Source organism: Phyllobacterium sp. CL33Tsu, from assembly GCF_900113985.1.
Lineage (GTDB): Bacteria > Pseudomonadota > Alphaproteobacteria > Rhizobiales > Rhizobiaceae > Phyllobacterium > Phyllobacterium pellucidum.
Genome location: NZ_FORJ01000008.1, coordinates 114,178 through 171,848 on the forward strand (window position 1 = coordinate 114,178; position 57,671 = coordinate 171,848).

The 57,671-nt window shown below is 58.1% G+C and carries 40 protein-coding genes, 1 tRNA gene and 1 pseudogene (2 of these 42 only partly in view); 19 read left to right on the plus strand and 23 right to left on the minus strand.

Annotation, left to right across the window (positions count from 1 at the left end; genetic code table 11):
* The 3 genes in view from BM074_RS21235 to BM074_RS21245 are tightly spaced (each overlapping or abutting the next) and all read right to left on the minus strand, a layout consistent with a single transcriptional unit that may run on beyond the window.
* Positions 1 to 552 carry the 5' portion of a chemotaxis protein CheB gene (locus BM074_RS21235; protein ID WP_091925138.1) on the minus strand. The gene continues 12 nt to the left of window position 1, outside the view, so 552 of the gene's 564 nt are visible here — the first part of the coding sequence; it begins with the start codon at positions 550 to 552; its stop codon lies beyond the left edge, outside the window.
* Positions 552 to 1,391 carry a CheR family methyltransferase gene (locus BM074_RS21240; protein WP_091925141.1) on the minus strand — a complete coding sequence of 280 codons (840 nt, stop codon included), beginning with the start codon at positions 1,389 to 1,391 and terminating at the stop codon, positions 552 to 554. Before BM074_RS21240 ends, BM074_RS21235 begins: the two co-directional genes overlap by 1 nt.
* Complete coding sequence (locus BM074_RS21245) at positions 1,388 to 4,816, minus strand: response regulator (RefSeq protein ID WP_210186492.1); 3,429 nt, start codon at positions 4,814 to 4,816, stop codon at positions 1,388 to 1,390. The genes BM074_RS21240 and BM074_RS21245 overlap by 4 nt, the downstream gene beginning before the upstream one ends.
* A gap of 779 nt (positions 4,817 to 5,595) precedes the next feature.
* Here BM074_RS21245 and BM074_RS21250 point away from each other — a divergent pair.
* Complete coding sequence (locus BM074_RS21250) at positions 5,596 to 6,900, plus strand: PQQ-dependent sugar dehydrogenase (protein ID WP_091925143.1); 1,305 nt, start codon at positions 5,596 to 5,598, stop codon at positions 6,898 to 6,900.
* Between the two features lie 86 nt (positions 6,901 to 6,986).
* Here the strand turns inward: BM074_RS21250 and BM074_RS21255 are convergent, their stop codons facing one another.
* Together BM074_RS21255 and BM074_RS21260 are read right to left on the minus strand one after the other, a co-directional pair.
* Positions 6,987 to 7,649 (minus strand): hypothetical protein, encoded by a 663-nt coding sequence (locus BM074_RS21255; protein ID WP_091925145.1) that lies wholly within the window; start codon positions 7,647 to 7,649, stop codon positions 6,987 to 6,989.
* Positions 7,650 to 7,717: 68 nt separating this feature from the next.
* On the minus strand, positions 7,718 to 8,068 hold the full coding sequence (locus BM074_RS21260) for a hypothetical protein (protein WP_175499090.1): 351 nt from the start codon (positions 8,066 to 8,068) through the stop codon (positions 7,718 to 7,720).
* A 207-nt stretch (positions 8,069 to 8,275) separates the two neighbouring features.
* Between BM074_RS21260 and BM074_RS21265 the strand changes: the two genes are divergently transcribed.
* On the plus strand, positions 8,276 to 9,199 hold the full coding sequence (locus BM074_RS21265; protein ID WP_091925148.1) for a LysR family transcriptional regulator: 924 nt from the start codon (positions 8,276 to 8,278) through the stop codon (positions 9,197 to 9,199).
* Here BM074_RS21265 and BM074_RS21270 read toward each other — a convergent pair.
* The 6 genes from BM074_RS21270 to BM074_RS21290 all read right to left on the minus strand — a co-directional run bounded on the left by BM074_RS21270 (position 9,162) and on the right by BM074_RS21290 (position 19,131).
* Positions 9,162 to 9,899, minus strand: coding sequence for an SDR family oxidoreductase (locus BM074_RS21270; RefSeq protein WP_091925151.1), 738 nt, complete (start codon positions 9,897 to 9,899; stop codon positions 9,162 to 9,164). The genes BM074_RS21265 and BM074_RS21270 overlap by 38 nt on opposite strands.
* A 248-nt stretch (positions 9,900 to 10,147) precedes the next feature.
* The gene (locus BM074_RS21275) at positions 10,148 to 12,397 is read right to left on the minus strand and encodes a glycosyltransferase family 4 protein (protein ID WP_091925154.1); all 2,250 of its coding nucleotides are present in this window, start codon (positions 12,395 to 12,397) and stop codon (positions 10,148 to 10,150) included.
* Positions 12,390 to 13,490, minus strand: coding sequence for a zinc-dependent alcohol dehydrogenase (locus BM074_RS23525; RefSeq protein ID WP_348271674.1), 1,101 nt, complete (start codon positions 13,488 to 13,490; stop codon positions 12,390 to 12,392). Before BM074_RS23525 ends, BM074_RS21275 begins: the two co-directional genes overlap by 8 nt.
* Positions 13,491 to 13,506: 16 nt before the next feature.
* Positions 13,507 to 15,570, minus strand: a complete 2,064-nt coding sequence (locus BM074_RS23530; RefSeq protein ID WP_348271675.1) for a glycosyltransferase — start codon at positions 15,568 to 15,570, stop codon at positions 13,507 to 13,509.
* On the minus strand, positions 15,563 to 17,815 hold the full coding sequence (glf, locus tag BM074_RS21285) for a UDP-galactopyranose mutase (protein ID WP_091925155.1): 2,253 nt from the start codon (positions 17,813 to 17,815) through the stop codon (positions 15,563 to 15,565). The genes BM074_RS23530 and glf overlap by 8 nt, the downstream gene beginning before the upstream one ends.
* Positions 17,816 to 17,916: 101 nt before the next feature.
* Entirely contained in the window at positions 17,917 to 19,131 is a 1,215-nt protein-coding gene (locus BM074_RS21290; protein ID WP_091925158.1) for a glycosyltransferase, read from the minus strand.
* Between BM074_RS21290 and BM074_RS21295 the strand changes: the two genes are divergently transcribed.
* The 3 genes from BM074_RS21295 (at position 19,121) to BM074_RS21305 (ending at position 22,947) form a co-directional block, all read left to right on the plus strand.
* The gene (locus BM074_RS21295) at positions 19,121 to 20,056 is read left to right on the plus strand and encodes a Type 1 glutamine amidotransferase-like domain-containing protein (RefSeq protein WP_139217697.1); all 936 of its coding nucleotides are present in this window, start codon (positions 19,121 to 19,123) and stop codon (positions 20,054 to 20,056) included. The genes BM074_RS21290 and BM074_RS21295 overlap by 11 nt on opposite strands.
* 217 nt (positions 20,057 to 20,273) lie before the next feature.
* Positions 20,274 to 20,777 carry a YciE/YciF ferroxidase family protein gene (locus BM074_RS21300; protein WP_210186493.1) on the plus strand — a complete coding sequence of 168 codons (504 nt, stop codon included), beginning with the start codon at positions 20,274 to 20,276 and terminating at the stop codon, positions 20,775 to 20,777.
* Positions 20,778 to 20,826: 49 nt separating this feature from the next.
* The gene (locus BM074_RS21305) at positions 20,827 to 22,947 is read left to right on the plus strand and encodes a catalase (RefSeq protein WP_091925163.1); all 2,121 of its coding nucleotides are present in this window, start codon (positions 20,827 to 20,829) and stop codon (positions 22,945 to 22,947) included.
* Positions 22,948 to 23,030: 83 nt separating this feature from the next.
* Here the strand turns inward: BM074_RS21305 and BM074_RS23535 are convergent, their stop codons facing one another.
* Positions 23,031 to 23,975, minus strand: coding sequence for a phytanoyl-CoA dioxygenase family protein (locus tag BM074_RS23535; protein ID WP_348271676.1), 945 nt, complete (start codon positions 23,973 to 23,975; stop codon positions 23,031 to 23,033).
* A 48-nt stretch (positions 23,976 to 24,023) separates the two neighbouring features.
* Between BM074_RS23535 and BM074_RS21315 the strand changes: the two genes are divergently transcribed.
* From BM074_RS21315 to BM074_RS21330, 4 genes are all read left to right on the plus strand, one after another.
* A complete protein-coding gene (locus BM074_RS21315) occupies positions 24,024 to 24,947 on the plus strand; it encodes an adenylate/guanylate cyclase domain-containing protein (protein WP_091925309.1) in 924 nt (307 codons plus the stop codon).
* 194 nt (positions 24,948 to 25,141) lie between these two features.
* A complete protein-coding gene (locus BM074_RS21320) occupies positions 25,142 to 26,653 on the plus strand; it encodes a mechanosensitive ion channel family protein (protein ID WP_091925169.1) in 1,512 nt (503 codons plus the stop codon).
* A 421-nt stretch (positions 26,654 to 27,074) separates the two neighbouring features.
* Positions 27,075 to 31,382: a hypothetical protein gene (locus BM074_RS21325; RefSeq protein ID WP_210186494.1), complete on the plus strand. Its 4,308-nt coding sequence runs from the start codon at positions 27,075 to 27,077 to the stop codon at positions 31,380 to 31,382.
* A gap of 11 nt (positions 31,383 to 31,393) precedes the next feature.
* Positions 31,394 to 36,055 (plus strand): hypothetical protein, encoded by a 4,662-nt coding sequence (locus BM074_RS21330; RefSeq protein WP_091925172.1) that lies wholly within the window; start codon positions 31,394 to 31,396, stop codon positions 36,053 to 36,055.
* Positions 36,056 to 36,101: 46 nt separating this feature from the next.
* On the opposite strand, the gene BM074_RS21335 is transcribed toward BM074_RS21330, so the two are convergent.
* Complete coding sequence (locus BM074_RS21335) at positions 36,102 to 36,509, minus strand: nuclear transport factor 2 family protein (protein WP_091925175.1); 408 nt, start codon at positions 36,507 to 36,509, stop codon at positions 36,102 to 36,104.
* Positions 36,510 to 36,647: 138 nt separating this feature from the next.
* Here BM074_RS21335 and BM074_RS21340 point away from each other — a divergent pair, with 138 nt between their 5' ends.
* The 7 genes from BM074_RS21340 to BM074_RS21370 all read left to right on the plus strand — a co-directional run bounded on the left by BM074_RS21340 (position 36,648) and on the right by BM074_RS21370 (position 41,866).
* Positions 36,648 to 36,953, plus strand: coding sequence for a hypothetical protein (locus BM074_RS21340; protein WP_091925178.1), 306 nt, complete (start codon positions 36,648 to 36,650; stop codon positions 36,951 to 36,953).
* Positions 36,954 to 37,050: 97 nt separating this feature from the next.
* Positions 37,051 to 39,141, plus strand: a complete 2,091-nt coding sequence (gene flhA / locus BM074_RS21345) for a flagellar biosynthesis protein FlhA (protein ID WP_027233040.1) — start codon at positions 37,051 to 37,053, stop codon at positions 39,139 to 39,141.
* A gap of 10 nt (positions 39,142 to 39,151) precedes the next feature.
* Positions 39,152 to 39,901, plus strand: coding sequence for a flagellar biosynthetic protein FliR (gene fliR / locus BM074_RS21350; RefSeq protein WP_091925180.1), 750 nt, complete (start codon positions 39,152 to 39,154; stop codon positions 39,899 to 39,901).
* A 1-nt stretch (position 39,902) separates the two neighbouring features.
* A complete protein-coding gene (locus BM074_RS21355) occupies positions 39,903 to 40,298 on the plus strand; it encodes a hypothetical protein (RefSeq protein ID WP_091925183.1) in 396 nt (131 codons plus the stop codon).
* Between the two features lie 70 nt (positions 40,299 to 40,368).
* Positions 40,369 to 40,941 carry a rod-binding protein gene (locus tag BM074_RS21360; RefSeq protein WP_091925186.1) on the plus strand — a complete coding sequence of 191 codons (573 nt, stop codon included), beginning with the start codon at positions 40,369 to 40,371 and terminating at the stop codon, positions 40,939 to 40,941.
* 26 nt (positions 40,942 to 40,967) lie between these two features.
* Positions 40,968 to 41,396 (plus strand): hypothetical protein, encoded by a 429-nt coding sequence (locus BM074_RS21365; protein ID WP_027233036.1) that lies wholly within the window; start codon positions 40,968 to 40,970, stop codon positions 41,394 to 41,396.
* Positions 41,393 to 41,866, plus strand: coding sequence for a hypothetical protein (locus BM074_RS21370; RefSeq protein WP_091925188.1), 474 nt, complete (start codon positions 41,393 to 41,395; stop codon positions 41,864 to 41,866). Before BM074_RS21365 ends, BM074_RS21370 begins: the two co-directional genes overlap by 4 nt.
* Positions 41,867 to 41,873: 7 nt before the next feature.
* Here the strand turns inward: BM074_RS21370 and BM074_RS21375 are convergent, their stop codons facing one another.
* The gene (locus BM074_RS21375) at positions 41,874 to 42,215 is read right to left on the minus strand and encodes a PilZ domain-containing protein (protein ID WP_091925191.1); all 342 of its coding nucleotides are present in this window, start codon (positions 42,213 to 42,215) and stop codon (positions 41,874 to 41,876) included.
* Between the two features lie 221 nt (positions 42,216 to 42,436).
* On the opposite strand from BM074_RS21375, the gene BM074_RS21380 reads away from it, so the two are divergent.
* Together BM074_RS21380 and BM074_RS21385 are read left to right on the plus strand one after the other, a co-directional pair.
* Positions 42,437 to 44,707, plus strand: coding sequence for an NADP-dependent malic enzyme (locus tag BM074_RS21380; RefSeq protein ID WP_091925194.1), 2,271 nt, complete (start codon positions 42,437 to 42,439; stop codon positions 44,705 to 44,707).
* A gap of 118 nt (positions 44,708 to 44,825) precedes the next feature.
* The gene (locus tag BM074_RS21385) at positions 44,826 to 46,280 is read left to right on the plus strand and encodes a sensor domain-containing diguanylate cyclase (RefSeq protein WP_091925197.1); all 1,455 of its coding nucleotides are present in this window, start codon (positions 44,826 to 44,828) and stop codon (positions 46,278 to 46,280) included.
* A 359-nt stretch (positions 46,281 to 46,639) separates the two neighbouring features.
* Here BM074_RS21385 and fae read toward each other — a convergent pair whose 3' ends face one another.
* A complete protein-coding gene (gene fae, locus BM074_RS21390; protein WP_091925199.1) occupies positions 46,640 to 47,179 on the minus strand; it encodes a formaldehyde-activating enzyme in 540 nt (179 codons plus the stop codon).
* Between the two features lie 398 nt (positions 47,180 to 47,577).
* Between fae and BM074_RS21395 the strand changes: the two genes are divergently transcribed.
* Complete coding sequence (locus BM074_RS21395; RefSeq protein ID WP_244533040.1) at positions 47,578 to 51,042, plus strand: autotransporter outer membrane beta-barrel domain-containing protein; 3,465 nt, start codon at positions 47,578 to 47,580, stop codon at positions 51,040 to 51,042.
* 10 nt (positions 51,043 to 51,052) lie between these two features.
* Here the strand turns inward: BM074_RS21395 and BM074_RS21400 are convergent, their stop codons facing one another.
* From BM074_RS21400 to fdnG, 8 genes and pseudogenes are all read right to left on the minus strand, one after another.
* Positions 51,053 to 51,514 carry a hypothetical protein gene (locus tag BM074_RS21400; protein ID WP_051615305.1) on the minus strand — a complete coding sequence of 154 codons (462 nt, stop codon included), beginning with the start codon at positions 51,512 to 51,514 and terminating at the stop codon, positions 51,053 to 51,055.
* Between the two features lie 26 nt (positions 51,515 to 51,540).
* Positions 51,541 to 51,636 (minus strand) — tRNA-Sec (locus tag BM074_RS21405).
* Positions 51,637 to 51,762: 126 nt separating this feature from the next.
* A pseudogene (gene selB, locus BM074_RS21410) lies at positions 51,763 to 53,589 on the minus strand (selenocysteine-specific translation elongation factor); the annotation flags it as partial.
* Entirely contained in the window at positions 53,586 to 55,010 is a 1,425-nt protein-coding gene (gene selA / locus BM074_RS21415; RefSeq protein ID WP_091925202.1) for an L-seryl-tRNA(Sec) selenium transferase, read from the minus strand. The gene selA and the pseudogene selB, both read right to left, overlap by 4 nt.
* A 9-nt stretch (positions 55,011 to 55,019) precedes the next feature.
* Positions 55,020 to 55,937: a formate dehydrogenase accessory protein FdhE gene (fdhE, locus tag BM074_RS21420; protein WP_091925205.1), complete on the minus strand. Its 918-nt coding sequence runs from the start codon at positions 55,935 to 55,937 to the stop codon at positions 55,020 to 55,022.
* 59 nt (positions 55,938 to 55,996) lie between these two features.
* Positions 55,997 to 56,698, minus strand: a complete 702-nt coding sequence (locus tag BM074_RS21425) for a formate dehydrogenase subunit gamma (RefSeq protein WP_091925208.1) — start codon at positions 56,696 to 56,698, stop codon at positions 55,997 to 55,999.
* The gene (gene fdxH, locus BM074_RS21430; protein ID WP_091925211.1) at positions 56,695 to 57,639 is read right to left on the minus strand and encodes a formate dehydrogenase subunit beta; all 945 of its coding nucleotides are present in this window, start codon (positions 57,637 to 57,639) and stop codon (positions 56,695 to 56,697) included. The genes BM074_RS21425 and fdxH overlap by 4 nt, the downstream gene beginning before the upstream one ends.
* A gap of 11 nt (positions 57,640 to 57,650) precedes the next feature.
* On the minus strand, positions 57,651 to 57,671 hold the 3' portion of the coding sequence (gene fdnG / locus BM074_RS21435) for a formate dehydrogenase-N subunit alpha (RefSeq protein WP_091925214.1). Its footprint extends 3,066 nt past the window's final position; only the last 21 of its 3,087 coding nucleotides appear in the window; its start codon lies off the right edge, out of view; it ends in the stop codon at positions 57,651 to 57,653.

Below are 57,671 nucleotides of genomic sequence, written 5' to 3' on the forward strand. Positions count from 1 at the left end.
CAGATATTGGGCGATTGCCTCAAGCGACATAACCCGGGCGCTTGGGCACATTTGAATGGCAGCTTCGGGCATCGCAGCGGCAAAGGCGGTTTCGGGGTCCTGGACGAGACCCCTACCGCCTGCGTCGACGACGGCCCGCAGTCCGGCAGCGCCGTCGTGATTGGCGCCGGTCAGTACGATGGCGATCATCGTGGGGCCATAAGCATCGGCAGCACTCTCGAACAGCACGTCGATCGACGGCCGAGAAAACAGAACCGGCTCATCGCTCGAAAGCGAGAGACACCTGTCGACTTCGATGAGGAGATGATAGTCCGGCGGGGCAAAATAGATCGTGCCGCCGACGATCGGCTGCTTATCCTCGGCCTCCTGTACCGGCAGCACGCATTTGGCCTGGAACAGTTCGGCCATGACGCTGCGCCTGTCTGGCGGTACGTGGACGACCACGATGACAGGCAAACGAAAGCTGGCGGGGAGCGCTGTCAGCACGACCGAAAGGGCTTCCACCGCCCCCGCCGACGCACCGATGACGATGGCTTCGGGTTGAACGGACATTATTCGGCCCGCCTCTGGTAGATTTTCTCCTCCCGCACGAAGTCGGCGAAAGCGTTGGCGTGGCGAGAAAACCGCAGGTTCTCCTTGGAGCCAAGCCCCAGGAAACCTTTGCGGACAAGTGAATCCTTGAACAGGCCAAGCGCATGGTCCTGCAGGCCGCTATCGAAGTAGATCATTACGTTGCGGCAGGAGATGAGATGCATTTCGGCGAAAACGGCGTCCGTGACCAGGCTATGGTCGGAAAACACGACGTTCCGACGCAGCGATTTGTCGAAGGACACGCGGCCATAGGCCGCCTGATAGTAGTCGGAAAGCGAGGATTTTCCGCCCGATTTCCGATGGTTCTCGGTAAAGAGCGGCACCCGGTCGAGGGCAAAAATGCCCGCCTCGGCAGCCTGCAGCGCCTCATGATTGATGTCCGTAGCGTAAAAGATCGTGCGGTCCTCGAGCCCTTCTTCGCGGAACAGGATGACGAGCGAGTAGAGTTCCTCGCCGGTGCTGCAGCCTGCGATCCAGACCTTGAGTGAAGGATAGGTCCGCAGGTGCGGCACCACCTTCTCGCGCATTGCCTTGAAGTAGCTGGGATCGCGAAACATCTCGCTGACCTGCACGGTCAAGTAGCGCAGGAGCCGGGGCAACAGGGCTGGATCGTGCAACAGGCTCTCCTGAAGCGCGGAGAAGGTCGCAAAGCCCAGTTGCTGGCGCGCTTGTTTAAGCCTGCGCTTGATCGACGCCATCGCATAGTTGCGGAAATCGTAGTGGTACTTGAGGAACAGGGCCTCAAGTAGGAGCCGGATCTCGATGTCCTCAATTTTCTCTGGCACGGTGACTTCTGTCATTTGGGCATCCAGACGCGAACCAGCGACAGCAGCTTCTCCACGTCGAGTGGCTTGGCCATGTAATCGTTGGCGCCGGCCTCGATGCAGCGCTGTTGATCGTCCGGCATGGCCTTGGCGGTGAGCGTGATGATCGGCAGTTTCTTCCAGGCCGGGTTCTTACGGATCTCGCGGGTAGCGGCGAGCCCGTCCATAACCGGCATCATGACGTCCATCAGCACCAGCTCGATCGGTGCACCGGATTCTTTCTGCAGTGCTTCGATGGCCTCACGGCCGTTCCGGGCAATATCGACGATGGCGCCACGTGGTTCGAGGATATTGGTGAGCGCGTAGACATTGCGCACGTCGTCCTCGACCACGAGTATCCGGCGCCCTTCGAGCAGGGCATCTCGGTTACGGGCCCTGCGGATCATTTTCTGCTGTTCCGCCGGTAGCTCGGCGATGACCTGGTGGAGGAACAGGCTTACCTCATCGAGCAGGCGTTCGGGGGATTTGGCGCCCTTGATGATGATCGATTTGGAGTAGCGCCGCAGCTTCTGCTCGTCGTGCGCCGATAGTTCCCGGCCCGTGTAGACGATGACCGGCGGGAAGGCATAGGCGCTCTCCTGGCTCAGCGTCTCGAGCAACGAGTAGCCCGAAGCATCTGGCAGGGACAGGTCCAGCACCATGCAGTCGAAGGTCTGATCCTTCAAAAGGTCGAGGCATTCGGCGGCTGTGCCGGCAGTTTCGGTTTCGACGTCTCCCGCCTTCAGAAGTTTAGCCACAGCCTCGCGCTGGACCGGATCGTCCTCGACGATCAAGACGCGATGCACACGTTGTGACAGCTTGGTTTCGAGCTTTTGCAGAACCTGTGTCAACTGTTCGCGCGTCACGGGCTTGGTTGCGAAGCCGACTGCGCCGAGGGAATAGGCGGTTTCGACCTGATCGGTCGCCGACACCACATGAATGGGGATATGACGGGTCTTGACGTCATGTTTGAGCCGGTCGAGGACTGCGAGGCCGGACTGGTCCGGCAGGCCGACATCGAGCACGATAGCGCTTGGCAAGTATTGCTTGGCGAGCCTCAATGCCTCTTCGGCCGTCCCGGCCACGATGGACTGGAAGCCCATGTCACGCGATACGTCGCGCACGATCGCGGCAAAGGTGTCGTCGTCCTCGATGACCAGCAAAATGCGCTTGGCGTCCGTCAGCGCATCGCGATCATCGTCGACCTTGCGCGACGGACTTGATGGCGCTGCGGGCCGAGGGGCCTCCGGCTGCTGAAGGCTCAAGGCCACCGGCACGCCCGCCAGCGGCTCTCGGGGCGCGACATTTGCGGAACTGTAGTTTTGGGGAATTGTAATAGTGAATGTGCTGCCACGCCCCGGCTCGCTCTCCAACCCGATCGTACCACCGAGGAGACGCACCAGCTGTCGAGAGATCGATAGGCCAAGCCCGGTGCCACCATACCGGCGGCTGATGGTACTATCGGCCTGGTGGAAAGCTTCGAAGACACTGCGCTGCTGCTCTTTGGCGATGCCGATGCCGGTGTCAGACACGGCAAACGCTACATTGCCGTCGCCGGCCGTATGAATCGAGAGCCGGACTTGTCCAGCTTCGGTGAACTTGATCGCATTGGAGAGCAGGTTCTTGAGCACCTGTTCGAGCCGCTGCGCATCCGTCTCGATCGTCGGAGGGGCATCCGCAGCAATGTCGATGGCAAAGTCGAGCTTTTTGTCCATGGCGAGAGGCTGGAAAACCTGCCGGAGATTATTGGCCAGACGCTCGACCGAGAGCGTCTCGGGGCGTATCTCCTCGTGGCCAGCCTCGATTTTCGACAGATCGAGAATGTCGTTGATGAGGTTCAAAAGATCGTTGCCCGACGACTGAATTGTCTTGGCGAATTTGACCTGCTCTTCCGTGAGGTTGTCGTCGGGATTGTCAGCGAGCAGCTTGGCGAGAATCAGAGAGGAGTTGAGTGGCGTGCGCAACTCGTGGGACATGTTGGCGAGGAAGTCCGACTTGTACTGGCTCGCCTGTTCCACCTCGCGCGCCTTGGTTTGCACTTCCGCGTTGGCGCGTTCGAGATCGTCGCGCTGTCCCTCCAGCTGCTGGGCCTGTTCCTCGAGCTGGGCATTGGTCTGTTCGAGCTCGACCTGCTGCTGCTCAAGGCGAGCCTGCGATTCTTTCAGGGCGCGGCTCTGCTCCTCGAGCTCCTCGTTCGAGACCCGGAGCTCCTCGGACTGGGTCTGCAACTCCTCCGACTGTCGTTGGGTCTCTTCGAGGAGGTTTTGCAGTTCGCCCCTATAGTTGGCCGACCGCACGGCGATGGCGACCGCTTCGGAAGCGCGGTCAAGAAGCGCGATGACGCGCTCGTCTACCGGCTGCAGGAAGCCGAGCTCGATAACCGAATTAACGATGCCGTCGACGCTGCCTGGAAAAATGACCAGATGCTTCGGCTTGTCCTTGCCGAGCGCGGAGCCGAAAGCCAGGTATCCATCCGGCACCTCGCCGAGCACCATGAATCTGGCTTCCGCTACTGCCTGACCGAGCAGCCCTTCGCGCGGCTTGAAGGCGTTCGGCACGCTTGCCTCGTCGGGAACGCCGTAGACAGAGGCGCGCTGAAATTGACCGCCACCGCCGGTGAAGACGGCGCCGGCAACGGCACCTACATAGAGCGCCAGATAGTCGAGAATGCTGTTGCCGAGTTGCTCAACAGGTTGGTCTCCCATCATGGCCGAGGTCAATCCGACCTGGCCGTTTTGCAGCCATTCGTCGCGTCGGCGGGCCAAGGTCGCCCTGCGGATCAGAAAGCCGATCGTCGCGGTCAGGGCAATACCAAGAATCCCTGAAAATAATGTGCTGAGGAAGGCCGTCTTCTGAGCGCTCGCCATCTCGGCTAGCCGTTGGCGGCGGACTTCGCCCTCCCCGGCCGATATGGCCGCGATTTGTGAGCGGATCCCATCCATTTCGATTTTGCCGCGATCGGAATTGACGATAGCAAGGGCCGCATCCAGACCTTGGGTGCGCCGAAGCTCGTTGGTTTCGGCGAGTTCTGCGAGCTTGGCTTCGACATGTTGTCGGAGCGTGACCAGCCTTTGGCCCTGACCCGAATTGCCGGCGGTCCGCTGGCCGATCTCATCGAGTTTCTTCGGTATGGCCTGAAGCGCCGTGTTATACGGCGCCAGATATGTCTCCTTGTTGGTGAGCAGGAAACCACGCTGGCCAGTCTCGGCGTCTTGAACAAGCGACAACAGCTCATCCAGCGTAACAATGGCGACGTGCGTTTGCACAACGCGTTCATTACCTTCGCGCAAGGCCTGAAGATTGAAATAAGCCACAAGCCCGCTAAGAATGAAAAAAACGATCGCGACTGCGAGGCCAAATGCAACGCCGGGATCGAGGCCCAGGGTGCGCCCGGAAATTTGCGGCATTCGGCTCTGGTTCATAGCAGCTCTCGTCAGCGTTAGAGCCCCCGGAGGGGAGAATAATGGAGTCGTCGGACCACTTTCTCCCGGAGGAGCGGGTCAGCCAACGAGCGAAATTGGATAGCCAAACCGATGTCTTCGCTCACTTCCGTTTGGGAACGGTCGCGCCCGCAAAAACGCCGACAGCTATATGGTGTCAACAGGCAATATCAGACACAGCTCTGACGTGTATAGTATTTTATAGGTGACGCGAGCAGAAACACCTTTCGACCGTAAGGAGGTAGTAGCGGCATCTTCGAACTGTCCAATGGTCAAATCATTCGGATAGAATAGATCGGTTTTGCGATACTAGTCGCGAGGGGGTTTAGCCGCCCGGGCTGCACGCTCTTCGCTTTCTTCGAGTCGCTCGAGCAGCTCTTTGAACCTGCCATTTGTTGGAAGAGGCGGGGCACTCGCACTGCGCACAACATTTTGGAAACCACGCTGTAAGACCTGGTCTCTTATGTTTTTGCGGCGCTTTTCCTCATCGTCGGTCAATGATCTCGTCCCTCTAAGCGCATAAGAGATACGGCGAATACAGGTTCCATAGCGAGTAGGGAATTTGATTGATTCGAGTTCTGACCCGTGCCAGTCCTATTATTCCGGCCATGTATGAAGATGGCCTGCTGTCGGCCCCTTTGCCGATTCCTCCCGTAACCTCTTCCCTCACCTCGATATTTTTTCTGCCCCCTCTAGTGCTGGGCGCGTAAAGGCTTTAGCGTCCGGGCTCCCCTTATCTCCCTCATAACAAGAGACGATCCATGGCCGAGTCTTCCCCGTTCGCCCGGTTTATTGCCTTTGTCAGCAGAGGCATTGCTGCCATTCGACATTCTGGGGATGGCGAGCGCGCGCCTGTCTATGGCACAGCGCCGGCCATTCCGGAGGCCAAGCCGCAAGGGAGGATACCGACGTTGAAGATGCCGACGGCGAAGGGCTGGGAAGGCGAACATAAGCCGACGGCCGCGGCGGGGCTAAAGGTCAATGCCTTTGCGCGCGGCCTGGTGCATCCCCGCAACATATATGTGCTGCCCAATGGCGACGTGCTCGTGGCTGAATCGATGGGCGAGACAGGAAATCCACGCACCTTCTTCGACCATGCCATGTCGGCCACTATGCAGAGGGCGCGCGCTTCGGGCGATAGCCCCAACCGTGTGACCCTGCTGCGCGATGCCGACGGCGACGGCGTGGCCGAGGAAAGTCACGCCTATATCGAGAACGTGCGGCAGCCCTTTGGCATCGCGCTCGTCGGGGAGACGCTTTATGTCGGTGCCAGCGACGCGCTTCTGGCCTATCCTTACGAGGCGGGCGCGACCAGAATCTCCAAACAATCCAGAAAGCTAATGGATCTGGTGCCCGGCGGGCATTGGACGCGCAATCTGATTGCCAGCAAGGATGGCACCAAGCTTTACGTGGCCGTGGGGTCTTTGAGCAATATCGCCGACGCGGGCATGGCTGCCGAAGAAAACCGCGCCTGCATTCACGAATATGACCTCATATCGGGACGGTCCCGCATTTTTGCGGGTGGACTGCGCAATCCTGTGGGCATGGCCTGGGAGCCCGAGAAAGGGATGCTTTGGACAGTCGTCAATGAGCGTGACGGGCTCGGCGATGAAACGCCGCCTGACTATCTGACATCGGTGAGCGACGGCGGGTTTTACGGCTGGCCCTATTGCTATTGGAACCAAGTGGTGGACGATCGGGTGCCGCAGGATCCCGCCAAAGTGGCCTTGGCGCTGCAGCCCGATTATGCGCTGGGCGGTCATACGGCATCGCTAGGTCTTTGCTGGCTACCCGAGGGCACGCTGCCGGGCTTTCCGCCGGGCATGGCCATCGGTCAGCACGGATCGTGGAACCGCTCGAAGCTCTCGGGCTACAAGCTGGCATTCGTCGCCTTCGAGAAGGGCAAGCCCTTGGGAATGCCACGAGATATTCTCACCGATTTCCTGTCGCCGGATGAGAAATATTCCTATGGCCGCCCGGTCGGAGTGGCGCTGGCGGCCGACGGCGCTGTGTTGATGGCGGACGATGTGGGCGACGTCATCTGGCGCGTTAAAGGCGCGGAGTGACAACGAAACCTTTCCCCGGGTTTGAACGCATTCGCCTGATATAAGATTAGGCATCCGGCCTCAGGTGGCGCGCATCAGAGAATTCCTCAATCTGCCAGCATGTAATCTGCCACGCTGTAACAATGACTCGCCTGATAGGCGTTCCGCCCCCGGTTCATATGCGTAAGGTTGAACGTGCGAATGGCGCTCACCACGCGGCGGCTGGCAAGGAACTCTCGGATCGCGACCGAGCCGTGCACATTGATGCCAAAAATGTCCGCACCACGCGGGAAGAAATAACTGACATGCTCCGGCATCGAGACACTTTGCTCGAGAAATGGTTCGTCCACGCGGCTTGGCGTGGCCGAACGATCTGTAGTGAAATCCGAGAGATGCACGATGAATCTGGCGCGGATGTCTTCGCCGTGGGCATAGAGCGTGAAAAGCTCCATCCAGCTTGCATTGACGCGTACGAGCGGCTTGTCCGAGGTCGACGGCAGACAAGAAGCCGACCAGTAGTAGCGCTCGGTCCTGCGCGGTATCGGAATGCAGTTTTCACCGTATAGTCCGAGAAGCGCCAGTACTTCCCCTGCTTGCGGGCGACCAAGTAGCTTCTCAAAGCGGGCGACATATTTGAAGCGCTGTTCCAGGGACTCGGAGCGGTCGTTCGTGTCTGGTAAGTCAATCTTGCCCGCTATCCAGTCGCGCTGCTGTTCAAGGTCAAGGAATTGCCGCACGCCAACGGTTCTCGGGCTTGAGGTCGCACCCATATCAGACGTCCTGTGAAATTCGTCTGCGCGTCATCTTGTTCCCATCACGTATGCGACCTAGGCGAAGGCTAAGACGCGGGTTGGGTGACGAAGGGCATGATATCCACGCCGTCTCCTGGAAAGACGGTGAAATGCGGGTGGTTCTCAAAGAGACGGGCGGCGGCCTCGATAGTCTCGGCCTCAACGACGATGTAGCCGCAGAACGGATTCACGGCGCCGGCGATGCCGTCCTTTGTCACGCGCGTCGTCTTTCCTACCATGCCGCCACGATCGGGGAACGAGGCGGCGTTTCTCGCCTCCCAGTCCGTCCACCGCTTAAACCCGAGGGTATCGATCGCGTCCTGCTCCTGTTTGGGCAGGCTGCGAAAGCGGGCGACATCTTCGGGCTTCATGGTGTAGACGGCGAGAAAGCGGGGCATGCGGCGCTCTTCGTGGTGGCGAATGGTATCTGAGCCTAGCCTCTCCGCTGCTCGAAGTCACGCCGCATTCGCAACGTGTAGACGCCCGCTCACTAGATCGCGAAGTCCGCTTGCGCGAAAGTCGAACATCCTTCATCACGTGAGACGGTCGCGAACAACCGCTCGTATAGTCTCATTGACCAATTTTCTCGATAAGCAGAGCTGATAATGAATCCACGCCAACTGAAAACTTTCCTAACGGTCGCGCGGCTTGGCAACCTCACCCGCGCCGCCAAGGAATCGAACCTTGCGCAATCAAGCCTCAGCGACCAGATGCAGGCACTCGAGGCGGAATTGGGCGTTCAACTTTTCGAGCGCTCTCGGTTGGGCGTAATCCTGACATCCTCGGGTGAGGTACTAAGGACCTATGCCGAGGAGATCATGGCGTTGAACGACGAGGCGAAGGCGGCAATTCGCGCCGCCGCGCAACTACAGGAATCTGCGCTCAGGATCGGCACGCTCGAGACGATTGCGGCCGAAAAGCTCGCTGTCTTCCTCTCGCGCTTTCGGCACGTGAACCCCAATATCGACCTGACACTGAAAATCGGGGGCAGCGGTGAACTGCAGCGCCAACTCGAAGAAGGCTCGATCGACATGGCAATCACTTTCGATCGCGGCCTTCGCGACGAACGTTTCGTCAAGCGCCTGCTTTCGCGCGAACCACTGGCGTTGATAGCGGGCGGTAATTCTAAGGCCGCCGCGCCCGAGAAGCTTGAGGATCTCATCCACCTGCCCTTCATCGCTACCGAAACGGGCTGTGTCTACCGCCACCTCTTCGATCGGGCATTTGCCGACGCCGGCATCGCGGCGCCGCGGATCGCCACACAGGCCGACAGTATCGCGACGATCATGAAGCTTGTTGCATCCGGCGCCGGCTATGGCGTCGTGCCCCGTCTCGCGCTCGGCACGGATGCGAGGCAGGGTAACATAAGGATAATGCCTTGGCCAGGTGCTACCCCCACCACCTCGCTTATCATGGCTTGGCGGCGGCGGCGCATCCAGCCGGCGGCACTCTCGCTGCTACTTGCTGCGGCGAGCCAGGATCTGGGTTCGCTCAGATCAGTCGATGTCCGCCCTCGACATGCAGTATAGAACCCGTAGTAAAGCCGTTGCCGATTAGGAAACGGATCGCATCGGCAATATCCTCTGGCTGACCGACACGGCCCGCCGGCAGGCGTTTTGCCATCGCCTCCAATGTTGCCTGCTTGGCCTCACCCGCAACGAAACTCCAGATAGGCGTATCGACCCATCCGGGCGACACGGCATTGATGCGCACCGGCGCAAGCTCCACCGCGAGCGCCCGCACCAAGCCTTCCAGGGCCGCATTGACGGCTGCAACGACTGAACCGCGCGCTACCGGCCGATATGCCGCCACACCGGATGTGTAGGTGATCGAACCCGAAGGTGGCAGGCTTGGCGCACCGTATTTCGCCAGCAGCAAAGGCCCGTAAAGCTTGCTCTCTACCACCCGTTGCGCCGCCGATATCTGCAAGTCCGGCAGAAGCTGGTAGGCGCCCTCGATATCCGCCGCGGTGGCGACGATGTGGTCAACTGGACCGCGATCCAGGAAGAAGGCGGCTATTTCCTCTTCGCGCGATATATCAAGGATCGCGGTCGACAGCCCGGAATGATTACCGAGATCCCGCTGCGCCGCCGCCAGCTTTTCTCCACTTCGGCCGGCAATCGTCACACGCGCTCCTTCTGCAAGCAACCGCCGCGCCACCGCCAGCCCCATGCCCGAGCTGCCGCCAACAACGATAATTTCTGCGTCTTCGATTTTGATATGAGTCATCTGTCGTCTCCTTGCTCGCTGCAAGAGATGCACGGGACGGTGCGCAAAGAAAAACGGAAGAAACAGATGGGATCACCGCTTTTTCCGATGACAGGACCGGACAAAGTTTGTACCTGTCCGATGGCAAATCCTGCAGAGTTTGCCACCACCTCAACGTACACGTGACTGCCAGAGTGAATCACGGCATGCGCGTGATTTACGGACTAAGGGTTCCGGTATTCCGGTTGCCTCGTGCGAGTGATCTCGCATCAATTCCCAAATCGAAGGCTCTGCCTTGAAAGTTCCTCGGCCAGCGGTAAATGCACCGTTCGCGTGTGATCCCAAGAAAGCAGGCCATTCTCGCATGACCTGTCGTCATCCCAGCCAAGATGATTGATGATCGGATAAAGGCAGATGCCTTCCATAGGAACGCCAGCCCGCATGGCCTCATTTATCTCGTCGCCCATATAGGCAAGCCACGACGCGCGCCGGTCGCCTTCTATTCCTGTCTCGGCAACAAATATGGGGCGTCCATAGCGCGCATAAGTCTCGGTGAGAAAATATCGAAACGGCTTATACCGGGAATGGGACGTGTCTATCGTTTCGCCCCCATACAACCATTGGTTGTTGGAGTAATAATTCACGCCGATAATATCGAGATATCTGTCATCCCCGCCAAGCTGCGGCCAGGCGCGCCCGCACAACATGTCCCATGCCTGGAACTGCGCTTGACGATGGCCTTCGGCAATAGATCGTTCATGAAGACGCGATGGATCATGAGGGATATTGATAACGGGGTCACAGTGAACGAAACGCGCGCGTGCATCGACCTCCAGAATGGCATCCATCGCAGCAATTGCAGCGCGGGCGAGTTGAACCTTGAGTTCGAAGCCGCGCCTGCTCCCAAATGGATTGAGATAGCCGGCGTCTCCCCCGCCCCATGCAAGGAATGAAATCTCGTTGATTGGAGAATAAAACGGGGTTTCGTCGCACTCTCCACGAATGAGACTGGCGGCAGCTTTTGCAAATCGCGCAAACTTGCCGACGAACTCCGGGCGCCACGGATCGATGTGATCTGGCCAGCCATAATGGAGCAAATCCCATATTACCTGAGTGCCGGCGTTCGCTGCGGCCCGAACCATCGGAAGTGCGCTGGACCAATCGTATTGTCCCGGCGAATTTTCGACGAGATGCCAGCGGAAGCCGTCCCTGACCGTTCGGATGTTGTAACGGGAAACGAGATTATAATCTTGTTCTGCCATCACGTCGTGGCCCGTCGATGCGATCAGGTCAAGACGTTTGCCCGGGATGCCGGTTTCGGGAGCGCGCAAGCGGTGTGTAGAACACTCGAAGCCTGCCTGCATGAATGAAGCGAATAAACCCGAACGTATGCCGCGCGGTCGCTCGGCGAGGACTTCTCGAAACAGCCGGAGCCACATGGGTACCACTGCTTCGACACTGTATTCGCTTTCTACTTGCCGGCGCAGCGCTGCGCCTGTCTTTACCCGCGCTTCCGGCGAATTTGACAGCATGAGAATTCTTGCCGCAGCCGCCGACGCGTCATCATGCGGCACAAAATAGCCCGAGGTTCCGTCCGTGATTTGTTGAATGCTGCCATTATCCGCAGTGGCCACCACCGGCAACGCCGCCGCCCCCGCTTCAGCAATCACATGCGGCATGCCCTCGCCAGTCGAAAGCCAAGCGAAGATATCCATCGCGGCCATCAGGTCGGGAACGTCGTCGCGATCCCCAAGAAATGTCAAAACCGTGTCGAGGCCGCGTTGTCGCGCCAGGTGTTTGAGTTCGACTTCGTAATCCGGCATGAAAGCGTCCGGGCCACCCACAACGATGAAGCGTGTTTTCGGATTACTCGAATGCACAATCGCGGCGGCCTCGATGAAGTTCTCCACCTTCTTTTTCCGGTCCAGACGGCCCACCCACCCTATCAGGACATCGTCTTCGCCAAGCTTTAACATCGCGCGGACAGATGGCCTTACGCTTGGCCGAAATGCCGGGAGGTCAACCATTGAAGGTATCTCGAGAGCGTGATGCGGCCGCCCTGGCATCTTCGACGCAGCAGCATCGCGAATGGACCGGCAGACACCTACATACCGCGCTGTGAAGTGTTTGGGTCCGGCCAAAGCCTCGGACACCAACCCGCCGTGCTCGATCAGCGGCGGACGCAGATGCAATCGCTCATATGCTGGATAGATGTCGGCGACGTTTTGGCAGGAAATGACAATGTCATAGTTCGGAATTTTCGACGCGAGATAACCGATGGTGTCTTCGAATGACAGCTCATAAGGTGTTGTGTCAACGTCGATCCCTGCCGCAATGAGCTGGTCGCGAGTCTGCTCCGTCATACCGGGTCGATGAAAGCAGGCGACGACATCTACAACATACCGCTTTGGATCAAGGTGGCGCGCAAGAAGGCGCACTTCAGTTTCCTCACCCCCGACGACGAGCCACGCAAACACGAACAGAAGACGGACCGGGGAAGGTGCGTTCGGGTCAGACATCAGCTTTGAATACCACTTGGATAAAGTCGCGGCGCCGACTCGAAAGATCGTTCAAAAACTTTGCACCGTCATCGAATGGGATGATGTCGGTGATCATATGTTCCAAAATCAGCGATCCCTCACGCTGCAGCATCACGATGGTTTCGCGGGCGAGCCTCCGGCGATCCCACCGGTGCGACAAGCCCCGGGGGACGCGATTGATCTGCGCACATCGTATATTGAGGGCGTTGTGGTGAAATTCTTCTCCGAGGCGCAAGGCTTTCGCGCCATCCTGGTAAAATGCAAGATCTATAACAGTTCCCTGCGGACGGAGGGCTTTCAATGCAGTATCGAGGCTTTTTGAATGGGCGCGCGTTTGAAAGACGAAGTCGGCGCCCCTGTCGTTGCCGCCATGGTGCCACGATCGTTTGGCATGTTCAGATAACTGTTCTTCGCTCATTGCCTCAAATCCCATCGCCTCAGCCTTTGCCCTGCGAAATGGTGACGGATCGGCAACGATGATATCGGCCGCGTCGCAATGGCGAGCGAAGAGCGCAGTCATCAAACCGACCGTGCCGGCTCCCATTACGATGACAGGACGCCCCTCGATGCCTTGTCCCAGTCGGGCGATATCTTGCCCTCCGGTCTCGGCGCCGGCGTGCAGGATGCCGTTGGCGGCGATTGGGCCCATTTGGGCAACGAAGATTCCAAGTATAGGCTCGAGACTATCCGGAAGCTTCACCAATAATTCCGAATCCGGATTGGCGATATGTCCGGATTTGTGGCCGTACGTTGTGGCGACAATGTCACCTTCCGTAAAATCAGGCGCTTGCGAACGGGAAATGCGAGCGACCTCCATATATCCGAGGAAGGGAACTGGATAGCGCAAAGCGGGCTCGCCGCAGATAAAGGCGCCCCGGTCGGCATCAAAGCGGCTGTGGAAGAATGGGTTGGTGTTTTTCAGAAACGTGAGCTCGGTCCCCGCTGAAAGGCCACTGAAGAGCGTATCAAGCTGAAGCTGTTCGCCATTTGGCGGTTCTTCCTCATATTCGAAGTAGTAGGCGCGTTCCGGGGCTTCGATACCCAAAGAGCGAATGGACCGACGGTACGACATTGCTTTCGTTCTCCGGCTAAATCGTTACGGTTTGGCAGGTGCGCATCGAATCGCTTATTGCAAGCGCCACACGATGGGTTTGAAGTGCATCCCGGTATCGGCAGCGAATATTGTTGGGTCTTCCTTTTACTGCGTCGATGAAATGGCGATCCTGCAGCAGTACCGGGTCTCCCCCAGCAGTTCGAGAGGGGCGTCCGGCGCCAACGTCAACCATGATGTCGCGCTCGGACAATTCGATTGCCAGTCCGTCCGCGAAGAGGTGCAGCCCGATGCGGTGGCCCCAACGCAACAGGCATGTCGAACTTATGGTGCCAACGGCCCCGGTTGCGAACCTGAGATTTGAGACCGAGGCAGTCGCCACATCGAGACCAGGGAAGTCGGCCCTTTCGAGGTGATTGGATAACCCCGAAACCTCGGTGATATCACCCACGAGATAGCGGGCAAGATCGATGATATGGGTGGCTTGTTCGACAATCTGTCCGCCCGCTGCAGCTTCCTTCCACCACCAGCGCGGCGGAGGCGTCTGATCTAGCCAATAGCCTGCTACCAGTTGCGGCGGGTTACTAATCAGCAGGTTGCGTGCTTCTTCCACTGTATCGAGATATCTCCAGTGATAGCCGACCGCAGTGACGAGGTCTTCGACAAGGCAAGCGACTTCTTCAGCGGTCTCAATGTCGAGTGACAGTGGCTTTTCGACAAAGAATGGAATTCTGCGCTCTGCAAGCTCCCGCTCGATATCGCCATGCGCAAAGGGCGGAACACAGACAAATGCGGCATCGATCTCGCATTCCGCCAGCATTGCCAGCGCGTCAGTAAAGCCACGCATACCAAAGTCACTAGCGGCGCTGTTGGCCCGTTCCAGATCGGGGTCCGCGAGTCCTACCAATTGCACGTCATCGAAACCGGCGATGATATCAAGGTGGCGCCGGGCAATTCCGCCGGCGCCTATGAACCCGATGCGAACAGTTTCCATGGTTGTCTTTCTCCGGATTGGGGACCCTTGGGGCAGATGCCGCAAGTAGATGCTTGCTGTTTCGGCCGCCATGCGCTCTGCGCTGAACTGCGCGCGGTACCGGCGTCGAGCGGCCTTGGCGGTCGTTTCGCCAAGGTCCGGATGGGACAGGGCAAGACACACCATCTCGCCAAGCCCAACCGCGTCGGTCGGGCAAAAGTAGAAAGGATGATCTTCTCCAAGAGCGTCGCAATTCCCGCCTACTTTCGAGGCAACGACGGGCACCCCGGCTGCCATCGCCTCAAGCACAACGAGGGGAAGCCCTTCGAAAAGCGAAGGCAAAACAAAAAACTCAGCAATGCTCATCAGATTGCCGATGTCGCTGCGCTGGCCAAGGAAACGCACATGCTTGCTTAGACCCAGATTGTCAGCGAGCGAGCGTATCGCGTCGAGCTGCGGCCCCTCGCCCGCCGCAAGAAGCAGGACATCAGGATGATTGCGAACGATTGCCGGAAGCGCCTCCATCAATACTGCATGGTTTTTCTGCTGCGTGAATCTTGCCGTTGTCAGCAGCACCCGCGCCCCTTCAAGTTCGAGATCTTCAACTATGCTTTTGGGCGGTCTCGTCGTCTCAAGCGGATAAACGCCGTTGAACACCGTCGTCAGTTTGAGGCCCGCTATTCCGTTTTCGCGGTAGCTTTGCTCCGACGCTTTTGAAACGAGAACGATTTGGTCGATATTGGCTATTCCCTCAAAGTAGCGTTCTTTTTGTTCGTCATCCGTAAGGACATACGGCAGATGTTCCGTACGGATCACCGGCAATCCAATGGCAAGGGCCGAGCGGGCAAGATCGTGTCCCTCCCAACCGATGCCGGCGTGAACATGAAGCAGGTCGACGCGAGCCCGCAACAGCCAGGCGGAAAAGTCGCGATCAAGGACTTTTACCGCCATACCGTATTGCTCTGCACGGGCCATCATCGGCCTGCCGCGGGATAAGCCCGGCAGCGCCAGCGTCATTTCGAAACGATCCGACAGCGCGCGACCCAATGCCAGCATGTGCTCGCCCATGCCCGACGGATCAAGACTATCTGTCGCGAGGACGATGTGGGCTTTCGTGCAATCAAGCATTCGATGCCTGATCGGCGCTTCGCATCTGGTCTACATGTCCGGCCTGCTGCATCAAGCGTTTGAAAGTGGCCAACGCCTGACCCACGACCTGATCCATATTGTAGTATTTGTACGTTCCGAGCCTGCCGACAAAGCTAACATCGGGTTGTTGCTTCGCTAAAGCTTCATATTGTTTGTAGATCGCCTGGTTTTCAGGACGTGGGATCGGATAGTAGGGATCACCATCTGCGCAAGGCGTTTCGTAACAGATACTGGTCTTCGGATGTGACTGGCCGGTGAGATACTTGTATTCGGTTATCCGCGTATAGGGGATGTCTTCGGACGGAAAGTTGATCACGGCCGCATCTTGAAACCGTTCTCTGTCAATTGTCTGGTGAAGGAAATTCAGGCTGCGGTATGGAAGTTTCCCCAAACGAAAGTTGAAGTATTCGTCGATCGGCCCCGTAAATATTGTATGGCTTGCCAGACGCAGCTCCCTCAACTGTTCAAAATCGGTGGCGAGCTCAATCGTAATTCCTGGACGGTCGAGCATATTTTCGAACATTCGTGTGTATCCGTGGAGAGGCATTACCTGAAACGTATCGAGGAAATAACGATCGTCGTCGTTGGTGCGCGTCGGAATGCGGGCTGTGACCGATTTATCAAGTTCCGATGGGTCGAAGCCCCATTGTTTGCGGGTATAGCCCTCAAAAAACAGTTCATAGAGTTCGTTGCCGACTTGAGCCCGCACAACGTCTTTGGCCGTTTGGATCGTCTCTATAGCTTGCGCCTTGCTCAGGAGAAAAGCGGCGGTTTCCGCGTCGGATGAAAGGCGCAAATCATAAAGCCGATTGAGCGTGGTGCGGTTGATAGGTACCGGCAATAATTGGCCGTTCACACTGGAAAGCACACGGTGTTCATAAGGTCGCCATTGTGTGAACCGCGAAAGATAGTTGAATACTTCTTCGCTGTTTGTGTGAAATATATGAGGCCCGTATTTGTGAACGAGAAGACCGTCTTCATTGTAATAGTCGTAGGCGTTGCCGCCGACGTGAGACCGGCGATCCGAAATGAGCACTTGGTGGCCGGCTGACGCCAGCCTTTCGGCCAACACTGAGCCAGCAAACCCCGCACCCACTATCAGATAGTCAAAAGGGGGCTTGCCCGGGTTTGCTATCGCGACGACCCGATTGTCGCGGAGTTTCTCTCTGCCAAGCGGGTGTCCTCTGTGCTCAATTGCCTCCTCTACGATGGCCTGCATACGTTGCTGGATACTGTCCCATGACATCTCGCCCAGACGTGCATCGATCGCGGCAATCCGCCTCGTGTCGCCTTTCGGCAACTTGAGAGCTTTGCGGCAGGCGGCCACGAATTCGCTCGGTGTCGCGGCGGTAAGGACGCCGTCGACATCGCCGTAATGACGAACTACGTCGGTTATTTTCGTGCTGACGACCGGCCGGCCTGAGGCAAGATATTCGGGCGTCTTGGTGGGGCTGATGAACCGCGTCGATTCATTGAGAGCAAATGGCATGAGGGCCACATCCCACCCCGCCAAGTAAGCGGGCAACTCAGCATAATCCTTCTGCCCGAGATAATGGATGTTCGGCGCAACGGGCAGATCAGCTTTGTCGATCTTGGCGACGGGACCTACGAAAACAAAGGAGCATTCGGGAAGCTCCCGCGCTGCAAAGGCAATCAGTTCAAGATCAAGCCGCTCGTCGATGACCCCGTAGAATCCAAGTCGGGGGCCTCCGATAACTGCCTGGTCAACGGGAGTGGAGAGAGGATTTCGTGCCGCCTTGAAGTGATCTGTTTCAACCCCCGACGGAAAGGGATAAATGTTTTCATGAAGAAGTCGTTTTGACTCGTAAAGGCTAAATCCACCGGTGAATACGACATCAGCGTGGCCTATAAGCAAACGCTCCATATGCTTGAGTTCAGAAGGGGCAAACTTGAAGCTCGCCAACTCATCCATGCAATCATAAACGATCGCCGCACTGTCAACGTGCCGGGCGAATGCAAACATCATCGGCGTATAGAACCAAAGGATGGGTTTGGCCGAACACAGAAGCAGAATTATCTCATCGAGTATCTTCGCCAATACCGCTTCGCGCCGGGCATTGTCCCATTCTCCGGGTATGCGGGGCCGGATCGACTTTATCGGAGAGTCGTCAAAACTATGGATCTCGAAATATGCCAGGTGATGATCGGTAGGTATGTATTCTTCGAAGAAAAACACCTGCCGTTGGTTGGCGAACCGCTCCATCAAATGCTGGGGGCGCTGTCGAACCGAGTCCCATCGCAAGTGTGAAAAGCAGATTATCGGGCCTTCCAGAACCGGCAACATGTCGGCGGAAAATTGACGGTTCACATTGGACCAAAGCATATTCGCTCCTGTTGGTTGTCTAGGCCTAACGACCGCTTGCTTTCAATGTTCCTGTCGGAGTGAAACTTTCTGTGAGAAGCGATAAGCCCTCGCAACCGCTCGACCGTGTGTTGCCAAGTCCAGTTATTCTGCACCTCGCTCCTCGGTGAAAACTGTTCGCTGCGGCCTAGGATTTCCGTTATGGCCAGATGGAAGCGCTGGGCTGACGCCAGTTCCCCGGTGCGCGGCGTGATGTATTGCGTTCCGCAGCACAGTTCCTCATTGGCCAAAACTGGAAGACCCGCCAGCATATACTCGGTCAGGATTGCTGGAGCGCCGTCATCGACCCCGCAAACCACGCCGATCCGGGCGCTGTTCATAAGGCCGTTGACTGCTTCGATCGAGACGCCGGGCGGGCCTATGAAGTCGACATCAATGCCGAGGGAAGTTGCCAGATCCTGTAATTTTTCTGCATCCTCCCCGTAGCCGAAAACACACAATGTACGGAGAGTGCGCGGCAGTCTGGAAAGGGCGTTAAATAGGATGTCGTGACGCTTGTAAGCCTGTGCGGCAGCTACATAAATGATGTCGTAAAGCTGATCTGCACCAGTTGGAAAAAACGTGGTATCGGAAGCAAACTCAGGTCCGATCGGCATTATTACCGTTTCCATGTCTGGATGCCGGCGCGCCACATCTTCCGACTGCCATTCCGCTCCCGTCAGGACGAGGTCGAAGTGCCGGCTAACGGCCTCGGGTATACGCAGAGCCGGAGCGTCGATCGAGTTGTAGATTTTGAAACTCGCGGCGCAGGCTTCCAGAACGTCTTCACAAACGCCAAGTCCGAGCACGACGAGAATATCTGGCGGTCCAAAGACCTCGAGAAACGCCAGCATGTCGTCCGACACGTAAGGCGCGCCCTCACCAGTGAGTTGAAACGAGCGGCTGATCAATGCCTGATCAGTGGGCGACAGCTCATGGTTGCCTTCCGAGCGGGTATGATGCCAAATCTCGGCACGGTCGACGATGCCGGCGTTGATGCAAGCCAGCGGGAGCCGTTGCAGGTACCCGCCCCGCACATCCATCACCTGAGGCTTTACACGCAAAGACAGGACAGAGCCGTGACGGTCCCGCCATTTTTTCAGATGGTATTCCTTGGAGTGCTTTTGGTCGGGCCGACTGTCATCCAGAAAGTCACTGATAACGATCATGAATGTCATTCAACCTCTCCCATTGCGCGCTTTCAGCCACGAGGAAAGCAAACTGGAAGACTCTCGAGATGTTCCGGCCCCTTACGTTTTGTCCGAAACCGTACGGCATCATCGTCTGATATTTGGGTCCGGCGGTCGCCACTCTCCAATTTTAATTTCCGCCGGAACAATTCCAGGACGGAATTCGGTCACAGGAAAGCAAGACGTTCCGCGACGAAGGACTGCTGCATCAAAGTTGTGCTTAGTCCCCGATCAGAAACCTGAACACGCGCGGAACGGGTTGCTCCTCCAAGAACAATCAGTTTTGTTAGACTTCATGAAAGCACAGGAATTACTGCTGGCCTCTGAACTCACGTCGGGTTTTCCGAAGATCCGAACGATCCTCGCAGACAGATTTGCGGGCACAAAAATCATGATCGTTCCGACGGCGGCATACGGCGAAGGATGGAAGCCGGACTATGAGAGCCACTATCGCCCCTTTGAAGAAATGGGCTTCGAGGTCATTGACTACGACCTCGTCGGCAAGACCCCGGACGAGGTGAAGGCTGCACTGAATACGGTCAGCGCAGTCTACATGAGCGGAGGAAACACATTCTATCTTCTGCATCATATGCGCAAAAGCGGCTTCTTTGACCATGTGCGGGTGCGTATTAGCGAAGGAGTGGTCTATATCGGCTCCAGCGCCGGCTCGATCGTTGCGACACCGGTAATCAGTTATGCCGACGCGTTGGATGACCGCTCAAAGGCGGAGGAAACCAACGATATCGGCCTCAATCTGGTCAATTTTTCGATCCTGCCGCATATGGATCATCCCAGCTTCAGCGCCTTGGTTCAGAAGACCTACAAAGCCTTCGAAGGCAACGGCACAATGTGTCTCGGTCTTAACGACGATCAGGTCATTCACGTTGTGGGCGACTCATTCAAGGTTATCTGACCCAAGTTCAGCGCCCGCGCTTAAGCGAGCCTTGCAGGCTGGGGTTGAACTCGGACGGTCGGTTCCACAAGGAGCGCCGACCGCCCCTGCCGCAGTGCAGGTGGCAACCTGGCGCTGCGCTGGAATGTCCCTCGGAAAATTAAGTCAGATCTAAACTTGTCTGCTGCGGAACAAGAGCCCGACCCACCTGTTAAGTAACTACAACAGGAGAGGTGAAATGATGCAATCCAAGATACTGGAAGACCTTTATTACGACGGATTAAAAGAAATTTACTACGCTGAGCGGAAAATCCTCCAAGCGCTGCCAACAATGTCAGCTGCTGCAAAATCCCAGGAACTTAGCGCGGCGTTTCAAAAGCACTACGATCAAACGCAGGTTCACGTTGATCGTCTTGATCAAGTTTTTGAATTATCCGGCAAACCCGCAAAAGGTAAAACCTGCCCTGCGATTGACGCGCTTATCGAGGAAGGCAAGCAGATTATCGCCGAATACAAGGACAGTTCTGCACTGGACCTCGGGCTCGCTGCCGGAGCTCAAGCAGTCGAGCATCATGAAATGGCCCGATACGGTGCATTGAAAAAACTCGCAATGCTGCTGGGTCTAACCGATGCGGCCGATTTACTTGACGCCACGTTGCAGGAGGAAATCCAGACGGACGCCGATCTGGATGCTCTCTCCGACACCTTGGGATCGGCAAAAACAAAGAAGTCATCAAAGTAAAATCCGCAAAATACTTTGCCGATTAAGCAGGCCAATCCAAGGAACACACATGTCCAAGACCAACAAATCCAATCCCAAAAACGAAGCCACGATCCACGATCAAAAGTTGCGGCGGGGCGCGGGCGGCGAACTCCATCAGGACGCCGCCGGTGATACGCCCATACTGACCACAGCCCAGGGGGGACCCGTCTTAGACGATCAAAACTCGTTGAAGATTGGGGATCGCGGGCCCACCTTGCTGGAAGACTTCCATTTCCGCGAAAAGATCTTTCACTTCGATCACGAACGCATCCCCGAACGCGTCGTGCACGCTCGCGGATATGGGGCCCACGGGTATTTCGAGACATACGACACATTGTCTTTGGCGGAATATTCCCGGGCCGACATCTTTCAACGTCCGGGGGAAAAAACACCGGCGTTTGTTCGATTTTCAACAGTCGCGGGGAACAAGGGATCATTCGACCTTGCACGCGATGTGCGCGGGTTCGCAGTTAAACTCTATACGCAAGAGGGCAACTGGGATTTGGTCGGAAACAATATTCCGGTGTTCTTCATTCAGGATGCTATCCGGTTTCCCGACATGGTTCATGCGGTCAAGCAAGAACCGGACAGGGGTTTTCCGCAGGCCCAGTCGGCCCACGACAACTTTTGGGATTTCATCAGCCTGACGCCGGAAAGCATGCACATGATCATGTGGGTGATGTCGGATCGGGCCATCCCACGTTCCTTCCGTTTCATGGAAGGCTTCGGTGTTCATACCTTCCGCCTGGTGAACGCCAATGATGAATCGACATTCGTAAAGTTCCACTGGAAGCCAAAGCTTGGCTTGCAGTCGGTGGCATGGAATGAGGCGGTCAAGATCAATGGTGCCGATCCCGATTTCCATCGGCGCGATTTGTGGGACGCCATCCAGTCCGGCGCCTTTCCGGAATGGGAACTTCAGGTCCAGCTTTTTGACCAGGATTTTGCCGATGCTTTCGATTTCGACATTTTGGATGCGACAAAGATAATACCTGAAGAAATTCTGCCGCCGATACCCGTTGGCCGTCTCGTGCTCGATAGAATGCCTGACAACTTCTTTGCCGAGACCGAACAAGTTGCGTTCATGACGCAGAACGTTCCCCCAGGGATCGATTTTTCCAATGATCCGTTGCTGCAGGGTCGGAATTTCTCCTATCTCGATACGCAGATAAAGCGTCTTGGCGGACCAAATTTCACGCATATTCCAATCAATGCGCCCAAATGCCCGTTCAACAATTTCCAGCAGGACGGTCACATGGCCATGCGCAATCCGACGGGCCGCGTCAATTACCAACCAAACTCGTGGGGAGTAGGTCCGCGCGAGTCGCCGGCGCGAGGCTTCCGGTCATTTGCTGATGGAGAATCTGGTCAAAAGATCAGGCTGAGGGCCGAGTCCTTTGCAGATCACTATAGCCAGGCGCGACAGTTTTTCATCAGTCAGACCCTGCCCGAGCAGAAACATATCGCCGCGGCCCTGACGTTTGAACTCAGCAAGGTCAAAACCCCGGTAATCCGCGAACGTGTCGTCTCGCATCTTCTCAATATCGACGATTCGTTGGCAAGCAAAGTTGCCCAAGGGCTTGGACTTGAAACCATGCCACAGGCCGCGGACGCCGCCATTCCCACCAGGCAGGATCTCGACCCCTCCCCGGCGCTAAGCATCGTGGAACGAGGTCCGAGGCGGTTCGAGGGACGAAAGCTCGGCATTCTGTTGACGGACGGATTCGATGCGGCAGTCGTCAAGGAACTGCAAGAGGCCATTGTCGCCGAGAAAGCGGTGTTTGAAATTATTACCCCCGTCGTTGGGGGAGTTCGCGGCAACGATGGTACGCTGATAAAAGGTGACCAGATGATCGATGGTGGGCCATCGGTGTTGTATGATGCAGTGGCCATATTGCCTTCCCCTGAAGGTGCGGCCGCTCTTGTCAAAGAATCCACGGCCAGGGATTTCGTCGCCGATGCTTTCGCACACTGCAAATTCATCGGTCACAACGACGCCGCCCTGCCTTTATTCGATAAGGCCGGTATTGCCGGCGACCTTGATGAAGGGGTGATCCTATTATCCGACGGCAAGGATGTTGCGACCTTTATTGCGGCACTGGGCAAGCTACGCCTGTGGTCACGCGAGCCAAATGTTAAAATGAAATGATAGGCCCTGACCGCGGCGCAGCTGAAGCGCCGCGGTCAGGCAAGGACGCAAATCCTCCTTAACCGGAATTGCAATCGCGTGGTTCAGACCGGATCGGCGCCCATCACCAATCCTTCGATATCGTGCTTTTGGGTTACCGGCACCAACTCATCGACCACCCGGCAGACCAAATGCTTTTTCACCGAGTCCGGTAAGCTTTCGAAATAGCCCTTCGTCACCATGAGATCGTGCAGTTCTGCGTGGCCCGCTCCCGGGGCGTCCACGCCAAGGACCATCACTGGCCGCGCTATTGGAGAGGCGTGTTCCGTGCCACGGTGCACCGTCAGCGCCGAACGACAGGAGATGTCGCCAAGCTGCGGGAACTTGCGCACTGCTTTTGTCTGAAACTCCGGCCATACGGTCTTTGCTGGAAACATCTCGTGTTTCCACTCGCGACCGTCGATATATTGTGTTCCGGGCGCAACTTCGAACGGGCCCATATCCTCGGTAACATCAACGCCTGTCAAATTAAACGCAAGCGATGTTATGCGCCGCTCGACATAGGTGTCGACAGGCGAGGGAAAGTCCCGATGCCATGGCTGGAATTTCGCGCCTTGAAATGGGACATCAAACCCGATCTCAACGATCTGATAATCCTGGCCAAGTACATTTTCGCACATCGCAGTGACCCAAGGATGCGTGACCAGATCAACGAACCCGCCGAACTCCTCGGGATGAATTTCGACATACCACCGCCGCGGACCACGTCCGACAGCTCCACCCGGCCGCTGTATTGCAGACCAAAAGGCGGCCATCATGTCTTCGCGCATCTGTTCAGCCCACGCGCGGGGAAAGGCCGATTTCTTGCCGACGATTCCATCGGTCTTCAAGGTCGAGACATCGTGTTGAATGTTATCGGAACTGTCCATTGCCCCTCCAGGCGCACCAAAAACATGCGTATGATCGTTTTGATTTATATCGATCAAGCATCCCATAGGCCTGGCGGAACCACAACCTTTCACAATCGTTTCAGGGAGCACGCCAACCATCCCAAAACCAGCCTGGCCGTGCAGACGGAGCGCGTTGAGATCATGGCCATGGAAGCACCTCCGCTCGATCGCAAGTTGATTGCCATCCTTGCTGCCGATGTCGAGGGCTATTCACGGCTCATGCACGAAGACGAGGAAGGCACCCTTGCGACGTTGTCATCGCACCGGGCTATCATCGATGAGATTATTGCGGCGGGACGCGGCGGGATATCCGGTACGGCTGGCGATAGCGTACTCGCGGAGTTCGGCAGTATCGTCGACGCCGTTAACTGTGCAATTTCCATTCAACGGTCCCTGACTGCAGCCAATAAATCCCTTCCCAAACAGGCGCGAATGCTCTGGCGGATCGGGATCAATGTCGGCGACGTCATGGTCAAGGATGGCGGCATCTTTGGTGACGGTGTCAACGTCGCATGTCGCCTCGAGGCACAAGCGGAACCCGGCGGTATTTGCGTCACGCGCGGTGTGCGCGATCATCTGCGTGACAGGGTGGACTACCAGTTCGAGGATCTTGGTGAACACGCCGTAAAGAATATCGCGCGCCCCGTTCGGATTTTTCGTGTCTGTTTTGATCCCGAGGCAAGCTCTGATCTTCTCGATGTTCGCGCCACGCCTAGCAGGGGAAGCATTGAACTATCCGACGACAGCAACACGATCAAGGGCACGTCGAACCAAGTGGAACTGACGTTCTGGCAGTCGATACAGGAGACTAAGGATCCGTCGGAATATGAGGCTTACCTTGAACGGTTTCCCGAAGGTGAGTTTGTGGCGCTGGCTCGGGCCCGCCTGGCAAAAGCTGAGGAACCAGAAGCTGTCCCCGCTGCGGACCGGGCGGTGGAACTCGAGTTCTGGAACTCGATAAAACAGAGCAACTCCCCGGCCGCATTCGAAGCCTACCTTCAAAAATATCCGGAAGGTGAGTTCAAAAGTCTGGCTGCAATTCGCCTGAGGGAAATTTCGGAGACTGACTAATTACTGTGGGAATGGCCGACGCGCCGGGTGGACAGTTGTGTCCCTTGATTGCATCCCGACAGCTTGACTTGCTAAATCCAACTCCAAAATTGATGGCCCGGAGCCTTGAATGGCAATTTGGCTGAAGTGAGCGTTCCGTTGCTGCAAGTCCCGGCTTGTGAGGCGAAGCGAAGCGTTCTAGCGTCAGAAGCAGAATGACATTTCTTGAGACGGTCACCGATCCGATAATCCAGGCCGGAACCCTCGCCGCCACGGGGGCCATTGTCTCGCGGGTAGCCCTGCGAAACAATCCCCGCTTGCACCTGATTTTTCAGGTAACGTTCTTTATCGTTCTTACCACATTGTTGCTTTATCACGGTATCGTTCCCTACGAGGCAGGGCCACCCACTGCTTCAGCCGTGCAGAAGGTATTCATCGGAATCGCAAAGGTCATCTGGTGGATCAATGCCGCCTGGGCCCTCGTCGGTTTCGCACGTGTTTTCCTGATATTTGAGCGGCGGCCACGCGAAGGTAGACTGATCCAGGATCTGGTCGTCGGCATCATTTATCTCGGGGCGGTTCTATCCGTCGTCGCCAATGTCTTTAGCCTGCCCGTAGGCACATTGATCGCGACGTCCGGGGTGCTTGCCATTATTCTCGGCCTAGCGCTGCAGAGCACCTTGAGCGACGTCTTTTCGGGTATCGCCCTCAACCTCGGCAGGCCCTATGTCATCGGGGACCTGATTGTTCTCAGCGACGGCACAGAGGGAAGAGTCGTCGAGACAAACTGGCGAGCGACGCACTTGCTGAACAGCAGGAACGATCTGGTTATCGTTCCCAACAGCGACTTGGCCAAGGCTCGGCTGATCAATATCAGCAGTCCGGACCGGAGCCATGGTATCAGCCTCACTGTCCGCTTTGCCGGTACGACACTGCCGAGTGCCATCGTGGATATGATGCACTCCGTTCTTTTGAGTTCGACAACGATACTGAATCAGCCGGAACCGTTCATCCAGATAAAATCGCTGGACGGTTCAGCGGTGGAACTCGAACTCTCCTTTCGCATCGCAGATATTGCGGTGGCCGCAACGGCCCAAAATGAGATCTTCGATTTGATCTATCGTCACAGCATGGCAGCGGGGATACCCTTGGCAACACCCGTCGTTCTTCAGCCTGCATCCGGCGCAAAGACCGAACCTTCCGCCGGCAACCGCTCGAGCCAGATGCGGCTCCTTGATGCGATCCCGCTGTTCAAAACCCTCACCGAGGACGAAAAGGAAATCCTTGCTAAATCCATGTCTCGCCGGACATACCGCAAGTCGGATGTCGTTGCCGAACAGGGCAGTGAGATGCAATCGCTGCTCATCGTTCGAAGCGGCGTGTTGGTGGTCACACGTGAAGAGGGTCGTCGGAAACTGGAACTGGGCAAGCTGGCACCTGGGGATTATTTCGGTGAGGCCAGCCTGCTCGCCGGCGCGGGGGAACCAGGAACTGTGCGCGCGCTCGCTTCTACCGTGGTCTATGAAATCGCCAAGTCGACCTTGGCCCCGTTGCTCCACGATCGGCCAAGCCTCGTTGATGAACTAGGCCTCATTTTGTGCAGGCGGGCGCAATCGGAGAAGCATTTATTCGAAAACAGCACCGAGATTGCTGGCATCCACGCCATGCCTGGTCTCGTCAAAAAAATCAGGCTCCTGTTTGAGCTCTCTCATCTCGAGAGGAATTGACCATCCGGCTCAGCTAAACGGACTGCAGTGTCATCAACGTCACGCATACTCCCTATGGGCTAATGTTCAAACGGCACTTGTGCGGTTAGTGTGACTTCGGCCCAATGCCCTAGATCGAATTGTTGATTTCGCCTGAACCGAAGCGTCGGACCACCGGTCCAACATCGATGCCGCATTCGCAAACAATCACAAGACAAGCACTGTCCTGTTATCCGGCCATGCCGTGCACGCTGCAAGACTCTTGAGAAGCATGCCATTCGCAGCTGCACATGACATTTGATGAAGACGAGTTGGCTACCCAGATCCGGGTGGTGAGCCATTATCCTGGGAAACGCGGCGTGGTTCGAACGAGCCCGGCGTATCTTTTCAATGGATAGCTTTGTTGAATGGATGGTCGGACTTTCGTGAAGGAAAGTTCGCCATGCCTCCAAAGAAACCGATTTCAACGACGGTGAGTTCCGCTCCGTCAAAGTTGGTGCGTGGAACACAAGCAGCGCCGTCCTCGCAACAAGCCTCCGATCTTGTTACGGGAGCCATCGGCCCCATCGTCGACCGAATTCCTGATCACCCCATCTTCATTCCGGATCCCAACGAGAATTTCTTCGATATCAATCGCCGGGGTGATGCGGTGGTGCGGCCGCGTGACATGCTGGTATTGCGCCTCGAGTTCATCAACCTGACCGTATCAGGCGGGGCAAAGCCGCGGCTGAAGAAGTCAGCCGCCGGCTCGGCGAGCCTGATCGTACATTTCCCGCCGCAGACCATTACCGAGGAGACCTTCTTCGAAACGCCTCCCACTGCCACGCACAACCCGGACCCTCCCCGCCCCGGCACCCCGCCAAAACCCGAGCCTGGCGGAGCGGAAGCACTCACGGGACCACCGGTCCGTGCACGAATTGCGGGCGAATCGAGGCTCGCGTTCAAAGTTCCGGACGGCTTCGACATTCCCTATACGCTGGAGGATGTCCTTGCCGCCTGCGAAACGCTCGAGCTTTCCGTTCCCGCCAATGCACGGCCGCCCGCAGCGCCCCGCCCTCCGATTGTCTTTACCGATATATTCGCTTCCAATCTCGGCAAATTGAGTGCACGTCAACGAGCATCCCTGACAAGTTTTGCGGCGCGAAGCCTGCGCATCGCCGCTGTCCAAGGCAATGCCAGCGCGTTTGAACTGCGCCAGGCTACGGGTGGTCCCGGATTGAAGGCGCTGAAACCCGGCAGGCTCGGCGCATCCGATCTTGTCCAGATCGGCCCTGTCATCGACGCCGGCACTTTCCCGACGTTGCGGGGTCCGCGCCCGGCCCTGCCTGGCCTGAACCAGACCGCAATCGAAATGCCATGGCGGCTGATCCTCAGTCCGCACGGCGCGGAACGCTGGCGCCATGCAGCGCTTCCGATTTATTCGGAGCAGACCGGGCGGACCGAACTGTGGCATTCGCGCCTCGTCTCACCATCCCAAACCGGACCGACGATCGAGCCGCCAAATGCTGACGCGCAACGGACCGTGAGAGCCGTGTGGGCGCTCACCGGCGAGGGATCGCCCAAGCCGATGCAATCGGACTATCCCGCGGGCAACTTGCCCAATCCCAACAACAGCCCGTTCCGTATGCCCATGGACGATTTCGATCGCTTTCAGATCGTCCATCTCTCGTCGAATTTCTCGAAATCGAACTACGCACCTTTGCCGGTCAATGCCAACCTCATGATGCTCTCTGCCCTTGGTGGCTGGCTGGATTCAAGGGGCGGCTGGGATCCCGTTGGCCTGTCGGTGGAGGAATGGGCTCATCGCGCCACCATGGGGCGGGATCACTATGTGCGTGTCGTCTACAAGGGTTTCCTCTTCCCATTCGGTCATCGCGTCTCCCTCATCAAGGTTAGCGAGCGCAAATTCCATAATGGCAAGGGATCGGACCAGGCCATGCCGGGCAATACGGCATATCTGCGCCAGCGGCTGTTCATCATAGTGCGTGAGCGCGAACGCACATTCGTGGATCCGGACCTTACCAACAAAGACGAGACCATCGCGCTGCACCGGCAAATGCCGTTTTCGAGTGTTCGAATTCTGACCGCCGTCACGCCAAGCCTCGACAGGCCGGATCAGGCGCCGGGCTCCATCGTCGGCAATCAGACCATGTTCTGGCCCTGCGTCGGCGGGCAACCCTTCAAGTTCCAGATGTCGGCCACCGACATCGACGGGCGCACGGTACAATTCGAACTCCCGATGATCTTCATCGATTTTTCTTTGGCAAGCCCGGTGAAGGACGGCTCAGCCCCGGTTCTGAAACCCAATTTCGATCTTGCCGAAACCAATGCCGATAAGGCCCGCGGCGCCTGGAACGATCCTTCTCATTCAGGTTGGAAGACTGCCCCGCTCAAGCGCCAACGCGTAGCGCTCGCACCAAGCGTCAAAGCCGGTGACACTTCCGTCGAGGCGGAATCGATAACGTTTGACGGTTTTGTCGAGAAACAGAACCTCAAGCTCCGCGCCTACAGCGAGAACCTTTCCAAACCCATCTTTTACCCCATGGTCCAACAGGCCGGCGTTCGCATCGCCGCCCTTGCGCAGTTAACCGGCAGTTCCGCATCGAACACGGTCAAATGGAACGCACGCTATCTGAGCGCCGGCTTTACCAACAATCAGGGCGAAGTCTTTGTCGACGTCGTCAGCGAGCCCGGCATGGCTCAGCTTAATTTTTCGACCCAGGGAGACAGGTCGGGAGGATTTGTCCAGCCGAACCTCACGCCGAGCGCGCTCTCGCGTCTGACCGGTCCCGTCACCGGCAACGTTTCCGACTTCATGGATGGGAAGATGACCGGCAGCAATGCGTTTCCGGCCACCTTGTCTGATCTTCCCCTGCCGCTGCTGTTTGGCTGCATTCCGCTCGGCGATGTCATCCAGGCTGTCACCAACCTTGGCGACAAGCCCGAACAGGTCCCGAAATTTGCAAGCGAAGCCAGCACCAAGGTCGAAAGCTTCATCAACGGGCTCGTGCGTCTCTTCGAATTTGTCACGCACCTGGCTGACAGTCCGGGTAGCATCGCCGATGCGGCCCTCGAGGTTGTCCGCGGAACTTTGGACGACCTCATTGAGCAGGCCGAAGCCTATCAAGCCGCGCTCGTTGCCAATGCCAAGGCGCGTGTAAATGATCTGAAGAATGCAGTCCTTGCAGTGAAATCGGAAATCGCCCCGCTGCTGGCGGTAACGAGCGTCGACCTCGCCCTGCCGCTGGGCGGACTTGCCGGCGCTCTCACCAATGTCAACAACGCCGCTGACCAGTTGCTCGCTGCCGCCGATGCGCAGGTCGGGGGTGTATCCCTCCCGGCCGGCTTCCGGCAGTCGTTGAAGCAGATCGCCAACCGGACCAAGACCCTCGCGAGCGACGTGGCGACGATCACCACCCTCATCACGCAAGGGAAAGAGCTTTATCTGGCGCTCGAGGCGATTGTCGGCCATCCGGAAAACCTGCCGCAATTGCTGGGCGATCCCGCCACGCTCGGCGGTCTGCTGACGGCGGTGCAGGCTAAGATCACCCCCTTGCACGATACCATCAAAGCATCGCGACTGCTCGACGGCGCGCCAAAACAGGCAATTCTTTCGGCCATCGAACTCGTCGTCGAGATCCTCAACGCTGCAGGCGACCTTTTAAAACTCCTCGAAATGCTGACCGGCGATGAACTGACGATCCGCTTCGACTGGAACCCGCCGATCGACAACTGGGCCCTCCCGGGTGTCGACAAAGCGAAAAACCCGATGTTCCGCGCCAATGACAAACGCGGCTTCCTCGTCGCCGTGGAAGCCAAGGTCAAGAAGAACGGCAGCAGCGCGCCGAAGATCAACGTCGTCTGCAGCCTTAAGCATTTCGACCTGGTCTTGATCGCACCGGCAAGTTTCATCGAACTGAATTTCGAGAAGATCGAGTTCCGCGTCGACAGTGCCGCGAAGATGGACGTCGACGTCCTGCTCAACGACATCAAATTTGTCGGGCCGCTGAGTTTCGTCGAGACCTTGCGCGATCTCATACCGCTCGATGGCTTCTCCGATCCGCCCTATCTCGACATTACACCTCAGGGCATCGATGCCGGCTTTTCGCTTACACTGCCGACAATTGCCATCGGTCTGTTCAACCTCAGCAATCTGAGCCTTGGCGCCGGCTTTACCGTGCCGTTCATCGGACAGCCGCTGTCCGTCCGCTTTAATTTCTGCACCCGCGAACAACCGTTCAACCTGACTGTTTCGCTTTTCGGCGGCGGCGGATTTTTTGGTATTACGCTGGACCCGCACGGCATACAGATCCTTGAGGCTTCATTTGAATTCGGTGCGAGCATCTCCATCGATCTCGGGGTCGCTTCAGGCGGCGTCCATGTCATGGCGGGCATCTACTTCCGCATGGAGAAAGATGCTTGCTCGTTGACCGGCTATTTCCGGCTCGGCGGTTATGTGAGCGTACTTGGGCTGATTTCCTGTTCGCTCGAACTTTATCTCGAACTTCGCTACGAATTCGAGAGCGGAAAATGCGTCGGCAAGGCGCAGCTGACAATCGAAATTGAAATATTCATGTTCTCGACAAGCGTCACCGTAACCTGCGAACGAAAATTTGCCGGAGCAAACGGCGATCCGACATTCCGCGATCTTATGGGGGTCAACGCGGCGCTGCCGATCGCCGAGGAACTCGAACTCATCGACACCGATACCGATTACGCATGGCGTGAATATGTAGAGGCGTTCGCCTAAGGGAGGGGAGCATGGCAAGACAAACCATTCTTTGGACGGTACTGCCCAATGGGCGCGTGGAAGACGGCGAATTTGCCGGCCAATTGCGCGTGTCCCTGGTCGCGTCTCCCCGGCTGACGCCCGAGGCGTCTGACGAGCAGGTGTTGAAGGCGTTTCCGGAATGGCGCAACTGGCCAAAAACGCTCGATAACGTGAAGTTTTCCTTGCAGGTTGGCCCTGACGAGCTTGAGCTTCGACGTATAAGCGACCCCGATGCCGATCTCTGGGCCAAGCTGTTCTCAGCCCAAACACCTGTCAGCGGATACGTTTTCAAGGACATGAGCAAGGTCAATCTCCGCTCGTTCCCCATGCGCAACGTTCTTGGAACGTTGCGCATGCACTATAAGAACCTCGCGATCCAATCGACAGGGACGCCGCCAACCCTCCTGCCCTGGTCGCAAGCCCATCCAGGCCTGAAGGACCTGCTGGGCGAACTCGGCACCCGCACGGAAAAAATCAACCTCGGCGACCGGCAAATCGAATACCTCGTGCCGGGCTTCAACCGCTTTTTCGACGATGAAGGTCGCGAGGGCACCGAGAACCGTTTGCGCAATACCGTCTTTGGCACAAAGAGTATTTACCGCGGACAGGTCGTTGGCGTGGATGTCGATGAGCAGGGAAACCCCAGGTCCAGTGGGCAGTTTCCGGTCCGCGCCTTGCCTCCGGACTGGCACAATCCTGCCGGGGGCGGCGCCGATGCAAGCATTATGGGGCAATTCTCCTCCGCGGCAGAATATGCTTTCTACCAGGCAGATCGCTTCTACCGCCGCGAGCCTCTGACACAAGCCAAGCTCGACAAGCTTGACGCGCAAAAACAATTGCGCCGCCCCAAGCTCGTCGACGTCCCTGCCCCGCCCAAAGCGCCCGATTTCGATTTCCATCGGATCGTCGCCTCCTACAGCGACTATCCGCGGCTCCTGCGACGCCTTGGCCTTGTGATCGATTGCGTGGTCCAGCCGAATTCGCCCATTGATCTCGCGCTCAATGCTGCCCCGCAGGTGCAAGGGCGAATGTCACTCAACCTTTCATGGGGGAGCGCCCACGATCCGGCGGATGATTCCTGCCCGCAGACCGCGTGGATAGCCGACAAGTACCGGTTTGTGACGCGTCCAAGGACGCAGGATCACGAGCGAGGCTTACTGAAACTGCAGTATGCCGACGATAAATGGAACAATGACAAGCGCACCCTGTTCGATGTCTATCAGGTCGACCCTGACGGTGCGGCCCTGAAGACGGTGGATTTTGTCATTACCGCACAGAACCTTGTGGGAAAGAGCCTGGCAATCGGCGCCGACGGTGCAGTCACCTATACAACGGGCGACAAGCAGGCGGTCGCTGCCCTTCGCACGGGCGGACTTGGCATATCCCGCCATGGCAAGGCGCTCACGATTGCCCAGAGTGCCGCATCGGCGGCGCTGAAGGACGCAGCGGTAAAGTCCGGCGCAGGAAAGAAGGTCGTTCTGTTCACTGAGGACCTATTGCGGGGGTATAGAGTCGACGTACAGCCCGTAATTGGCGGCTCGCCTGAGAAGTGGCATACCCTTTGCGGCCGCCATGGCACTTACAAGCTCATTGCCACGAACGAGGACCTCCCCCTCGAAGACGATGAAGGCTATGTGAAGGGGGCGTCGACGACAAGTTCGGCCAGTGAGGATGCCGACCCGGATGATCATTATCTGCACGAATCGATGTTTCGCTGGACGGGATGGAGCCTGGTAACGCAGCGCCCCGGTAAAACGCTGCGCGCGAGCAGCGATCCCACCTCGGGCGTTCAAAGTGAAACCCCAGAGACGGTTGCAGATGAGGCAACAATTGGCGGCAATGGGGTATCGGCAACGTTCGTCGCGGCCAAAGGCAGCTTGCCGCGCCTGAGGTTCGGCACGCAATACCGCTTCCGGGCACGGTTGGTGGATCTGGCCGGCAACAGCCTCGGCGTGGACGACAGGTCGCTTGAAGACGACGAGCAGGTCAGCGAACCCGTAGGCTATTTACGCTTTGAGCCCGTGGACCCTCCCGTACTTGTTCAACGCGCACGCGTGAGTGAGGGCGAGTCGCTCGAGCGGATGGTGATAAGAAGCAACTTCGACGTCGACCCTGAAGGCTATCTGAAGAAGAAGCCGTTCAAGGATGCGATCAAGCTGCCGGCTTCGCAGGATTTCGATTACACCGCCGGCAACGAGCGGCATGTGGTGCCACCGAAATCCTCGCAGCTGCAATGCGAGCAGCACGGACTGTTCGACGTCTACTTTGCCGATCCTGCCTCGATCAAGACAGCCTACGCGATTGCAAGCCGCGAGGCTGGAAGCTTGAACGATCCGACGGCAACATCGACGCCCGAACTCATCACGCCTGCGGCTATAGCAGGAACTGCCACGCGGACGATATTGCCGCTGCGATTGCCCTCGCCGGACAACCCCACCGGCGATCGCCTCGCGGCCGGCCAATACGTGATTCATCGCGGCGCTCAGGTTTCCACACCCTATCTTCCGGATGGAGCATCGGGAGGCTTCGCATTGCGGGCTATGCAAGGCCATTCGATCCCCGGCGTGACCGTGCCCGTTGTCCTCGGACCGAGCGCTGCGGTGGTGCGTGCCCCGAACCAGGAACTCGTTCTCGTTGTCGCCCATGGCAAGGAATGGCCGGACTCAACCGGGTTCAGGATCGTCCTTCAGGAGCGTGGTGCATCGCTCCTTGATCCACCTTGTGACGAAACGTTCAACGACGGTGGTACGCCAGCCTGGGATGAGGACAAACGTGTCCTGACAATATTCATCGCCAAGGGCCGTATCGCATGTCTTCGCTATGCCAGCTTCGCCCATAAAAAATTCATGGACTCCTTTGGTTTGCCGGGATGGATCGACACCGCCGGCGAGCGGGACTTTCTGCGCGGCATGGCCGAACTCGGCTGCGCGTGGATGATGACGCCCTATCGCGAACTCACGCTCGTCCATGCCACCCAGCAACCGGTATGCGCGCCCGAAATGATCAAGCTCGTCGCCGGCCGCAGCATGAATGACCAGTTTGCCATCTTGCGAGCGCAGGTGCGGCTGCATGGGCCCAGCACCGGAAAATTCGAAGTCGAAGCGCATTGGAAGGAGTGGATCGACGATCTGGAAAAGCCGGGACCGGAACTTGTCGATTCCCATGGGGCGCTTGGCGAAATTTTGCTTGCCGAGAACCACGAAAACACATTCGATCTTAACGGCGCGGTGAACGCCCAGCAATATGACGCCGCGCGCCCCCGCGCCCGGGGCGACCGGCACGAATTCGGCGACACAAAATTCCGGCTGGTCGAGTATAAGGTGTGTGCTACGACGCGTTTTCGCGAGTATCTTCCGCCATCAATCTATGAACAGAAAGATCAGGTTACGCGCCTTGGGCCTATTGCCGAGGGTCAGCAATTCCAGCTTGGCGCGGATGATGATCCGGGCGCTCCATTCCTTGTCCAGCCTGGCGCAGCCCCGCTCACCATCGTCAAATCGAGCGCGGCACCCGACGAGCCGCGCATCGTCTACGTTATGCCCACTTTCCGCTGGGAAGAAACAGCGGACAATTCATCTCTCGATACAGTACGGCTTGGCAACGGCCTGCGCGTATGGCTTGAGCGCCCTTGGTTCTCCTCGGGGAACGGCGAACTGCTCGGCGTCGTGATCCTCCAGGACAATGCCCGCTTTACCGATATTCCGGTGCCTGTCGTGCCGCTGGTAACCCAGTGGGGTCTCGATCCCTTGTGGGATACGTCCCTGCCGAAAAACGCGATCCGGATCACCGATTTCCCCTCGCGGGTTATCAATGAAGCCGTCCCATTGCTTGAGCCGCAAGCGGCAGGGCAGCAGGTGCAGATCATCGGCCACCGGGTCCATTGGGATCAGGCGCGCTCGCTCTGGTATTGCGACATCGAGCTTAATCCCGGCAGCAGCTATATGCCGTTCGTGCGGCTCGCGCTGGTCCGCTATCAGCCCAACGCGCTTTCAGGCGCAAAGATTTCGAAGGTCGTGCTTGCTGATTTCTCGCAAGTCCTGCCGCGCCGCCGCTCATCTTTCCAACGCGACGGCGCCGTGGTCGCGGTCAAGCTACGGGGCACGGTACCAAGTCATGGTCCAATGAAATTCCCGACCGACTCGGAATACCAGGACATTTCCTTTATCCCCCTCCCCGGCCAAGCGGTCGAAACCGGAAGAAACAAGGTCGAGCTCGTACTGCAGACCCGCGACCCGGCGATCGATTCCGACCTCGCCTGGATCGATCAGAAGGTGCTGACCTCGGCCATATTGGCGCCTGTCGCTGGAATAGGGCCGATCGTTACGACGACCTTATTCGATCAGCCGGCCGTAAGGGTAGAAGCACCTCCGGCCGCCGCCGACCGGTTGGGGCAGCGGATTAGCCTCGACCTGACGCACATCGCGAGCCCGATCGACGTCGTCCAGATCCCGCCCGATCTATTCGATCCCGTTATATGGAGCGCCAATGTGACCCTGCCAGATACCGCTGGCAAACCGGCTCGCCTCGCCATACGTGAATACGAACGCTATTACACGGACAGGACCATCGCCGAACAACGTGGCGGTGCGACGAGACGGCGAAAAGTGGTAGAGGAAAGGCTGGTTTATACCGTGTTCTTTGATCTCCAGTAGACGTCGAGCGTCGGGCCATACGTGGAGGAAGTCGCCGCGGCTCGCTCTATTTTTGGTTACGCGGTACTGTCCCCTCGCTGGCTTCTTCAACCAGATGCGTGCGCGAGGGCGCAGGTTCAAATCGATCGGCGAAATATTGCGTTTCGTTGACCACACGTCCTTCGCTGAATTCCATGATGCTCACCGCATAGGTTGGTATACCGTCATAAGTGAGCACGAATTCAGAGACCCAGAGATCACCGCTGCCGATAATTCGCTGGACCGTAAAGCGCTTCTTGTTCGGCTGAACTGTCCGGCTCTCTTGAATGTTGTGCCGGCCACGAATCCGCTCATTCGATTGCGGATAGTAGAGCAAAGCGTCATCACGATAGATCTCATGCTCGACCTCGAAGTCGCTCGCGTCCGACGCTTCCCAATGACGTTGAAGCGCCATCCGCACGGTTTGATCGTTCATCCCAACCTCCGAACTCCGTTTCCGGGCATCAAATCCCAACTACAAAGCAGAATTCGGGCGATGGCTTGTGAAAAGTTTAGTTGACCGCTTTCGATAGCGAGGAGAAACTTGCCACCCAGCGAGCAAGAGGAAAAAACAATGGAAGAGCCAGACCGTTGGCGCCACATGGCAAGCGCACCGAAAGACGGCAGTCGTATCCTCGTAACGGTCCGCCCGACTGAACAGGGGCAGGCAGAAGTTGACCTCGCATATTGGTCCAAAGGCGACCAGTTTGGTGCCGAAGGCTGGCGCGCCTCTGATTCCTCACCCGGCCGTGTCGTCGAATATGCCGAGCCGGAATTGAAGTGCTGGATGCCGATGCCCTCGGCCAATCTCAACCGCACCTCCATGCCCGCCCCCTGGGAAGGCGAAGACGCCGAGCAACTGGACGGTTCAGGGATTTAAAGAACTCGCGTCGTTATACGCTGCGCTTCTTCGCCAGCCGCTGCCTGCCTCGCGCAAGCTTCGCCCCCTATTGTTACTGCGACAATAGGAGACGACCGTGCAGCAAGTTGCAGTAAAACGCCTGGGCGACAAAGGCTATCTGACCGGCAGTGATGTCGGCCTTGCCCTCGGCATCGTCGTCATCCTGACCGTGCTTTTCCTGCCGGTCTCGCCAATTGTTCTCGACATCGGCCTTGCCTTCTCCATCGCCTTGTCCGTGCTGATCCTGATGGTCGCCCTGTGGATTCAGCGGCCGCTCGACTTCTCGGCGTTTCCGACTGTCCTCCTGATCGCGACAATGATGCGGCTTTCGCTGAACATCGCGACAACCCGTGTCATCCTCACCCATGGCGACGAGGGTTACGGGGCTGCGGGACAGGTGATCCACGGTTTCTCGCAATTCGTCATGGGCGGCGACTTTGTCATCGGTCTTGTCGTGTTCGCGATCCTGATCATCGTCAACTTCCTCGTCATCACCAAGGGCGCGACGCGCATCGCGGAAGTCGGCGCGCGCTTCACCCTCGACGCCATTCCCGGCAAGCAGATGGCCATCGATGCCGATCTCTCGTCGGGCCTGATCGATGAAAAGCAGGCGCAGCATCGCCGGCGCGAGCTCGAAGAGGAAAGCGCTTTCTTCGGTTCCATGGACGGTGCGTCCAAGTTTGTGCGAGGCGATGCGATCGCCGGTCTCATCATTACCGCCGTAAACATTTTCGGCGGCATCATCATCGGTGTTACCCGCCACGGCATGGATGTCAGCCACGCCGCTGACGTCTTCACCAAACTCTCGGTCGGCGACGGCCTGGTCACTCAGATTCCGGCCCTGATCGTTTCGCTTGCCGCCGGCCTCCTCGTTTCGAAGGGCGGCACGCGCGGCTCTGCCGACAAGGCGGTGTTCGGGCAGCTCGGCGCCTACCCGAAGGCACTCTTCGTTGCCGCGCTCCTGCTTTTCGTCCTCGGCAGCCTGCCCGGTCTGCCGGCCTTTCCCTTCTTTATCCTGGCGATTGGCCTGACAGCGATCGGCATTTCGGTTCCCCGCAAGCTGGCGCGGGTGGCCGCGGCTGCCCAGGCCGAGATTGCCCAGAAACAGCACGCCGCCGCCGAAGAGGATCGCAACTCGGTTCGCGCCTCGCTCGAGACCGCGCAGATCGAGCTTTGCCTCGGCAAACAGCTTTCGGCGAAACTTCTGGCTTCGCAGCTCGAACTTGCCCACCGCGTCAACAAGATGCGCAAGAAATTTGCCGTCGAATATGGATTTGTCGTGCCCGAGATCAAGGTCACGGACGACTTCCTGCTGCCCCCAAAGACGTACCGCATCAAGATTCACGGAACGGTCGTTGCCTCCCATGAAGTCCGGGTCGGCGAAATCCTAGTTATCCCGGGCGACAGGCCGCCCCCGCACGTTCCCGGCGAAGAAGTGCGGGAGCCCGCCTTCGGCATGAAGGCCTATTCCGTGCCGGAAACGTTTGCTGCGGAGCTGAAGCGCGATAATTACATGACCGTCGACAACCTTTCGGTCCTGCTCACTCACCTCAGCGAAATCGTCCGCAACAACCTGGCGCAGCTCCTGTCCTACAAGGACATGCGCGGTCTGCTCGACCGCCTCGGCCCGGAATACAAGAAACTGCTCGACGACATTTGCCCTGCGCATCTTTCCTATTCGGGGCTGCAGGCAGTCCTAAAGCTGCTGCTGACGGAACGGGTATCCATCCGCAATCTCAACCTCATCCTCGAGGCCATTGCCGAAGTCGCGCCGCATGTGCGTCGCTCCGAGATGATCGTCGAGCACGTGCGCATGCGCATGGCCCAGCAAATCTGCGGCGATCTTGCCGATAATGGCGTGCTCTCGGTGCTCAGGCTCGGCAATCGCTGGGATCTCGTCTTCCACCAGAGCCTGAAGCGCGATGCCAAGGGCGAGATCGTCGAGTTCGACATCGACCCACGGCTGCTCGAACAATTTGGCACGGAGGCGAGTGCCGCGATCCGTAAATATCTCGATGCCGGGGAGCGCTTTGTTCTCGTCGCATCGCCCGAGGCGCGTCCTTATATCCGGATGATCATCGAACGGCTCTTCGCGACGCTGTCGGTGCTCTCCCACGTCGAGATCGCTCGCGGGGTCGAAGTGCGTTCGCTCGGCACGATTTCCTGAGTTGCCGCCAATGCCGCAAATGAGCGACACGATTATCGCGGCCTTTCTGGTTTTCGCGCGCGTGGGCGCATGCCTCCTTGTCATGCCGGGCCTCTCCAGCCCGCGAATACCGATGCAAATCCGTCTGTTCGTCGCCCTCGCCTGCTCGCTGATGGTGGTGCCAATGGTCCTCGCGCAAGTCGAGCCAGCCGCGCGGTCGGCGCCCCTTCCGCTGATGCGGATCATCGTCATCGAAATCATTACCGGCGGCATGATTGGTGTTCTTGCGCGCCTCTATTTCTGGGCGCTGCAATTCATGGCGGGAGCGATCGCCATGGCGACCGGATATTCGGGAGCCCCAGGTGGCGCCATCGAATCCGAGGAGCCGGAGGCGGCAATCGCAAGCTTTGTGACCCTGTCAGCGCTCTGCCTGTTCTTTATTTCGGACCTCCACCTCGAGGTTTTCCGGGCGCTCCTGTCATCCTACTCGGCCATACCCGTCGACGGAAATTTCCAGGCGTCCACGGCAATGGTCAATCTGACCGATACATTGTCGAGGGCGTTCCTCAGCACCATCCGTATTGCCGCGCCCTTCATCGTTTTCGCCGTTGTGGTCAATATTGCCATCGGATTGATCAACAAGCTGACGCCGTCTATCCCGGTCTACTTCATATCGATGCCCTTCGTGCTCGCGGGCGGTCTGATGCTGCTCTATTTCGCCATGCCGGACATCTTGCGTTTCTTCACCAACGAGGCCGGCGCCTATCTGAGGAGTTTCTGATATGGCAGCTACACGCGCCACCTATCGCGAGATGATCCGCCTGCAGAAACTTGCGAAGTTGCGACACGAGATGGAGCTTGCCCGACTTCAAGCGCAATCAGCGGCGGTCGAAGCGGAAAATCTCGACCTCTTCAGAATGCATGAGAGTCGTTTCGGAGCGGAGGCCAGCATCGTTCCCGTCGGAATTATCATGAGACGGCTCGAAACGAACAAGGCGCGACAGGCATCACTGGCTGATACCGCAATGACAGAACGACAGAACTGGCTGAGAGTTTCGCGCACGATCGACACCTTGAGCGACAAGCTGCGTGTCCTTGACGCAAAGCTCACACGTGCGGAGGCCGCCGCCGAGCTCGATGAGAGTATCAGTCATTTACTGGCAGCGCCGAAAATTTAAGGCTCAAGCCTCCCGTAAGTTTGGGCGATTAAAGTGCACCCTATGAGACAACGAAGCGAAGCTGCAACAAATGGCCATTAATCCGCCGTCCGATCTGGTGCTCGATGTTGCCATGGCCGCGGATCCCGATGCGATGCGGGCAGCGGCGGACAAGCTGCGGGCGATGACATCCGACCGGGTTGCAGCGCAGATGCAGCTTTCGCGCGACAGTTTCGCTGCTTTGCAGCAGGCAGCATCGGAAGCTCGGAGCGCCAAGGCTGCCGAAGCGCCTAACAAGGCCTACAAGAAATTCGAGGCCTTCATGCTGCAATCCTTCGTCGAGTCGATGTTCACTGGCGAGAATCAGGCCGTCTTCGGTGAGGGAATTGCCGGCGACTACTGGAAATCGATGATGGCCGAGGCGATCGCCAACAAGATGTCCGACGGTGGCGGAATCGGTATAGCGCGCATGCTCGAAGCGCAGAGTGCGCGGAAGGCAAAAAATGCCGCTGCCGAAGCCGCGACTGAAAACAGTATCAAAACTGATGACCAACCCAATTTCAAACAGCAGGATTCAAATGTCATTTTGTACCAGATCGAACGGCAACTCATTCACAGGCAATTGAAATCGACCGATGACGTCGAATCAACCCGACAAGGCTGAGGCCGAAACGTTTGGAGGGAATTCATATGGAAACCGTCAACGATAATCAGAAAAGCACCGAGATGACAGCTTTCGCCCAGAGAAACGAACCCGCACTCGATCCAGTGCTCTTTGCAATCCGCAGGCTGGAAGAAGTCGTCGAGCGCGAGACCCGTCTGCTCCTTGATGGCCAGACGGTCGACCTCGCCGATATCAATGCCAATAAGAGCCGCGGCTTGCGCGACTTCAACAAGGCAATGGGCAAAGCCGCCAAAACCGTCGACACGTCGGCGCTGAGGTCCCTGCAGCCGTTCCTCGACAATCTGCGCCAGAAGCTCGATCGCAATTGCGATGCGCTCAAGTTGCACCTGCGCGCCGTTACGGAATTGACCGGGCTCATCCGTGACGCCCTCGAAACGCAGGAGGCAGACGGCACCTATACGGTCAGGCAATTGCGGGACGGTCAGGGCGCATGATCCGCATCGCCATTATCGGCCTGTGGATTTGCGGCGTTGCGCTTGGCTCGCTCTATTTTGCCGTTTGGCAGAATTCGGCGACCGCATCAGTCGCGCCGAAGGCCGGTGAAGTCGTGCTCGACGATGGCAAGACCGATGTCTTCAGCGTGCCCGTCATCATCGACAATGCGGTGCATGGCTATGTCGTGACGCAATTTGCCTATACGCTCGACAAATCTGTCAAGGCGTTGGTGACCGTGCCCGTCTCTTATTTCATCAATGACGAGATCTTCTCACAGTTCTACGGCCAGTATTCGGACGTAAAGGACGTGCAGCAGGTCAAGTTCGATGATGTGAAGAAATCCATCATCGACCGCGTCAACGCGCATTTCCCGCAGCCGCTCCTCAAGGACCTCCTCGTCGAGCAGTTCAACTACATCAGTTCCAAGGAAATCCGCAACCAGAACACCAAGGGCCTCGAACGGCCCTAATACTGGATCAAAGCGAGTAATATTTGCCCGCGAGCGTCTGGAGCAGCGTGTCGTTCAGGGGTTCGACGATGGGGTCCTGGACGAAGCGGACGCCGAATTCCGGCTCCTTGTGCCATACGACTTCCGTGATCAGCGCGCCGCAATATTGATCGTCGAACAGCCAGAAGCGGGCTGGAACGGCGCACGAGCCGATCAGCCTTATCCTCGCCCCGCCATGGGCAATGTTCTGGAACTGGCATTCGGTCAGGAAGTGACCATCCAACGTGACAAGCTTGCCGGATCGCAGGCGGGTCCGCTTGCGATCCTGGCGCCGTTTTTCTGCTTTATGTTCCGTTGCGGCTGGTGGCATTGCCAAGGGATCCGAATTGCAAGCAATCACGCTATCAGCCAAAAATTGCAAATCCGTTAGGCTGCCGCGAGTTGGGAACGTGCGACACGCCGATTGGCACTGTTCCAGGAAAAATTCTTTTGCCTTATGGCCCGCTACCACTTTTAATTGCTTGGGTCATTCTCGTCGGTGCTGGCACGCGCGCGTGACGGTTCATCCCAAACGAAAGGGGCAAGACGGCCATGTCACAAGACGCAAAAGCAAGCCTTCACGCGGCGGCTCTGGATTTCCACCAATTTCCAAAGCCGGGAAAAATTGAAATTACGCCGAGCAAACGGCTCGCCAATGCGCGCGATCTTGCACTTGCCTATTCGCCCGGGGTTGCGGCGCCATGCGAAGAGATCGCCGCCAACCCCGAGAAGGCCTATCTCTATACATCCAAGGGTAACCTCGTCGCGGTGGTCTCGAACGGGACTGCGGTGCTCGGGCTCGGCAATATCGGTGCGCTTGCCAGCAAGCCTGTGATGGAGGGCAAGGCCGTCCTCTTCAAGAAATTCGCCGGCATCGACAGCATCGACATCGAGGTGAATGAAACCGATCCCAAAAAATTCATCGAGATCGTTGCACCGCTGGAGCCGAGCTTCGGCGGCATCAATCTCGAAGACATCAAGGCGCCCGATTGTTTCGACATCGAGGAAAGCCTGCGCGAGCGCATGAACATACCCGTGTTCCATGATGACCAGCACGGCACCGCAATCATCGTTGCGGCGGCTGTGCTCAACGCCATGAAACTCGTGGGCAAGGATATTGCCGAGGTCAAGATCTGCACCTCCGGTGCTGGCGCGGCTGCGATCGCCTGCATGAACATGCTGGAGACCGTCGGCGCGCGCCGCGAGAACATCTACCTTGCCGACCGGCAGGGACTTGTCACCAAGAAGCGGGCGAACTCGGTGGATCGCTGGCGTGGCGCCTTTGCCCAGGACACGAATGCGACCGAACTTGCCGACGTCATGGCCGGTGCAGATATCTACGTAGGCCTCTCGTCAGCCGGCGCTTTGAAGCCCGAAATGATTCGCGAAATGGCGCGCGACCCATTGATCCTTGCGCTTTCCAACCCGACACCCGAGATCATGCCGGAGCTTGCCATTGCCGAGCGTCCGGATGCGATGATCTGCACCGGCCGATCCGACTATCCCAATCAGGTCAACAACGTCCTCTGCTTCCCGTTTATCTTCCGGGGTGCGCTCGATTCAGGCGCAACGACGATCAATGATGACATGAAACGGGCAGCAGCCTACGCGATTGCCCAGCTTGCCCATGAGCCGGCCCTGGAATCCATGGGCAGTGATGCCGCCGCGACGTTCGGGCGTGGCTATCTCATCCCTTCCCCGTTCGATCAGCGCCTCATTCTGCGCATTGCGCCAGCCGTGGCCCAAGCCGCCATGGACAGTGGCGTATCGCGTCGCCCAATCGCGGACATGCGCGCCTACCAAGACAGCCTGAAGCGCTTCGTCTTCCGCTCCGGATTGGTGATGAAGCCGATGATCGAGCGCGCCATGGGACAAGGCAAGCGCGTTGCCTTTGCCGATGGCGAGGACGAGCGTGTGTTGCGGGCAACGCAGGTCATCATGGAGGAGTCGATTGGCCGGCCGGTGCTCATAGGCCGCCCTGCGGTCATCGAACACCGTATTGAGCGCTTTGGCCTTACCATTCGCCCAGAACGCGACTTCGACATCATCAATCCCGAGGATGATCCGCGCTACCGCGATTACGTCACCCAGTTCCACGATCTTGTCGGGCGCAAAGGCGTCACGCTCGATACGGCCCGGACCATCGTGCGCACGAATACGACGGTCATCGGTGCATTGGCCGTGCGGCGCGGCGAGGCCGACGCCTTGATCTGCGGCCTGCAAGGCAGCTTCATCAAACATGCACGCGACATCCGCTCGATCATCGGCCTTGCCGATGATTCGGCGCAGCTTTCGGCACTCTCGATGCTGATCATGGGCAAGGGCGTGTTCTTCCTCGCTGACACGCATATGAACATAGACCCGAGTGCCGAGGAGATCGTGCAGATCGCCTTACAGGCGCGAGACCACCTCAAGCGCTTCAATATCGATGCCAAGGCGGCGCTGCTCAGCTATTCGAGCTTCGGCTCACGTGGCGGCACCCCGGCTGAAAAAATGCGGGCCGCCTATGCGCTGCTCTCCAAAGCTGCTCCCGATCTTCTGGTCGAGGGGGAAATGCAAGGGGATCTTGCAATCAACCCGGCCTTGCGTGAGCGCTTCCTTACCAAAACTGCCTTTGAGGGCGAGGCAAACCTTCTGATATTCCCGTCGCTGGAAGCAGCAAATGTCTCGATGACCCTGTTGACGGAATTGAACAATGCGCTGGCGGTCGGCCCGATATTGATGGGCACGAAACGTCCGGCGCACATCCTTTCCCCCACGGTAACCAGCCGCGGCATCGTCAACATGTCGGCAATTGCAGCGGCCGAAGCATTGGAATGTTGACCATGCCGTACACGGATGGGTTGTAGGCAACGCGATTTTGAGCCAACTTTGCTTTCACTGATTTGGAGGGCCACAGCTTAAAGGAGCGTGGCCCCGACTTTGAAAGTTCGAAAACGATATGCACGATCAGGCTCATCACGCCGAGACATTCGACCTTGCACCGATCTCACTATGGCTCGAGGACTTCAGCGAGGTTCGATCTCTCTTTGAAACGTGGCGGGCGTCTGGCGTCACCGATATCAGGGCCTACCTCACGGAAAATGAAAACCGCATCAAGCAGTGCTCGAGCCTAATCAAGGTTATCAAAGTCAACAGGAAGACCCTGACGCTGTTTGAGGCAGAGGACCTCGAGCATCTCACCCAGAATCTCGGCTCCATCTTTCGCGGCGACATGCTGCAATCGCACGTCCAGGAACTTTCGGCGCTTTGGGAAGGCGAGACCGAGTTTTCCAGCGCCACCGTCAACTATACGCTGTCCGGGCGGCGTCTCGACATCCAGTTGCGCGGTACGGTACTGCCCGGTTACGAAGACAGCTGGAGCCAGGTCCTACTTTCGATCGAGGATGTAACCGAACGCGAAGATGCTCGGCGCAAGCAGGTGGAGAGCAAGCGCTACGCCGAGGGGCTCTTCGAACATTCGCCGGTATCCCTATGGGTCGAGGACTTCAGCCGCATCAAGCGCCTCCTCGACGAAGTGCGCGACAAGGGCATTACCGATTTTCGCGTTTTCACCGATGTGCACCCCGAATTCGTCCGCCAGTGCATGAGCGAGATACGGGTCGTCGACATCAATCGCGAGACGTTGAAGCTGTTTCTCGCACCCGACAAGATGACGCTGCTGCGCCGCATCAACGACGTTTTCAAGGACGAGATGAATGCGCATTTCAGGGAGCAACTGATCGATCTTTGGAACGGCAACCTGTTCCACCAGCGGGAGACTGTCAACTACGCGCTGGACGGTACAGAGCGTCACGTATTGCTGCAGTTCTCCGTCTTGCCCGGCCACGAAGACGACTGGGCGCTTGTGCAGATATCGCTTACCGACATCACCGCGCGCAAGAAGGCCGAGGCCTATCTCGAATATCTCGGCAAGCACGACGTCCTGACGAAACTCTACAATCGCGCCTTTTACGTCGATGAACTCAACAGGCTGGAACGGCGCGAATTCCACCCGGTCTCGATCATCATTCTCGATCTTAACGGGCTCAAGGTCATCAACGACCAGTGGGGCCACGCCGCCGGCGACAGCATGCTGCGCCGGGTGGGAGAGGTGCTCAACGAGGCTGTCAGAGCCCCCTGCTATGCGGCCCGCATCGGCGGCGACGAATTTGCCGTGCTGATGCCCGCCATTGACGAATTGGGTGCAGCAAGCCTTGTCGAGGAGATCCGCAGTCTGGTCGAAATCAACAATCAGTATTATTCGAATATTCCGCTCGACATGTCCATCGGCTGGGCGACCAGCAATATCGGCGAAAAGATGGAATTGGTCGCCAAGCGCGCCGACCTTCTGATGTACGAGGATAAACGCGCGCACTACTCATCGGGCAAGAAGGCCGGACAAGCCGCGAACTAGTCCGCGTTCAAGGGCTATGCGGGAGATTAATTACAATTAACTATGCAGATTTCGGGGAAAAACCGCTTTGAACGCATTCGAGTCACGCTCCTGTAACGCTGCGTAACATAGCGTCAACCTGTGATCGTGAATTCGATGCATAGGACAAACAATAAGAAGCATCCACCATGCAAGGAATGAGCGGACAGCAGTGGGGGGCATAGGTCGAAATTCTATATTTATTCGAGTTAGAATATGGGCTTAGCACTGCGGGTAAATGAATACAGGCCGACAACAACTTAGAAAACGACAGGCTAACGCCCATCTACAACGCGCTCTCCGGAGCGCGTTTTGTTTTTTGGAAGTGCCGTCTCAGCGACTCAGTAGTCGATCACGCCGTCAAGAGCGTAGTGCTTGATGGTCTTGCGATTTGCGATGAGCTCGTCCACCGTTGGCCTGCCGGTCATGGCGCGGGAAATTGCGAGTTTCGTCGCCTCATAATTGGTGCGATATAAATCCTTGCGATCGAGGTTCTCGTCATCGACACAACGCGGATCGAGCCAGACCGTGATGATCATGCACAGGTCGTCGGCCTCGTCCCTGGGAAGAACTCCTTCCGACAGGCAATCGACGATCGCATCGCCCATCGCCGCCTGCACGACGCCGCCCAGAAGTTCGGCATAGGCCATATTCTTGATTGTAACCTTGCTCGTCATCATGGTGGCGGGACGTACCGCCTGGTTGAGGTCGCGGACCACGAACATGCGCGTGTGTCCCTTGACCTGACCCATCATCGAGGCGAACGCGTGGCCAACGGGGCCGCGCACCGATCCAATCACGATTTCGGGCATGGCATCCGTTGCCTGGCCCTCCGCAGCAAGAACCGTTGCTTCACCCGTGCGAAACCAAATCTCAGACATGTGTCCTCCTTGCCAATTGCGGCACGACCCTATCTGCCACTTCTTGACCGGTAAAGTTGAAAAACCCAGAGAGTGAGTTCCGTTGTTACGCATCAAATGAAATTTTTGTTTTAGAACAGGTGCGTATCAAACAGCAGTGAACCAGGGAGCGCTCCTTTTTCAAGGTGGGCATCCTCACCTGTCATCTGCTTCCTAACAGCAGCAACCGCAATCAACGCGTAGTAGCAATATTTTGACACTGGAACGTGGTTGAAGCATTATCGGCACGCCGGCTGCGTTCTTCGGAGGAGGAGGCCATCGCCAACCGTTCGCGTGATGTTAAGCGTACTCGCGAATACAGTCTATCACGGCGCTGCACAGCGCAGCGTAGCGCGTGGAGCCTGAAGCTTACCCATCAAGTGGCAATAATTGTCGTGCCCGCTCTTGTCGCGTCTTTCTTCCCCGGCGTTGCGCTTGCGGATGATGAATGCGGTCAATCCAATACGAGCGGAGCAGTCCCGACTGTCACCTGCGCACCGGGAACTTATTCGACGGGGATCGTGTACTCCACGTCAAACGCCGGCATGATCTTGACTGGCGACGGGCTTCTCGTGCTGACAAATCCTGTCAGGGGCGTCGAGATCAACACCAACGGCGTCAGCGGCCCCATCAGCGGCCCGATTTCAATGAGGCTGAGCGGCCTATTCGAGGCTGAGGGGCAGGTGAATATCTATGGCGTTTCCCTGCTTCAGAGTAATCCGAACGCCACGGCGTTTGGTGATCTCACCATTGATGTCACAGGAGAGGTGGATGCTCAGGGCCAGACTGATATCCGTGGGATCTTCCTCAACAATTTGACACCGAGCCCTGCCAATCTTTCTGTAATTTATCGCGGGCCCAGCATTCATGTGGTGGGCGGTGACGCGGCTGGCATCATAGCCCGTTCGGCGGGTGGCAGCGGCAATGTTTCGATCGACGCCAGCGGCGGTATCATTGGCAACGTGCCCACGAATTCGCAACTTCTCTTTGGCATCACTGCCGAGGCCGACACGACCGGCAGCGGCAGCGGCAGTGCCTCGGTACGCTATCGTATGGGCGCTGTCGGCGAAACCAGCGAGATCGGCCTCACCGGCTCGCGTGTGTTCGGGATAAATGCCGTCTCCTATGGCGATGGCTCCGCGACGGTGATTACTGACCCTGGGACGTCGATTTCCCTGAGCGGTGACGAAAACGGCAACCCGCATGCAGCCATTTCGTTGACAGCCCGCGGCGGCAGCGCTGCCGGGGGCCAGATGGTACGAGGAGAGATCGCCTCGACCATCGACAACACCGGTTCAGTAGCCGGGGACGCCGGCGAACGCTCGCGCAACCCGATCGGCATTCGCGCGACTGCTTATACCGACGTTCCGGTCACGGTGATCTATACCGGCGCAGGCATCACCACGGATGGCGGCCGCGGCATGGGAATTGTCGCGCAGTCAGGGAGCGGCGCTTCCACCGTTCAAAGCAGCGGGCCCATCACCACCAATGGCGACAGATCCTTTGGCATCCTGGCTGACAGCGGCAGCCAGCCGCGCCCTAGCCTTCCACTGCCCTCTCCGGGTGTTTCTTTTCCTGGCGACGGTCCAGACGATCCGGCGTCAGGCATTGGTGGGCCGGTTACTGTCCTCAGCGCCGCACCCATAACGACCCATGGCAGCGAGTCCTACGGCATATGGGCCAATTCCGCCACGGGTGCGGTGGATGTCTCTGCCTCGAATATCGTGACGACCGGCGAATTCGGCGTAGGCATCAAGGCGACCGGCGGCTCAGTGACCGTCAGCGTTCCGGGATCGGTGACCGGCGGTTGGCAATCTTCCGCGGAAGACGCCGGACCGATCTATCAGATGCCTGCGAGCGGCGTTATCCTGGGCGCAACCTCCGGGACGGCAACGCTGAACAATAGCGGCCTTATTGGCGCCCTTTCCGATCGAGCCGTTGCCTCGGCCGATCTTTATTTTCAGCCGGGCTTTCCCGGCGACGTGAGCATCGTCAACAACGGCACGATAACGGGTTATGTGACGCTTGGCTCGGGAAACGACACTTTTCAGAACCTGACGCCCAACTCCTTTGACATCCGCAATTTTGCCGATACGGATGGTGACGGCATCCGCGATACGAAGGCCGTTGCCATCTCCGACTTTGGTGCGGGCAACGACCAGTTCGTCAACGACTCGGCAGGCGTGGTGCGACTCCTGCCCGTCACCGGCGCGGCAATAACCGATGCGACCGGCTACTACGTGCCGACGACAGGCGCGGATAGCCGCCCACTTGAATCCACCTTTTACGATCTCAACCGCGAAGGGGTCGTTCAGGGCCAGCTTGTCAACCTCGAAACCTTCGCCAATGCCGGTACCATCGACCTACGCAATCCCGCCGTCGGCAACGCCCTACCCGTTGTCGGCAACAGCCTTGTCATCACCGGCAACCCAACGGCCGGAGGCGCTCCGGGCAGCGGACTTTATGTTTCCAACGGCGGAAGGTTGCTCGTCAATACGGTGCTGAATGGCGGCATACCTGTTGCCGGTCAGACCAACTCCTACTCCGACATGCTGGTCGTCGATGGCACCCGGCTCGGCACAGGAGCGACGACAATCGGCGTGACCAATGTCGGGGGCAGCGGCGTCCTGACACCGGGCAACGGTATCGGTCTTGTCGAGGTGCGCAACAAGGCGGCATCGGATCCAGGTGCATTCTCGCTTGCAGGCGACTATGTGACTACGCAGGGCGAGCAGGCAGTCGTGGGCGGGGCATATGCCTATACGCTTAAATTTGGCGGCGTCGGCGCAGATGGCACCGATGGAAACTGGTATCTCCGCTCGCAATTGATACCAACCGGTCCAATACCCCCCAATCCACCGGAGCCCCTGTTCCAGCCGGGCGTGCCGATCTACGAAGCATATCCGCAGGCGCTGCTTGCGCTCATGGGCATGCCGACGATGCAGCAGCGGGTCGGCAACCGCTATTGGGAACAGCCGCTCGCTCCGCCAAATGTGCTCGAAGGCAACGGCGTATGGACCCGCATCGAGGGCTTGCACAGTCATATCGAGCCGGCGGTCAGTACCAGCGGCAGCGACTACGATATCGATATGTGGCGGCTTCAAGCCGGGCTCGACGGTCTGCTGTATGAAGCGCAAGACGGCAGCCGGCTCATCGGCGGCATTACAGTCCATTACGGGCAGGCTTCGAGCGACGTAACCTCCGTATTCGGCGACGGCGGTATCAATACCGACGGTTACGGTTTTGGCGGCACGCTGACATGGCTCGGGCAAAACGGTGTTTATGTGGATGGGCAAGCATCGCTGACCTGGTTCGATAGCGATCTCACATCCGATATTGCCAATCGCTCGCTTAAAGATGGCAATGACGGTTTCGGCTATGCCCTGTCGGTTGAGGCCGGCAAAAAGATCGACTTGAGCGGGAACTGGACGATTACGCCACAGGCGCAGCTGATTTACGCCAATGTCGATTTCGACGGCTTCACCGATCCTTTCGGCGCTGACGTTTCACTCGGCACGGGCGACAGCCTGCGCGGCCGGCTGGGCATCTCGGCCGACCGCGAGCAGAGCTGGCAAGACAAGGCGGGCAAGACCAGCCGCAGCCACGTCTACGGCATCGCCAACCTCTATTACGAATTCCTTGACGGATCTTCCGTGAACGTCTCCGGCGTCAAATTCGAGACGCGACCCGAGCGGTTTTGGGGAGGGATTGGGATCGGTGGCAGCTATAACTGGAACGACGACAAGTATTCCGTCTATGGCGAGGTTTCAGCCAATACCAGCCTTGAGAGTTTCGGCGACAGCTACGCCTTTAATGGAACTGCGGGTTTCCGCGTCAAATGGTAGGCCGCGATTTCTAGAAATCGACACGCGGCGTGTCGGGAATAGGATTTTCGAACAGCATCCAGAACGAAACGCTGAAGGTCGCGGCGTACCATGCTTCGAAGCGCGCAAGCGCTTCCCCGACCTCTTCGACCGTGCCGGATCCAATCAATTCTGCCCGGTGGAGTGCGACAATCACAGGTGTGAAATTATCCAGCATCGCATCGCGCGCGTCGCTGTCCGATGACCAGCCGAGTTTGGCCAGCAAGGCAGCAATTGCACGCGCAACTTTGATCTCGTCATCATGCTGCCACTCGCCATCGCCGGCTTGTGGTCGCATTGCAGCCGCGAGCGTTCGCATCAAATTAAGCCGGCGAAATGCAAATGCCCTTTCCTGCTCGAGAGATGCTATGCGGGCCGCAGCCTCGTGCCGGTAAAGGGTTTCGACTGCCTGTGCGGACTCGGCCCGTTCTTGCAGCGCTTCCAGGTATTTCATCGCGGCGGCTCCGACCGCCTGATCGTTGGCGGAAGAGAGTGGGAGTCGAACCCACCAAAGACCGTCTCTCGGCCCCTCCCGGATTTGAAGTCCGGACGCCCCACCGGGGACGCATCTCCTCCTGACGCGAGCTTGTCGCTCGTTACTTTCGCAGAAACCCCAAAGAGATCCAGCCGGTCTCGATTGATGCGGCGCAGGTCTTCGCGACGCACGGTCACACTGTGACGATCGAAGAAATCCAGGATCTGAATGGCAACCTTGCGGCCATTTTCAACCTGATCGCGGAACTCGGCCGCGGTAAACCATCCCTTTTCCCTTTCCGCGCTAAGTCCGGCAATAATGGCAACCATGTCTGCTACCGCCCTACGCAGGAAGAAATGATCGTGCGCGATTTCATGTGTCTTGCCTATCCGGCTCGCGAGTTTCAGGAGGCGGCGCACCTCGGGTTCCGGAACGGCGAGCGCGGTCGCGATATCGCGCACGCGTGGAGGACGAAATCGTTCAGCGCCATCGAGCAATGGCTCGATGTTCCGCCAAAAATGTTCATCGGCAGGGCCCATCGTCACCGCATGACCGGCGCGCCGTACCCACGCCCCATCGATTACAATCTCCCCTGCCCCGGCAAGCCTTTGTAGAGCCGATCGAAACGCCGCGATCGGCAATCGCGGCTCAAGCTGGGTGCGCAGCCGCTCGACACCAATGCCAAGAAGATCGGGATTGTCGGCATGGAAGAGGTCAAGCCGGCCCAACAGATCCTCACGAAATGACGCCCAGCGCGAAGCAGAAATCGCTTTCAAATCAGGTGCAGCGGGGAGCAAAATCGCGCCTAATGCCTGGGCGAGCTCATCGGTTTTAGTTGCCGCAAGGGCCCGGTCCCGGACGAAGGCGGTAAGGTCGAGTTGATAGGGCGCGGTCTCGAGCAAGGCCTCCAAGGCTTTGGCCGGATCAGAGAACAGGTGAGCCTCGATCTGTGCCCTTCGTTCGGGTGTGCGGCGCTTGCGGGCGGGTGCCCGCAGATCGAGAAAGCGGCCCCCACCCACTGTGCGCCGGGCCGACGTGTCCCGGATAATATAGCGGTCGCCCGCTGCTGCTGCGATCGGCTGGTCGAGTACGAGTTGCACATTTGCTGCGGTACCCGGTGCGATCGGAGCATCGCCAAGCAGCACGACTCGCGCACCAACTTCGGTAGAGGCATGGTGGAGCCGGATTGGAAACCAGTGCCCTATCGGCTTGGGCTCGGAACCGAGGACCCGCAAAGTTGCGTCGATCCTGATCGTCGGTGCGTGCAAGCTCTGGTCCAGTATCATGTCGCCGCGGCTGATCGCGGATTTGGAAATGGCTTCGCCGGCGAGATTGAGGGCGCAACGGTCGCCGGCCTTGCCTTCCCTGCTCGGCCGGTTCTGCGAATGGATGGAGCGTACACGTGCGGCGATTCCCGAGGGGCTGACAATCACATGATCTTCCACCGCGACCCTTCCCGACAAGACTGTGCCCGTCACGACAGTTCCCGTGCCTTGCAGCGTGAATGAACGGTCGACAGCGAGCCGAAAGCGGCCATCGGCTTCGCGGCTTGAAAACTGGCGTGCTGCTTCCACAATGTGGTCGCGCAGTTGGTCAATGCCTTTTCCCGTTACTGTCGAAGCCCTCAGAATTGGCGCGGCGCGAAGGGCCGTTGCGGCAAGCTCGTTGCGTAATTCGGTCTCGACTTCGACAAGCCTCTCCTCTGGCACAAGGTCGGCCTTCGTCAGCGCGACGACCCCGTGCTCGACACCAAGGAGGTCGATAATGGCAAGGTGCTCCCGCGATTGCGGCATAATCCCATCATCTGCAGCGACGACGAGCAGCACGAAGTCGATGCCGCTCGCACCGGCGAGCATGGTGTGGATGAACTTCTCATGGCCTGGAACGTCGATGAAACCGATGGTTTCGGCCTCCACTGGCAAGTAGGCGAAACCAAGATCGATCGATATGCCGCGTGCCTTCTCTTCCTTCAGCCGGTTGGTATCGACATGGGTCAGCGCTTTGACCAGCGAAGTCTTGCCGTGATCGATATGCCCCGCAGTACCAACGATCATGATTGGCTGTTTCCTCTGGCCTGCCCCGCTCTCATATCGAGGTCCGCGATATTGGCAGCAAATGCCGCCTCATCTTCGAGGCAACGCAGGTCAAGAACCAGGGACCCGCGCTCGATACGGCCAATGACCGGGACGGGCAGGCGCCGAAGAGCGGCGGACAGTTCCTCAAGCGCCCTGCCGCCGCCATCGATCGCCGTCAAGGCGAGACCAGCGCTTGGCACCGTGGCCAGCGGCAAGGCGCCCGATCCGATTTGACTGGCACAGTCGACGACGGCGACATTGAACGCACCTTGCACGGCCTTCGCGACGATTGGAGCCAATCTTTGCGCCTGCGCACCGATCTCTTCGCGGGAGCGGCTGAGGAGCCGCATAGTGGGAAGGCGCTGGCTCAGTCGTTCGGGATCGCGATAGAGCTTTAGCGTCGCCTCGAGTGCCGCCATGCGGATCTTGTCGACTCTGAGGGCCCGTTTCATCGGGTTCTTGTTGATCGTCTGGATAAGGTCCTTGCGTCCGACGATGAATCCCGCCTGTGGCCCGCCGAGCAGCTTGTCGCCGGAAAAGGTGACAATGTCCGCACCTTCGTCAATCGCCTCTCGCACCGTCGGTTCGTGCGCCAGTCCGAAGCGCGTGAGATCCGTCAATGTCCCGGACCCGAGATCGTGGACCAGCGGGACGGCGCCTTTGTGCGCGATATCCTTCAATTCCTGCGGCTTTACTTCTTTCGTAAAGCCTTCGATGCGGTAGTTTGAGGTGTGGACCTTCAGGATCAGTCCTGCGTCAGGTCCCAAAGCATTCGCATAATCGCTTTTGTGTGTCCGGTTTGTGGTGCCGACCTCCACCAGCCTGGCGCCCGCACGCGCCATGATGTCGGGCATGCGAAAGGCGCCGCCTATTTCTATGAGTTCGCCGCGGGAAACGATGGCCTCCTTGCCCGCCGCCAGACTGTTGAGCACGAGCAGGACAGCCGCCGCATTGTTGTTGACGACGGTCGCATTTTCAGCGCCGGTCAGTTCGCAGATCAGGGCACGCAAATGATCGTCGCGTTCGCCGCGCTTGCCGCTGTCAAGATCATACTCAAGGGAAACGGCCGAGCGCATTGCCGCCACCGCAGCGTCAATTGCGGTCTCAGCCAGAAGCGCGCGGCCAAGGTTTGTGTGCAGCACGGTACCCGTCAGATTATAGAGCGGGCGTAGCGTGGTGCGCTCGCGCTCCTCAATGCTTGCAACAAGATTGTCGAGAATAATTTCCGACGCCTGGATAGGGTGGCCTTGAAGAACTTTCCGACGCAGGGCGGCGACGGTGTCGCGGAGAACCTCGGTCACTGCCGGCCGTCCGAAGCGCTCTATGGCAGCCACCGCCAATTCAGACCTCAGTAGCTGATCGACAGAGGGTAGAGCGCGGAGACTGGAATTGGTGCCCATCGCACATCCTCACAACCCGGCGAGCAACGGCGAGAAGCCGCCGCGCCGATAGGGTCCCGCTCGCATCAGGAGGTCAAGGCCGAGACTAGCAACGTCATCTACGACCGGCTCGGTATCCGGCGCCTTGTCCTGATAGAGGATTTTCATCCACCCCTGGCACTCGTCACAGGTCTCGGCCTTGATCGTGCCGCCATGTCCGTCGATTTCCTGATAGCCAATGCCCTTGGTCGAACCGCACAACACGCATTTGATGCGGACGTAGTTCCACAACGTGCCACACATGGAACAGGAGCAAAAGCGTGCGCCATGGGAGCCGGGCCAGCCGACGACCATCGATGCCACCGGCAAACCTCCGCATGTTGGACAGATGCCGTCGGCTACCGGCGCGAGCATCTTTGCGTCCAGAGCCGAGGCGAGCCGGGCAAAATGCACCTGCAGGGCCGCCCAGATATAGATGTGCTCGGCAATTGCATCTGCCGGCAACGCGCTGGAGAAAACCGTTCTGGCCATGGCCCTGCGATCCTGGACACTGGCGGCGGTCACGCGGGATAGAGCGTCAGCCGCCGCGGCGGGCTTTTCGATCGGGGCAACAGCCGCAAACAGGCGATCGAAGATATCGTTCAGTGTCGGCTCGTCCTCGATCCCGCTCCGGTCGATCAGGGGCATTGCGAATTCGCGGGCACGCGCAACGGACGCCGCGTCTGGTCCACCGGGAGCCGGCAAACCAACTTGGATATCGTGCTGGGCACGCGCCAGTCCCTCAACGAACCTGAGGTACGGTGAAACTTGGCTTGTTTCAGCCAATTGCCGCAGCCGTGCTGCCCTTGTGGAAAAGATCCAACCCGGATCCGGCAGTCGGACAAAGGGCGGTGACGAGATATCTCCGATTGCCGTTGGATCCGGCTCAACCGCACTCTTGGTGTTCATGCTGCTCCCTCACGAACCCGCCGGGCCACGTGGACCGATGAAACTTCTACCATACCCGCTTATTCGGCGGGCGTACTTCCCGATTTGTCCTTGGGCGATTTCGCCACCAGCTCTCGTAGCCATTTGCGATGGTGACGCCATGCCCAGCCGCCGGTAACGGAACCGCGGGTCATTGCGCGTATCGTACCACGCACCCAGATCGCTGCGTAGACATGAATAATCCAGACGCTGATCGCCACAATCGCCGCCATGGAATGGATCAATACAGCCCACCGCTTCTGCTCGATCGTGGTCAAATCGAAGAAATACTGGTCCCATATGATGATCCCGGTCGTGATGAGCACGATGATCAGCAATGACATCGACCAGAAGACGAATTTCTGCCCGGCATTGTACTTGCCGACCTCGGGCAGCCGGTCCTCGTGAGCCGTTAGCACATCACGAATACGGGCGAGCCAGGTGCCGTCTTCGCGCTTCCACAGATTGGCGCGCCAGAAGCGGAGGAAAAGGCCAAAGAAGCTGAAGAAAAGGACAACGCCGATCCACGGATGGATAATCCGGGTAAGCGGTCCGCCGCCAAAGAGGCCCGTCAGGAAGAACAGGTCAGGATGGAACAGCGCCAAGCCCGAGAGTGCGAGGAGCACGAGACTGACCGCCGTGATCCAGTGGTTGACACGCGCGCCGGCAGTATAGCGATCGACTGTGACGGGCTTGCCGGAATGAACGCTGTCGCCCTTTTCCACGTCGTACTGCGTACTCATCGGCGCCGCTCCTCCCCGACCAGCCTCTCCGCCTGCTCTTCATCTTCGTTCGAGACGCGGTTGGGACCGGAGACGAGGTAGTGCATGAATCCGGCGATGGCTGCGACACCCATGACGGCAAATCCGGCATATCGCGTAACGCCCTTCCAAGCATCCACGAGCGGACTGATTCTTGGATTGCTCGGCAGGCCCGCATAGATTTCGGGCTTGTCCGCATGATGAAGAACATACATCACGTGCGTGCCGCCGACGCCTTGCGGGTCGTAGAGCCCGGCATTATCGAAGCCGCGTGACTTCAGGTCGGTGATGCGGCCCTCGGCATGCTGCTTCATTTCCTCCTTGGTACCGAACACGATCGCTTGCGTCGGGCAGGCCTTGGCGCAGGCAGGTCCCTGCCCCACCGCCACGCGGTCGGAACACAATGTGCATTTATAGGCAACATGGGTGACCGGAGAGATGCGAGGAATATTGAAGGGGCATCCTTTCACGCAATAGCCGCAACCGATGCAGTTCTCGTGGATGAAATCCACAATGCCATTCGAGTACTGGACGATGGCGCCGGGAGCCGGGCAGGCCTTGAGACACCCCGGATCCTCGCAATGCATGCAGCCGTCCTTGCGGATAAGCCATTCGAGATTGTTGGTCTCGGGATTCTCCCACTCGGTAAAGCGCATGAGGGTGAACATATCGGGGGTGAGATCATGCGGGTTGTCATAGACACCCACATTTTCGCCAACTGGTGGGTGCGTGTCGTTCCACTCGATACACGCCGACTGGCATGCCTTGCAGCCAATGCACTTCGACACGTCGATAAGCTTTGCCACCTCGGTCTGACGCTGTGCCGGCGGGGTAACATTGGATGCGGAGCGTCGCATCAGGTCCTGCTCGCCAAATCTGGCAGGCTCGGGCCGGGTCGTAGGGTTTGGTACAGGCGGGAACATGTTGCCGTCTCCTATGCCACCGGCCCGTCGAT

Coding starts and splice junctions, on each gene's coding strand:
- BM074_RS21270 (WP_091925151.1), bottom strand. CDS start 9,899: ATGACTCATATCAAAATCGAAGACGCAGAAATTATCGTTGTTGGCGGC.
- BM074_RS23525 (WP_348271674.1), bottom strand. CDS start 13,490: ATGTCGTACCGTCGGTCCATTCGCTCTTTGGGTATCGAAGCCCCGGAA.
- BM074_RS21245 (WP_210186492.1), bottom strand. CDS start 4,816: ATGAACCAGAGCCGAATGCCGCAAATTTCCGGGCGCACCCTGGGCCTC.
- BM074_RS21275 (WP_091925154.1), bottom strand. CDS start 12,397: ATGTCTGACCCGAACGCACCTTCCCCGGTCCGTCTTCTGTTCGTGTTT.
- BM074_RS21335 (WP_091925175.1), bottom strand. CDS start 36,509: ATGAACGATCAAACCGTGCGGATGGCGCTTCAACGTCATTGGGAAGCG.
- BM074_RS21320 (WP_091925169.1), top strand. CDS start 25,142: ATGACATTTCTTGAGACGGTCACCGATCCGATAATCCAGGCCGGAACC.
- fdxH (WP_091925211.1), bottom strand. CDS start 57,639: ATGTTCCCGCCTGTACCAAACCCTACGACCCGGCCCGAGCCTGCCAGA.
- BM074_RS21425 (WP_091925208.1), bottom strand. CDS start 56,698: ATGAGTACGCAGTACGACGTGGAAAAGGGCGACAGCGTTCATTCCGGC.
- BM074_RS21400 (WP_051615305.1), bottom strand. CDS start 51,514: ATGAAATACCTGGAAGCGCTGCAAGAACGGGCCGAGTCCGCACAGGCA.
- BM074_RS21325 (WP_210186494.1), top strand. CDS start 27,075: ATGCCTCCAAAGAAACCGATTTCAACGACGGTGAGTTCCGCTCCGTCA.
- fliR (WP_091925180.1), top strand. CDS start 39,152: ATGCCGCAAATGAGCGACACGATTATCGCGGCCTTTCTGGTTTTCGCG.
- BM074_RS21295 (WP_139217697.1), top strand. CDS start 19,121: ATGAATGTCATTCAACCTCTCCCATTGCGCGCTTTCAGCCACGAGGAA.
- BM074_RS21255 (WP_091925145.1), bottom strand. CDS start 7,649: ATGGGTGCGACCTCAAGCCCGAGAACCGTTGGCGTGCGGCAATTCCTT.
- BM074_RS23530 (WP_348271675.1), bottom strand. CDS start 15,570: ATGCTTGATTGCACGAAAGCCCACATCGTCCTCGCGACAGATAGTCTT.
- BM074_RS21370 (WP_091925188.1), top strand. CDS start 41,393: ATGATCCGCATCGCCATTATCGGCCTGTGGATTTGCGGCGTTGCGCTT.
- BM074_RS21265 (WP_091925148.1), top strand. CDS start 8,276: ATGAATCCACGCCAACTGAAAACTTTCCTAACGGTCGCGCGGCTTGGC.
- BM074_RS23535 (WP_348271676.1), bottom strand. CDS start 23,975: ATGGTTGGCGTGCTCCCTGAAACGATTGTGAAAGGTTGTGGTTCCGCC.
- BM074_RS21380 (WP_091925194.1), top strand. CDS start 42,437: ATGTCACAAGACGCAAAAGCAAGCCTTCACGCGGCGGCTCTGGATTTC.
- BM074_RS21365 (WP_027233036.1), top strand. CDS start 40,968: ATGGAAACCGTCAACGATAATCAGAAAAGCACCGAGATGACAGCTTTC.
- BM074_RS21240 (WP_091925141.1), bottom strand. CDS start 1,391: ATGACAGAAGTCACCGTGCCAGAGAAAATTGAGGACATCGAGATCCGG.
- BM074_RS21260 (WP_175499090.1), bottom strand. CDS start 8,068: ATGCCCCGCTTTCTCGCCGTCTACACCATGAAGCCCGAAGATGTCGCC.
- BM074_RS21385 (WP_091925197.1), top strand. CDS start 44,826: ATGCACGATCAGGCTCATCACGCCGAGACATTCGACCTTGCACCGATC.
- glf (WP_091925155.1), bottom strand. CDS start 17,815: ATGGAGCGGTTCGCCAACCAACGGCAGGTGTTTTTCTTCGAAGAATAC.
- BM074_RS21300 (WP_210186493.1), top strand. CDS start 20,274: ATGATGCAATCCAAGATACTGGAAGACCTTTATTACGACGGATTAAAA.
- BM074_RS21360 (WP_091925186.1), top strand. CDS start 40,369: ATGGCCATTAATCCGCCGTCCGATCTGGTGCTCGATGTTGCCATGGCC.
- BM074_RS21375 (WP_091925191.1), bottom strand. CDS start 42,215: ATGCCACCAGCCGCAACGGAACATAAAGCAGAAAAACGGCGCCAGGAT.
- selA (WP_091925202.1), bottom strand. CDS start 55,010: ATGGGCACCAATTCCAGTCTCCGCGCTCTACCCTCTGTCGATCAGCTA.
- BM074_RS21305 (WP_091925163.1), top strand. CDS start 20,827: ATGTCCAAGACCAACAAATCCAATCCCAAAAACGAAGCCACGATCCAC.
- fdhE (WP_091925205.1), bottom strand. CDS start 55,937: ATGAACACCAAGAGTGCGGTTGAGCCGGATCCAACGGCAATCGGAGAT.
- BM074_RS21315 (WP_091925309.1), top strand. CDS start 24,024: ATGGAAGCACCTCCGCTCGATCGCAAGTTGATTGCCATCCTTGCTGCC.
- BM074_RS21355 (WP_091925183.1), top strand. CDS start 39,903: ATGGCAGCTACACGCGCCACCTATCGCGAGATGATCCGCCTGCAGAAA.
- BM074_RS21330 (WP_091925172.1), top strand. CDS start 31,394: ATGGCAAGACAAACCATTCTTTGGACGGTACTGCCCAATGGGCGCGTG.
- BM074_RS21290 (WP_091925158.1), bottom strand. CDS start 19,131: ATGACATTCATGATCGTTATCAGTGACTTTCTGGATGACAGTCGGCCC.
- fae (WP_091925199.1), bottom strand. CDS start 47,179: ATGTCTGAGATTTGGTTTCGCACGGGTGAAGCAACGGTTCTTGCTGCG.
- BM074_RS21250 (WP_091925143.1), top strand. CDS start 5,596: ATGGCCGAGTCTTCCCCGTTCGCCCGGTTTATTGCCTTTGTCAGCAGA.
- BM074_RS21340 (WP_091925178.1), top strand. CDS start 36,648: ATGGAAGAGCCAGACCGTTGGCGCCACATGGCAAGCGCACCGAAAGAC.